Raw genomic sequence first — 55749 nt, 5'->3', positions numbered from 1 at the left:
GGGGCGATAAAATTCCATCTCTGAGACTTTGCCATAGCCATTTTCTATTAGCTCCTGTTGGATTTCCTTTAATAGTTCTAGCTCATGTCCTTCCAAGTAGGTGAGGGCTGTATCAATGTTGCTTAAGTAGTCTAGTTCCTGTTGGTTTTTTTGTAGTAGTGGGCGAATCACATCGCGGGCACGTTTTTGTTTTTGGTAAACTTTGTAGAGCTTTTGGGCATTTTGACTGGGAGTAAGGGCAGGATCAAGTTTGATTTCTACTTCTCCATCGTTGCCAAAGTCCCGCAATCTAACGGTTGCCACGCCATGGCTGACTAGATGCAGATTGGCCATGAGCAAGTCAGCTTGGTGTTTAATTGTGTCGGCTTGCTCCGACTGCTGTAACTTGGTCTGCAATTCCTTGATTTTCTCTGTTAGTTTTTGTTGCTGAACACTCACAATCTGATGCAACCGATGGGCAAGTTGCTTACCAGTTTCTAACTGGAGGTAGCGCGTATAGTACTGTTCCAACTGCTGACTGAGGGAGATATTCGGTCGATCGTTTTCCTCCTTGGGCAACACGGAGTAACTCTTTTCCCACTCCTGCCAGCTATATTTGTGCTCACTTAAACAGTGCAACCAAAATTGCCAGCTTTGCCACAATGCCTGCCATTGCAATTGATGTAATTGACTGGTGAGGAGACCGGGGGTGATACCTGCTCTCTGACACAGTTCCTCTGCTAGGTGCTTGCCGAGACCGCGATAACGTAAGAAGAGAACTTTAGCGATCGGTTCTTCTAGGACGGCCAATCGTTCCTGCCAACTGGTAAAAGATTCTGCCAGATTGGGACTGGGGAGTAATTGGGAGGGGGGAAATACGTAATTTTCCCCAGTGAGGATGGGACGAGGGCGGGACTGCTGGGGGCTAACCTGGTGGGCAGCGGTAACGATCGTGTTGTTGTGATTGACCAAAATAGCGTTACTATGCTTGCCCATGATTTCCAGGTATAGGCTCCAGAGGATGGGAGCTTGGGGACGTGGGGCAAACTCCAGGACTACTACTCTTTCCCAGGGCTGGGGCAGGCGAACGCCCACTAAGGCTAATCCACCTACCTGATGCCAAATCTGCTGACTAAAGGTAAAAGTATCAGGTAGTTTGGGTACGGACTGACTGAGGTGTAGTCTCGCTGCCTGGGGATGCCAACTACAGGTGAGCCATCTTCTCCCCACTACTGTTTTGAGAGCCAGATAAAGGGTAAACCGATCGGTCTGCCGTACCTGCTCCAAGCGAGCGGGAACAACCACATTGTTCAGCTCCCCCACCACTAGGGCGAGGGTAGTGTAGTCAACGGGTTGCATAAACGCTCCCCTGGGGTAAGGTTCCTATTTTTTCTCGGAATCAGGGCGAATTTGTTCCGAAGGGTGGCACTCCTCAGCCGTGGGGATGTCGGCGGGGTCAACATGGGTGCGGGGTACAGAGGAGATACGCTTAGAGATACTGCCAATGCTGTCCAGTCTTACCATCTCTTCCCAGGCGCAGACTTCGTCCTCTTCCTCGGTCTCGTAGCGAATTGTTACTACATCTCCCTCAATATCTAAGATTTTTGCCCGTTCCACTAAACGTCCCTGGTCTTTCAGATAAATCCACACGTCGCTCTTAGCTTCACACAGTTGGTAGATTTTCCGATGCAACATCGCCTTTGCCTTTTCACTCAGTTTTACCGATGCTCAGAGCAGGACTTTGCTTGCCTGTTACTCTTAACATTAACCTATTCTAATCCCACTTTCCTCCTTCTGACCAGAGATGTTTGTTTATTTTAATGTCCCTTGTAGGCGCTGCTGTGCCTGGGCTAGGGCTTGGGCAGGGGTTTGCTTGCCTAGTAAAACTTGCTCGATCGCTCTGCCCAAATTTTCCGACAGACGGGGGTAGCTGTAGACCAGGGGTCGGCTTTTGCCTGCAGACATTTGCCTGAGAAAAATGCCCATGGCGGGGTTTTCCTGCAGATAGGTTTGGTAACGGGGATGACGCTGTGCTCTGAGGTTGACGGGGAGATAGCCCGTGCCGATAGCCCATTCCGTCTGGAATTCCTCACTGAGCACATACTCCATGAATTTCCAGGCGAGTTTTTGCCGTTGCGGGTTGGTCTTGAGCATAAACAGGTTTTCTCCCCCAACTACCGTAGTTGGGATACGAGCGTAGGGTAGGGGCATCACCCCATAGTCAATTCCCTTGCTGGCGATATACCGCAGTGCCCAGGAACCACTAATCTGCATTGCTACTCTCCCGGCAAAAAAATTTTCCTCTTCATAACCCCGCTCTGGTTGGGAGAGTAAGGCTTTTCCTGTTTTGACAAGATTTTGCCAGAGGGTCAACGCCTCGATCGCTCCTGGGCTATCTAATCGCGGTAAAAGTTCTGCCCCCGTACTCCATAAAAAAGGCAGCCAAATAAACACGGTAAATTCCCCTTTGCCCAGGGGTAAAAGGAGAGCATAGCGATCGGTTTTGCCATCCCCATCAATATCACGGGTGAGTTGGGCGGCAACGGCTTCTAAGTCGCGCCAGGTGCGGGGCAATTCTTTGATCCCAGCCTCTCGGAACAAACTAGGGCGGTAAAACAGAGCAACGTTATTCGTGCCAAAGGGAATTGACCACAGGTGACCCTCTAGGGACATAGTCGATCGGAGGGCGGGGTCAAGGTCAACGGCAACAGGGGAGTTGTTGAGGTAGTCATCGATCGGTGCGATAGCGTCTAGTTCTACCAATCTGCCTGTGAGGGTGGGGTTGTACCACAGCAAGTCGGGGGGAGCATTGCCCACTACCGCCGCTAAAATTTTGGGAATTTGTTGGTCTGGTTGCCCCACATAAATTGCCTCGACAAAAACTTCAGTTTGCGACTGATTGAACTTATCCACCAACCGTTGGAGAACTTCTCGATTACTGGGGGGATTAACCCCATGCCACAGGGTGATATGCACAGGGGGTTTAGGGGAAACCTGTCCACAGCCACTGCACAAAAGTAAGAGGAAAGGGAGGAGAAGCCATAGCCCGATCGATTTAATTTTCTGTACAATCATGGGGGTTTATTGGGTACGGTATGGCATGGGTTGACATTTTGGGCTATGTGGCAGCCACCTTGACTACTCTTTCTTTTTTACCCCAAGTGATCAAAGTTTGGCAGACCCGCTCGACTAAGGATTTATCCCTCACTACTTTAATTGGTCTCAACTTAGGCATTTTTCTGTGGTTGATCTACGGTTTAGTGATTAAAGCCATGCCTGTGATTGCGGCTAATGCCGTGACCCTAGCTCTGACTTTGACCATGCTCTTTTTCAAACAGCGATACGGCTAGCCAGCAGTCCCGTAAACAAACCCAAGCCATCGGTGCTTCCCAAGTCCCTATCAGCTGCCCGTTCCGGATGGGGCATCATACCCAAAACATTGCCCTGGGGATTACAGATACCGGCAATATCCTGCAGGGAACCATTGGGATTATCAACATAACGCCAAACTACTTGTCGGTTGTCTTGCAATCTAGTCAGAGTTTCCCTATCAGCGTAGTAACAGCCTTCCCCGTGGGCAATTGGTAGAGTAATTATCTGGTGCAGGTCGTAGTTCCGCGTCCAGGATAAATCTGTTCTTTCCACGCGCAGCCGCACCCGATCGCAGATGAAGTGCAAGTTGCGGTTACGCACCAATGCTCCCGGCAGTAGCCCCACTTCCGTTAAAATCTGAAACCCATTGCAAATACCCAGGACATAGCCCCCCCTGTGAGCATGATCCACTACCGCACGCAGGATAGGAGCCGATCGGGCTAGAGCCCCACACCTGAGGTAATCGCCATAGCTAAAACCCCCCGGCAAAATGACAACATCCACCCCCGCCAAGGCACTTTCCCGATGCCATAGATAAACAGTTTTCTGTCCCAACAGACCCTGCGTTACCCAAGCCACATCCCGATCGCAATTAGAACCGGGAAACACCACCACACCGAATTTCATGCTTAGTCCCTGCAACTTTGGTATTGAGTATATGCTGGAGTTAAACAATAGGCCCGCACCGAATTTTTATGCCCCTGTGTATTCGCCGCGCCCAATATCTTGATACTTACGGTATCGGACAGTTACTCAGTTTAACCTTTTATCCCTGGGCACAGTGGCTAGCACCCCTCATGGATTTACTAGTAGCATTGGATGTACAAAGTCGCTTCCAGGAACCCAATAGTCATTATCTCTGTGTCGTTGCCCTCAGCTATGGGCAGGTAATCGGAACTGTAGAAATCTCTGTGCGCACCATGGCAATTGGTAGAGTACCTTATCTATTTAATTTAGCTGTGCATCCCCGTTGGCGTGGTCAGGGTATTGCTACAAAATTATTACAAGCCTCGGAAGAGATGATTCTGAATTGGCATTTTCCCTACCTCTATCTCCACGTTTTGGCTAGCAATAAAATTGCCCAGAAACTGTACTACCGATCGGGATTTGAGTGCTGTCAAGTGGAAAAGCGGTGGTTTCGTCCCGATCGTTTACTGCTAAGAAAAGCTCTAGGCTAGTTGACATACTCCCAGTCCTAAAGGACGTGGATTCTTGTTCTTGGTTCATCCGTCGACGGGGCTCCCGAGTCGCGACAACGCTTACCAGTTCAGGTTGCCTCTTTCCCTTTCCACGTTGTAGAATCACATGAGCAGCTGCTTGGTCACGGCAAGCAATAAAACCACAGTTGGGGCAGATAAGGAAAAAATGACTACCGCTACTGCAGTTCTGCCGACCTGGCGGGCTGGTACCTGGGAAGACTTCTTAGTATTGTTGCAGCAGCCAGCTTACCAGTACGCTAAAGCTTATTACTGGCAAGGAGCCTATCAACTTGTTATGGGTGTGGGGGCGCAGCACGGTGACATCAACGCGGTCATCCTGCTTTTGCTGAGTTTCTATTGCACACTGCGCGCCATCCCTTATCGCGCTTTTGTGAATACCAGCTATCGCAAGGAAGCAGTGTGCGAGTTTCAACCAGATGTGTTCTGTTACTTTCTGGAATTGCAGGTGCCTACAGGCAGTTGTATTGTCAACCTGGAGGAATACCAGCCGCCTGACTTAGTAATTGAAGTAGCGGACACTTCTTTAGCAGACGACCTGGGCATCAAGCGGATGCTATATGAAGAAATAGGCATTCGCGAGTATTGGGTCGTGGATGCCCAAAGACTGGAAATTTTTGCCTTTGCCATCGAAAGTAACCTTGGCAGCCGCAGAATCGGTGAATCTGTTGTTTTGTCCGGCTTATCGTTGCAGGCTGTCACAGAAGCCTTACAGAAAAGTCAGACCCTAGACCACAGCCAACTCGGTCAATGGTGGATGGAGCGCCTCGCTCATTGACATACTCCTTGTCCTAAAGGACAAAGATTCTTGACGCTTCAACGCAACGCCTCGGGAGCCTTGCCGACCACCGAACACGTCCGACCGACCCTAAAGGGCGGGGTTTTAGCCCCAAATTTCTTGATAACCCTATTGTTGAGCAGAGGAACAATTCCGATCTAAGGCTAATCTTAAGTAAACAGAATCATCTCATTCACCCTATGACAGCCCTAACTGACTGCCAGATTGACAAGGGATTAATAGTAGCGGGTTTCCATGCCCTGTCTGATCCTCTTCGCCTCCAAATTGTCACCCTATTACAAAAACGGGAATTGTGCGTATGCGATCTCTGCGAACGTTTAGCCGTCAGTCAGTCTAAACTCTCCTTCCATCTAAAGGTATTGCGGGATGCTAATTTAATCCGCGCAAGACAACAAGGACGCTGGATGTACTACCGTCTTAACCCTGCCCAACTCCTAGCCTTGGGAGATTTTATCAAAAATTTACAGGACAACTGCTTTGCACAAGTCGCTCCCCCTTGCCCCTAGCCTGTACTAAAAAATAGGGCAGCCTCCCGCGGAGACCACCCTCAGACACGCAACTGGAGGAAGCTTACTTTTGGACTACCATCTGTACCTTAGCGCCGCTCAAGCCAGCTTGCTTAACTTCAGCCAAGGTCTTGTTGATGGCATACTTCTGGTTGATGGCGTTGATCAGCTCAGTTTGGTTGTGCTTCTTAGCCACACCCCAGAGGTCAGCAATCAGGTCAAAGGTACCATCGCTGTTGCGAGTCCAACCCAGGTCGTAGTCGCCTTCCAAAACAGCCACAATGTCAGCGCGGAGACGTTGACCGTTGTAACCACGCACGTCAGCATCGGTCTTCACGGTCAGACCCAAATCCCGCAGAGACTGCTTGAGGATTTCGGCGTTAGAAACTTTTGTGCGCAAAGTGCTGAAATGAGACATAATAGATTTACTCCTTGTAAAGTTGTGTAACGGTGAACAAACTGCTAGTCATCATGGTGAGTGGTGACTAGCCTTACCCGGTATTGCTACCAGGAAAGCCTTAGAACTCCAATCGCTGATATTCCGCGATCGGTGCTGCCGCTGGTCGGGCACGCGTCCTTGCCCAGTCCCGTAGGGCAGACATCTGCTCAGTCATAGTACGGGAGAGGGGCGTAGTCGATTTAATCGCTGCTAGAACATCCAACTGCCCAAACTCCCGGTCTTGAGCAAAAGCTTCATACATGGCGGCAATAACTGCCTGTTCAATCTCAGCACCAGAATAGCCCTCCGTGTTTGCCGCTAACTCCGCCACATCGAAACGGGATATATCCTGCCGCCGCTTCTTCAGGTGAATTCTAAAGATTTCCTCCCGTTCCCTAAAGCTGGGTAAATCCACAAAGAACAATTCATCAAAGCGCCCCTTGCGTAGAAATTCTGCCGGCAACTTGTCAATACGGTTAGCAGTCGCCATCACAAATACAGGGGACTTCTTGTCCTGCATCCAGGTCAGAAACGTGCCAAAGATACGAGAGGAGGTACCACCATCAGAATCCACAGAACTGCCACCCCCCGCAAAAGCTTTATCAATTTCATCGATGAAGAGAATAACTGGCGCTAGGGATTCTGCTACCTTCAATGCCCCCCTTAGATTCGCCTCCGATCGCCCTACCATTGAGCCATCGTATACCCTCCCTATGTCTAAGCGAATCAGAGGCAACGACCACAATTGTGCCGTCGTGCGGGCAATCAGGGACTTGCCACAACCAGGTACCCCCAGTAAGAGAATGCCCTTGGGCTGGGGTAAACCATAGGCACGGGCTTTCTGGGAAAAGGCATTTGCTCGCTTCTGGAGCCAGTCCTTTAGCTCCTCTAACCCCCCTACCGCCTCCATACCCTCTTCAGGGGGCAGATACTCTAAAATGCCGTTGCGGCGAATAATTTGCTGCTTTTCTGATAAAACAATCTCTACTTCTTGTTCCGTTAGTTTCCCATTAGAGACGTAAGCCTTACGATAGACTTTCTCCGCTTCATCGTGGGTCAAACCCAAAACGGCTCTTACCAACTTTTCCCTTGCCTCCCCGCTCAACCGCCGACATTTGTTAGCCAGCAACTGCCGATCGAGTACCGCCTCCAATTCCTCCACCGAAGGTAGGGGCAAATCTAGCACCACTATGTCCTTCTCAATCTCGGGGGGAATAGCCATTTGGAAGGGAGACAGTAGAATTATTGCCTTTTCACTGTTTTTGAATTCCCGAATTGTATCCCGCAGCAGTCTTGTCACCTCAGGATTGGCAATGTAGGGATGAAAATCTTTGAGGACGTAAATAGCAGGGTTCTTTTGTGCCATAATCCAGTGCAGGGCAGGGTCGATCGCCTTAGTACTAGAATGCACTGGGTTTTGATTTTCCTTCTGTTGTAAATCCACTAAACCCCTGGTAATTGTCCAGACATAGACGCTGCGATTTAATTCTTTTTGTGCCAGGTCAGCGATTACTTTCTCCGCCCGCTCCTCTTCGGGAGTGACCAGGTGGATCAAGGGATATTGCGCCTTTAGCAGGATTAGCAGTTCATCTTTCATAGTTTCACCCTTGGGTAATCGCCATAACCTTTGCTTTAACAGTGCACTAATTGTGTGTCGTTATCTTCTAACACAGTCAGTGGAGACGGCGTTTCGCTAATTTTGACTAGCTTCCCTTGCCGTAGCACTACAGGCTGAGTGCAGGCAGGACAATGGTATACCCGATGGATATGCCCCGCACCCATTGCTTCCACTACCTCAGGGTGCTGCAGGTAAAAGGCAATTGCCTGCTCTGCCATCTCCGACATTGTGGTCTCTGCCAACACCGATCGCACCTTTAATTGGTGGTGGAGCTCCTTTGACAAATGTAACGTTACCTTGTGCCTATCTTGTTGCATATATGGTTTCTCGAAGTACCCGAGTTCATAATACTCTAATTTGCTCCCTTTTTTCTGTCAAGCTGTCGTGCCAGCAAACCAGATAAATTGTAATATTTATTTACATTGGAACAGAGGGGGATGGGCATAGTCTGAAGATTTAAGGAGTGGGAGGCAAGATATGGCAGTCAAGGGAGTTATTTGGCGGTGGGGGTTAGTCCTTTTGTATGCTCTGCCAGGGATGGGGCAAACGCTGCTGTTGAGTCGTAATTTTCGTCCTGACCCGCTACAGATGAGTGGGAGAGCTGGGGGGGATGTGAGTTTAGCAGTGCTGGCGGGGAGTGCCTCTGGCTGTCGGGGGTTTGCCCAGAGTGAACCGAATCATCTGTTGACGGTGACGGAGTCTTTTCCCCTCCTGGACATGGTGGCACTGACACGGGATGTCAATCAAGATTTGACAATGCTGGTGAAGGGACCGGGGGGGATGGTTTGGTGCGGCGATGACGAGTACCGAGGACGTAGCCCTAGGGTTTCCGCCCGTTTGGCCAAGGGCATTTACCAGGTGTGGGTAGGGACAGGGGAGCAGGGTCGATCGGTAGATTACACTTTGTCTATCAGTGAAACGCCCCACAAATGAGAAGTGTAGTTCTTTTTTGGGCTGCCCTATGCTTAGCCCCCTGGGGGTTCGCGAGTCTCACCGAGCGGGGGAGTTGCCAGGAGATGCTCAAACCCATTGCCCCTAAGTTTAAGCCTGACCCCATTGTGATCGAAGGCAAGGTGGAAGGGAACATTCCCATTGGGGAAATTGTTAAGGGGAAGGAAGTAAAGGGAAAATGCGAGGGTTACAGTAGCAGCCATCCCACCTATCTTTTGCCCTTGCCCCAGAATTTCCCCTACCTCAATGTCAAGGTGCAGGGGGAGGGGTTAATTTTGTTGGTACAGGGACCTGATGGGGTGTTTTGTCGCCAGGAAAACCCCGAACTCTCTGGAATGTGGACAGCCGGCACTTATCAAATTTGGATCGGCACTAAACAGAGGACTAAAACTAAATTCCGCCTCAGTTTCAGTGAAATGAATCAGTAGCTGACCTGACACCAATCGGTATTGTCTTTCTTCTCTGATGCTGGTACTGGTTGGGGGGGGAGCAAGGCTACGACATGGGGGACGGGGCGGGGCTGATATTCCATCACTGATTTACCCTCGTAGGACAGGGCAGCGCTAGCACCAGAGTCTAACATCACCGCCTCGTAGATGCCCACTTTTGCTAAAATCTGCCCCAATCGCACGGAGTCCACCATGTCCATCGTCACCCCAATCATGGGACGACCCGCCCGATCGATACCCCAAAAAGCTCTATCCCGTTCCGCATCAAAGCCATAGAGTTTGCCGAAACTAGCGGCATCCCTAGGTTTGCCATTTTTGACCAGCCAACCCGCTGCTACAAAGGCATCCTTCACTCCTGGTAGTTCTTGCTCCACTGCTGCCAGGGAAATGTGCCGATCGGGGTCATAGGGCACAAATTTGACTGTGCGATCGGAAATTAGCACCAATGGTCGGCCCCGCAGAAGGGGATTTTCTCCTTTCTTGCCTGGATTGAATACCCCCGCCGTCTGGGAATAGCGACTAAGGACAGGACCTATCATTTGATTACTGTCTAACAATTCTAGGGAGAAAAAGCCCCCATCTACAGCCGCCACAGCGTTGGGGATTGTTTTTTGAATTTCCTCCACTTGATAGCGACTATCAGCATGGGCTGTTACGGGCTGTCCCCCAAACACTAGGGTTAGGCGTATCCCGTCCACCCTCACTTGATGTTTCTCGATCGAGCTATGGAAATTCACTGGGGCAAAGCCCTGCTTGACGGGTACTACGGCAGCGAAATTGGTTTCCGCCCACCGCGGTTCGCGAGTCTCACCGAGCGGCGGTTCGCGAGTCTCACCGAGCGGCTGCTGCGCTTCCTTAACTACATCACTAAAGCGGGACTGACCATAGCGGCGTAGACTAAACACATCCTCCGATTCCGTCGCCGAGGTTTCGTAGTTGGGGTCTAGACTCATAGACAAAGCGGCGCGGTAACCTGCCTGGGCTACCTGCTCCTTAATGGCAGGGGTGTAGCTGCCCTCTGGATAAGTGAAATACTTAATCGGTCGCCCTAACTTGGACTCCAGGATTTTTTTCGATTCCACCAGTTCCCGATCGATTTCTGCAGGAGACAGTTCTGTCAAGTTGCGGTGACTGACAGTGTGGGAAGCAATGGTGATTAACCCGCTCTGGGCCATTTCCTGCAATTCTGCCCAAGTGGCTTTAGGTTTACCCTGGGTACTGCCCACAAAACCTGTATGTACAGACCACACCGCCGGGAAATTGTATTGTTTGAGGAGAGGAAAGGCGTAGAGGTACTGCCCGCGATAATTATCATCAAAAGTTAAAAGTATGGGCTTGGGGGGCAAACTAGCACCGGTTTCTAAGTGCCGCAGCAACTGGTCCATGGTGATGGGGTTCATCCCCGCTGCTTTCAAAGTAGCAAAGTGTTCTGCCAGCTCTTGGGGAGTCACGTCGTAGTCTACCTCTTTGACAGGGGTAATGTCGTGGTACATCAGGATAGGCACGTAGGTTCCCCTCGCCCCTTCATGGATGTAGGGATAGCTAGGGGGGAGCAGGGCAGTGATAATCTCTGCCTTAATAAGGGGATAGAATGCTTCCAGGGGATTGAGGGCAGCAGTGCGCAATTGCTGGAGATTGTCCGTCAAGCTGGCTAGAGCAGGGGCTTCACAGCCGCTCGGTGAGACTCGCGAACCGCTAGGGATTCTCTGGTAGGCAGCTGCTCGGTGCGACTCGCGAACCGCCGAATTGTAGGAAAAATTAGCTTGCAAGGGACGGAAGGCCTGGAGTACGGAATAAGTCACGATTGCCCCTACGCCAATTGCTCCACCAATCAGCAGGAAGAACAGGAAAGTAGCGACCACAGAAGGAGGCTTGTGCCTGCGGGCAGGGTGTTTAGTTTTTCCCATGTCATTTGCGCGGTAGACAGGCGTAGCCTCCTAGCATTGGTGTTGGTACAGTACCAGGATAGGCTTGGCAGGATTCAGTTGCTTCTTGTACCAGTTGTTTGGCATTCGGTAATTTAGCAACCGCGGGAGAAACAGGGACATCGCTACTACTAACTGCACCATCTGCATTAGTTGGCACATCTAAGGCTTCTTCCCGCAGGAGACTCCTACCTTCTCGCGTCGGCAAACAGCGCCCCAGTCTGGGGTTAAGGGCAGTACCGTCAGGACAGGTCTTGTCACGACCACGGGGAAAACTCAGCCCAGGTGTAGTGGAAGGAATGACAGGAGCTGGTGCTAGGGGAGTCAGTAGCTGCGCTTGCAAAGGCAAGACTATCACGATCGGTGCCAGCATGAGAAGACGCATGGAAGTTTCTCCCAGATTTGCTAACATCATTCTACAACTGGCAAGGGCAATGATCAACACAAAACAACAGAGCTGACAAAGTCAATCATTTTCTGTTACGATCACCAAAACGGAAAGATGGCAACAGATGGATGGTAACAGACCATTGGGGGTAGTTGTACAAGGTTCTCTGAGTCAGGGTTTGGCAGTGCGTTTGTACGGCGATGTGTCAGTGGAAGAAATGCGAGTGGGGAAGTTTTTGGTTGTCCAGGGTAGGCGCGCTCGTTTCTTTTGTATTTTGACGGATGTAGCCCTGGGAACGGCAAGCCCCCGCATCTTAATCAATCCCCCTGATCCGCAAAATCTGTTCTTGACGGAAGTGCTGGCAGGTACTGGTACTTTTGGCACCATCAACTTGGCACCGATGTTGATGTTTGACAGCCCGATCGACTTGTTACCACTGCCAAAGAAGGGAAAACGCCAACGGCAACCGATCGAGGCAGAGACGGAAGTCAATCTCTTACCAGTAAAGACAGTACCAACCCACTTTTCCCAGGTATTTGAAGCAGTGGAGCGAGATTTTCGCATTGTCTTTGGCTGGGAAGATGACCCCCATAAGCGCAACTTCGCCATTGGTCACCCTGTGGACATGGATGTGCCGGTCTGCATTGACCTCGATCGGTTTGTGGAGCGGAGTAATGGTATTTTTGGCAAATCAGGTACAGGTAAATCCTTTCTGACGCGGCTATTATTGTCGGGGATTATTCGCAAACGGGCAGCGGTCAATCTCATTTTTGATATGCACTCAGAATACGGCTGGGAAGCAGCAGCGGAAGGTAAGAAAACCCATACTGTCAAAGGACTGCGGCAACTGTTTCCTAGCCAGGTACAGATTTACACCCTTGACCCCGATTCAACTAAGCGGCGGGGGGTGAGAGATGCCCAGGAACTCTACATCGGTCTTGATCAGATTGAAGTAGAAGATTTATTGCTGGTCAAAGAGGAACTGAATCTATCGGAGGCGAGCATTGAAAATGCCATCATTTTGCGCAATGAGTTTGGCAAGCAGTGGATCGATCGGTTACTGGGCATGAGCAATGCTGAGATTCAAGAGTTCTGTGAAACCCGCATGGGCAGTAAGTCTTCCATCATGGCATTGCAGCGCAAGCTAATGCGGTTAGAGGAATTGAAATACTTAAAGCGCACCTGTCCTGACAATCATATCAAACAGATATTGGATGCCCTCAGTGCCCACAAACATATTGTCATTGAATTTGGTTCCCAGTCCAATTTACTCTCCTACATGTTAGCGACAAATATTATCACCCGCCGTATCCACCAAGCCTATGTCCGCCAGGCGGAGAAATTCCTGCAGACCAAAAATCCCAGCGATCGTCCCATTCAGTTGATGATCACCATTGAAGAAGCCCACCGCTTTTTGAATCCCCTGACTGCTAAGCAGACTATTTTTGGCACCATTGCCAGGGAGATGCGCAAATACTTTGTCACTCTTTTAGTGGTTGACCAACGACCGTCAGGGATTGACAATGAAGTCATGTCTCAGATTGGCACCAGAATCACAGCTCTCTTGAATGATGAAAAAGATATTGAGGCGATTTTTACAGGAGTAGCGGGGAGCGGGAATTTGCGGTCGGTGCTAGCGAAACTGGACTCGAAACAACAGGCACTAGTTTTAGGTCATGCGGTACCGATGCCAGTTGTCATTCAAACCAGGCGCTATGATGAACAGTTCTACCAAGAAATTGGTGAAACCAACTGGGAAAAAGCTTCCACAGAGCAGGTACTAGAGGCAGCGGAAGTGGCACGGGCGGATTTAGGGTTTTAGGATGGAGATTCTCACCTATTCAGCGGGGGGAGTAGATTTACAAATTAACGGTGCCTTGGGTCTGTCTTTCAACCGTTTGGACTGGTCGCAGACAGAGAAACTGATCCAGGTCTGTCAGTTTTTGTATGACCAGGGGATTGACGCTTTTCTCCCTACTTTAGTTACTACAGATAGGGAATCTTTACACCGATCGTTATCTGTCATTCAAGCAGTTATGGCGCAGGGGACAGGGGGAGCTGAGATTTTAGGCGTACATTTGGAGGGCCCGTTCTTACATCCTGAGAAGCGGGGGGCACATCCTGCTACTCATCTGCTACCTCTGACATTAGAAAATGCCAAGCGGGTGGTGGGAGATTTTGCACCTCTTATCCGTCTGATGACTATTGCGCCGGAATTAGATGAAACAGGTGAAGTTATCAGTTTTTTACAAAACCTAGGCATAAAGCTCAGTATGGGTCACACTACTTGTACCCTGATGCAGGCACAGCTAGCTTACGCAAGGGGTGTAGATTTGGTCACCCATTTGTTTAATGCCATGCCCAGTCTCCACCATCGGCAGCCAGGAGTAGTCGGTTTTGCCCTTACTGCCCCCATGTGGTGTGGTTTGATTGCCGATGGAAAACATCTCCACCCCCAAGTAGTTGAGTTGGTCTACCGCTTAAAACAGCACCATCTATTTTTGGTCAGTGATGCCCTTCCCCCCTTCGGTTTGCCGACAGGAGAATATCCCTGGGACGAACGATCGATAACAGTCAGAGACAACAGTTGCTATCTAGCTGACGGCACTTTAGCAGGGACTACCCTGGGTCTGCTGGCGGGAGTGATTAACTTAGTGAACTGGGGAGTGTGTGCATTACCACAGGCCCTCGCTCTAGCAACTATCCATCCCCGTCTGGCTTTGGGTCTGCCCCTGCCACAGCAGCCCTCTTTGGTTTGGTACCAGGCAGAGGGGGGAGGAATCGAGTTTAAGCGCTACAGTTAATAATCAATGCCAATCAGTTGTTTCTCCATGTTGAGGTTGGGATGGGGATACTGGGGCAAGGTAATCAAACCCAGACGAAGGTTGGGGGGCCAGAAGCGCAAAATAGCTCGCCCTTGGATGTTTTCTTGAGGGAGAAACCCCCAAATATGGGAATCATTGCTGTTGTTGCGATTGTCCCCCATCACCCAGTAGTAACCAGGGGGCACCACAAAAGGGGAAATTTCGTAGCGGGGGGGTTCCAGAATGTATGGCTCCTCCAGGGGGATACCGTTGATAAATACTTTGCCGTCTTTGATGGCTACCTGTTCTCCCGGCAGTCCGATCACACGCTTGATGTAGGCTTTCCCTGCCATAAAAGGGGGCTCAAAGACAATGATCTCTCCCCGTTTGGGTGCTCGCCAATGGTAAGTCAGTTTTTCGACCATGATGCGATCGTTGACCTGCAATGTCGGCTCCATGGAACCCGAGGGGATATAGCGGGGTTCTATGACAAAGGAGCGCAGGAGAACAGCTATCACCAAAGACAGGAGAATTATACGTAGGGATTCCCCCTGCTTCTGCCACCAGTCTTTCCAGGAAAACTCAGCCATACTCAGTTCAAGGTGTATTCAGGAGTCCTAATCACACCAGCACGACGATTGGGGGGCCAATAACGAAAAGCCGCCCGACCCACGACATTTTCCCTCGGTAAAAATCCCCAAACATGGGAATCCAAACTGTTATTGCGATTATCCCCCATCACCCAGTAACTGTCGGGGGGAACAACGAAACTGGGTACTCCCTTCATTTCCACAATTTGGCTGGGTTGGAAACAGTTGTCAGGGCACAGGGCAGGGTCAGTAGTAGGTAGCGTATAGACAGCAGGGGCAGTGATATAGGGTTCAGGAATAGGTGTGCCGTTGACATAGACTGTGCCATTCTGAATGCTGATCCTGTCGCCAGGTAGTCCTATTACCCTTTTAATGTATACACTCCCTTTGTTTGGAATAGCGGGATGGTTGGGCGGATGAAAGACAATGATCTCTCCCCGCTGGGGGTTGCGGAAGTAGTAGGAAATTTTTTCAATAATCAATCGGTCTTTGATCTGTAGCGTTGGCTCCATGGAGCTGGAGGGTATGTAACGGTTTTCGGCAATGAAGGTGTGCACCCCAAAAAAAAGTAACAGTGCCATCCCGATCGTGTGCATGGTTTCTTCGGCGATCGCTTTTACGGAACGTTTTTTCTGGGAGAGGGTATCGGTCATGGTTAGCTCCGTTCGATGGGAATCACTTGACTGCCGTCGAGACCAAAGGCTTGGTGTACCGCTCGCAGACCTATCACTGCTTGCCTCTGTCTGATGATACAACTGACTTTGATTTCTGAGGTGGCAATCATTTCTATATTAATTTCCTGCTCAGCTAGGGCTTGAAACATCCGCGCTGCTATCCCCTTGGCTTGCGCCATGCCCATACCCACGATGCTCAACTTAGCCACTTCTGTATCTACTAGGACTTCGCCACAATTTAATTGCTGGGCAGTCTGTTGTAAAGTGCGTTCCGCAGCGTAGCGATCGGTAGAGTTGATCGTAAAGGCGATGTTGTTCAGCCCCTGGGCAGGTTCCGATTGGATAATCATATCGAGGGGAATGCCTTTATCTGCCAGGGATTGCAATAGGCGAGCCGCTACCCCAGGGCGATCGGGGACATTGAGCACCGCCAGGCGAGTTTGATTTTGGTCTAGGGCAACTCCTCTAACTGTGGGAGCATCGGCAGCGGGTAGGAGGGCAGGGGTAGGTTCCAGGTGAAAAATTTCCCCCAAGGCAGCTAGGGCACGATCGCTATCCCCCTCAGCAATTACACAACTAACCTTGGTTTCCGAGGTGGAGATCATCTCAATATTGATGTCCTTCTGCCCCAGGGCGCTGAACATACGAGCGGGAATCGCTGGTCGCCCCACAATGCCTACTCCACTGATACTGACAATGCTAATTTGCTCATCCCCCAGGATGGTCACCGAGGGATGCAGGGCACGACAAACAGCCAGGGCACGGTCTAAATCTGGTCGGGGCACAGTGAAGGCAATATCGTTATAGTTGAGGGGGTGTTGAATCGCTTGCACAATTAGGTCAACTAAAATTCCTGCCTCGGCTAGGGCGGAAAAAAGCCGCGCCGCAATGCCAGGACGATCGGGTACTCCCAGGAGGGCAACTTTGGCTTGGCAGCGATCGATGTGAATGCCATCGACTAAGCGATTAACCTCCAGGCTGTTGAGGTCACCACTGGGGGCAGCAGGACTGAGAATCTTGGTGCCTGGAGCCTCTGACCAAGTGGAACGCACAACTAGGGGGACAGCAAAATTACGGGCAATTTCCACGGCTCTGGGGTGGAGTACCTTTGCCCCTAAACTAGCTAGTTCCAACATCTCAGCAGCAGTAATTTCTGCCAATAGACTGGCTTGGGGCACCAACCGGGGGTCAGTGGTCAAAATCCCTGGTACATCGGTATAAATTTCACACCGATCAGCGAGAAGAGCAGCCGCCAAGGCCACGGCAGAGGTATCGGAGCCACCCCGCCCCAAAGTAGTCACTTCCCCTGTGGTACTGATCCCCTGAAATCCCGTCACCACAACAACTTTACCCTGGTGTAACTCGGCTTTGATGCGGGTAACATCAATAGAGATGATCCGTGCCCGCTGGTGGTGGGGTTCCGTGATAATGCCCGCTTCCCTGCCCGTCAAGCCGATCGCTGGCTGTCCCTGAGCCTGCAATGCCATACTCACCAAAGCAGTCGTCACCTGCTCCCCTGTCGCCAGCAGTAAGTCCATTTCCCTGGGGTCGGGACATTCCCCCGCTACCGATCGGGCTAAATCAATCAAACTGTCGGTGGTCTTCCCCATGGCCGACACTACCACTACCACCTGCTCACCCTGGCTAACGGCTTGGTTTATGCGGCGACATACCTGTAAAATCCGTTCTCCATCAGCTACAGAAGTACCGCCGAATTTTTGTACTACTAATCCCATTGCGCCAACAAAAACTTAGCCCTTTAGCCTACTACACATACAGTCTGACGAGCCAGTGAAATTTTAGATTTTCTACAGAAGTGTATTCCTCCTGTTGCCCCCGTTGCTGGAAGTAAAAAGAAGCCCACTCCAAGTCCGTCACTGCTTGGCGCAACTTACCTCGTTGTTTCTGTACTATAGCCCGTGCTCTGTAGGCTTCTGGGTTCTCTGGTTCTAAATGCAACACCCGATCGAAATCAGCTAGAGCCAAATCTAATTCCCCCTGGCGCTGGTGGGCGCAACCCTGATGAAACCAAGCCCTAGCATGGCTGGGCATAAGGTGTGTGGCTTGTTGGAAATCTAACAATGCCCCCTCCAGTTGACCTCCCAGCATTAGTTCAATACCCCGATCGGTCAAGATTTCCACCCGATCCGCCACAGGGGGGGACAATCGCAAAGCTTGCTCATAGTCCGTCAAACTACGGTGGGACTGTCCCATAGCACTGTAGACAAGGGCACGGTCGTAAAACAGGCGGTAATTGTGGGGGTCTAAAGCAATACCTCGGTCAAAGTCTGCCAAGGCACCTGGGTAATTCCCCCGATGGAAGCGTGCTAAACCCCGATCGAGCCACACTTCCGCGTTATCGGGTAAATATTCCAGAGCGCGGTCGCAATCCCGCTCGGCTTTATCGTAGATACCTAGTAGTAGGTAGGCAAGACAGCGGTTACCGTAGGAAAGGGCAGGAGCCTGGTCGATCGTTTGGGAGAAGATTTCCACAGCACGGGCATACTGCTGGGATTGCAGTGCCTGGATACCTGCTTCCACTAGAGTAGTTGCCTCCCCCCACCACGGGAAACACAACAGCCACAGACCCACTACTAGGAATAGTCGCATTAGGCTTTACCCCAGCCCTTTTCCGCTTGCTCTAGGACGTATTGCGCCACATCCTTAATTTGGTCATCGGAGAGCTTTTTGCCAAAGGCAGGCATAGCGTTCTTACCCTTCTTGATTTGGTAGGCAATTGCTTCTTCCGTATTCATACCATACTTGGCAAGGGCATCCTTTTGTAAAGTTTTGGCAGCCACAACGCGGTTACCACCGCCGGCATGGCAAGCAGCACAGTTAGCGGTGAACAACTTTGCCGCCTCGGGGGAACTAGCAAAGGCCGGCAGAGTTTGCCACACTAAACTGACTAGAACAAATAAACTAGCTAATAACTTGAGCATGACTGTTGATAAAGTTTGGAAGAACGCTTCTCAATTTTAGCGGATGGGGCAAATTTGTCAAAAAAAACGGCAGATTACTGTTAAGTTATGTTAAGGCTCTAGTAATAGAAACAAACCATGCCGATTCTGCGCTGGCTGCTGAAATTACTACAAGCTTTCCTGGTGTTGGGGAAGGTAGTTACGTTACTGTTGCGGGGGCGGTTGCATCGGCGCAACACGATCGAGCAGATGGCAATTGTGGGCACTGGTTCCCTAGGGATTACTTTGATTACAGCCCTATTTGTGGGGGCAGTCTTTACCATTCAAGTTGCTAAAGAATTTATTAATTTTGGTGCCCAGCGAGCGATCGGGGGTGTACTAGCCATTGCCATTACCAGGGAGCTAGCCCCAGTTTTGACGGCAGTGATTATTGCTGGCAGGATTGGTTCTGCCTTTGCTGCGGAAATCGGCACGATGGAAGTGACGGAACAGATTGATGCTCTCTACATCTTGCGCACTGACCCCCTAGATTACCTCGTGACACCCCGTCTAGTCGCCTGTGTGTTGATGATGCCCCTATTGACGATCGTGGCGATTTTCACAGGGCTAGGTGGAGGGTTGGTGATCGCCCAAGGACTGTACAACATTTCTAGGGATATATTTTTGGATTCTGTGCAGCGGTTTTTAGTTACCTGGGATGTAATCAGTGCCATGATCAAAGCAGCGGTATTTGGGGCATTGATTGCTGCCATTGGCACAACCTGGGGTCTAACAACAACGGGGGGAGCAAAAGGGGTAGGGGAATCAACCACAGCGGCAGTAGTGACTTCTCTGCTGGCGATTTTCAGTAGCAACTTTTTTCTCTCCTGGGTGTTATTTGGGGGAATTGGCAGTACCCTATCGCGGGGGTTGCTAGGCTCCTAGAAGTTTTGCCCCTATTTAGTGGGTCAGCAAGCTAGGATAAATGAAAGTGAGAGCTACTCCCCCGTTATGTCCCTAGAAAACGAAGATCGATACTCCAGTGACCCAGTCGAACTCAAGGAAGCCTGCGGCGTATTTGGTATTTATGCCGTCAATGAACCAGTAGCTAAATTGACTTATTTTGGACTATATGCCCTCCAGCATCGCGGTCAAGAATCAGCGGGAATCACTACCTTTGACTCACAAGGAGGGAGTCATACCTATAAAGCCATGGGACTAGTGTCTCAAATTTTCAATGAAGCTATCCTAGCGGACTTACCAGGTCACATTGCCATTGGTCACAACCGCTATTCCACGACAGGTTCTAGCCAAATTTGTAATGCCCAGCCTGTAGTTATTCCTACCCCCCTCGGTGATGTGGCTCTAGCCCATAACGGCAATTTGGTCAATGCTCTGGAACTACGTTCCGAGTTAGCTGCCCAAGGTTTTACCCTAAGTTCTTCCTCTGATTCAGAAGCGATCGGGTGGGCAATTGCGGCGGGGGTGAGCGAAACGAGAGACTGGATCAAGGGGACAATTGCGGGCGTGCAGCGCTGTCAAGGAGCATTCAGTTTAGCGATCGGTACACCCCAGGGGATTATGGCAGTGCGGGACAGTTATGGGGTACGCCCTTTGGTAATTGGCACCTTGGGAGAGCAGAAGTGGGTAATTGCCTCGGAGACCTGCGGGCTGGATATTATTGGCGCAGAATTTGTCCGATCGGTGGAGCCAGGGGAGTTAATTTGGCTGGATGGGGAGGGGATGCAGATTTACCGATGGTCAGAAGCCAACCCTAAGCTCTGTATTTTTGAGTTAATTTACTTTGCTCGTCCTGACAGCCTGGTAGAGGCGGAGAGTTTGTATACCTACCGTATGCGTTTAGGCAGTGTTTTGGCAAAGGAAGCCCCTGTAGAGGCAGACTTAGTGATTGGGGTACCAGATTCAGGGATTCCTGCTGCCATTGGCTTTGCCCAAACTAGTGGCATTCCCTACGGAGAGGGGCTGATTAAGAATCGCTATGTGGGGCGCACTTTTATCCAACCCACTCAGTCCATGCGGGAGACAGGCATTAGGATGAAATTGAACCCCCTCAAGGATGTCCTCCAGGGGAAGCGGGTTGTGGTGGTAGATGATTCCATTGTGCGGGGTACGACTAGCCGTAAAATTGTGCAGACCCTGCGGGAAGGGGGAGCCATAGAAGTCCATATGCGCATCTCTTCCCCCCCCGTGACCCACCCCTGTTTCTACGGCATTGATACGGACTCCCAAGACCAACTAATTGCCGCCCGCCAGAGTCTAGCAGAAATCGCCACTACCCTAGGCGTAGATTCCCTTGCCTATCTTAGTGAAGCAGGCATGTTACAAGCCACCCAAACTGATCCCGATCGTTTCTGCACAGCATGCTTTAATGGTAAATACCCCATCCCTATTTCCGATAAACTGAAACGAACCAAACTGATGTTAGAGTGCCATGACCCAAGTGCTGTTTCACCTTGCCTTCCCTGTTAAAGATATTCCCTCTACGAAAAAGTTCTATGTGGACGGGTTGGGCTGTCTCGCGGGCAGGGAGAACGATCGTTGTATTATTCTCAGCCTCTACGGTCACCAGCTAGTTGCCCATGTGGTAGACGAATTGCCCCCACCCCAGCAGGGTATCTATCCCAGGCATTTTGGCGTAGTGTTTCAGGCGGAACGGAACTGGCTGGCACTCCTAGAGCGGGTGCATGAAAAACGCTTGCCCTTCTATGTCCGTCCCAAGGTACGCTTCCCTGACACGCCCCTAGAGCATCGCACTTTCTTTCTGGCTGACCCCTCCCACAATCTCTTGGAATTCAAATACTATCGCTTTGAGTCGGCGGTATTTGGGGAAACGGCGCTAGCCCAAGTGGGGGAGGTGATGGGTGAGGCGCAGGAACCCCAGTTGCCAGTGCAAAAAAGCTAAGACAGGTCTGCCCGTAGCTGCGGCGATCGGTTTGTACTAGCTCCCCTACTGTCTCTGGCAGGGGGTGATAGCTACTATGTTCTACGGCAATTTGGGTGGCAGCATGGCAGAGGCGGTGGAGGTGGGTCAACACAGGCAGATATAGGTTACTGTCGTAGGGGGGGTCAAAGTAGATCAAATCAAAACTCCCCTGCAACTTGGCAATAGCTTTAACTACGTCCATTTTCAGAATGTGAAATTGCTGGGGTTGACTAATTTTTGCCAAATTTGCCTGTATGATTTTGCAAGCAGCGGCATCCATCTCGATCGCTACTACCTGTTTTGCCCCCCTACGCAGGGCTTCCGCACTCATTGCCCCTGAGCCAGCACACAGCTCCAACCAAGTGGCACCCCCAAGGTGATGTTGCCAGATGTTGAACAGTGCCGATCGGACTTTACTAGAGGTGGGGCGGATAGTTTTGGGCGTTTTTAGTTTTCTATCTCCGCCAATACGCAGGTTCATTAACTCACCGCCTGTTCCAGTTGATATTGTTGCCAGAGTTTTCGGTAAAGGGGAGAAGCAGCCATTAACTCTTGATGGGTACCAATAGCATGGACACACCCCCGATCGAGGATAAGAATCCGATCGCAGTTCATCGCTGCCGACAGTTTATGGGTGATAAAAATTATTGTCTTGTGGCGGGGCAGGTTTGCCAGAATCTTAGCAGCGGTCTGGTTATCCACGCTGGCAAGGGCATCATCCAGTAGCAAGATGGGGGCATCCATCAAGAGGGCGCGGGCTAGAGCCGTCCGTTGTCGTTGTCCCCCCGATAGAGTAATACCCCGTTCCCCCACCAAAGTCTCATATTTTTGCGGAAAGGAGAGGATTTCCCCCTGGATATGTGCCTGTTCGGCGTAGTATTCTACCTGGGCGAAAGAGGCATCGGGCTTACCGTAGCGAATATTTTCCAAGATGGGCAAACTGAACAAAAAACTTTCCTGGGGCACATAGGTCACGATCGTCCTCAAGTCCCGCACCCGCATTTTTGTAATATCAATATCATCGATAAAAATAGTGCCAGGTGGCACAGGTAAAAGGCGGGGAATTAGGTTAGCCAAAGTGGATTTCCCTGACCCGATCGCGCCAATAATTGCCAACCTCTCCCCAGGCGCTACCGTAAAACTGACATCAACTAGAGTAGGCGTTTTTGCGCCTAGATAAGTAAAAGATAAATGCCGCACCTCGATCTTACCCGCTACTGCCGCTAAATTGACAGTTATGGCATCGGCGGGGTCCACAATAGCAGGGGGAACACTCAATAGACCTTCCACCCGATCGATACTCACCTGACCGCGTTGGATAACTGTCAAAGTAAAGCCCAGCAGAGCCGTAGGAAATGTGAGATATTCCACATACAAAATCAGCGTAATCAGACCACTGAGATTGAATTTGCCATCGATGATCATGAGACCGCCCTGCCACACAATCAGCAATAAACTCACTCCCACAATTCCCCCCAGGGCCGGAAATAGGATATTACGGGTGCGCGCCATTTGCAGATTAGCTTCTAGGAGGTCTAAATTTTTTTGGCGAAAAGCCCGTCGTTCATTCTCTTCCTGGGCATAGGTTTTAATCAGTGCCATACTGTTGAGGTCTTCCTGCAACAAACTGCTCACATCTGACAACTTTTCCTGCACTGTCTGTTGTTCAGCGCGCATTTTATCCCCGAAAGCCTGTACCAAAAGCATCATAAAGGGATAGGGAGCCAATGCCAACAAAGTCAGCCGTAAATCGATCGCTATCATGGCCGGCAATGTCAGTCCATAGGCAAAAACTGTGTTTGTCAAACTGAGGAGAGCAAACCCCAACAAACGGCGGATATTTTCCACATCACTGGTGACAATACTGATAATTTCTCCCACTGATTGCTGACTGAAATAACTGGGGGGCAACGTGAGGAGATGGTTAAAAATCTTTTGGCGCAACTCATACTCAATGCTCCGCCCCACACCAAAAATCCACATCCTGGAAGCCATGCGAATCACCCACATCACACAGGCAAGGGTAACCACCCCCGCCGCTGACCACAACAGGGAAGGTATGGGATCGGCAATCTCAACCCCCCCCACCATTTTTTCCAGGAGCGCCACTACCGATCGAATCACTTCCCGAATTGCTACCGACAGACCATTGACAATCAGCAGTGCCACTATGCCCAGCACCAGCGGCTTAGTATGGGGTCGGAGATATTCCCCCACTTTTTTCAGCGACAACCTTGCCATGCAGAGCCCCCAGAAAACGTATTGATCATAGCCGTTCCTATGGTGGTGATGACATCATCCAGGGCGGATTTTTGCTTCGTGGGTTAGAATTTGGATCAGTCCATCCTCCACACTCTATGACGGAGCCAATATTTTGGTTAGCCCTTTCATTTTTCTTGGTGGCGATTTCCCTGACTATCCTGTTAATGGCAGCCATTCCCACATTCCAAGAAATTAGTCGCGCCAGTCGCAGTGTCCAAAGATTAGCTGATTTGCTAGTGCAGGAACTGCCCCCCGCCTTGGAGTCAATCAGGATGGCGGGTATAGAGGTATCGGAGCTAACAGAGGAACTCCACCATAGCGCCAAAGGGGCATCAGCCGCTGTCCAACAGGTGAGTGAGGGGGCAAAACAGACCGCCCAAACTGCCCGATCGGCACTGGTGGCTATCAAAGCTGGCTGGCAGGCATTTATTAAACCCAGACGCAAGACCTCACGCTTGAAGGATTTTACTAATCAGTCCTTGAAATAGGGGATGGGGCTGGGAGGGACGGGAACGGAATTCGGGATGGAACTGACAGGCGATAAAGTAGGGGTGTTCGGGGAATTCAATAATCTCTACTAGGCGCCCATCGGGGGAGACCCCGCTGATTTTGTAACCATCGGCTAAAAACCTATCGCGGTAGGCATTGTTGAACTCATAGCGGTGGCGGTGGCGTTCGTAGATGATTGGTTCCTGGTAGAGAGCATAGGCGAGAGTATTGGGCATAATCTTGGTGGGATAAACCCCTAGGCGCATCGTTCCCCCTAAATCCACTACATCCTGCTGTTCTGGCAAGAGATGAATGACGGGATTGGGGGTATGGGGGTCAAATTCCGCACTATTAGCTGGTAGGCGGGCAATTTCTCTTGCCCAGTCAATTACAGCACACTGCATGCCCAGACACAGCCCCAGAAATGGTATTCCCTGCTCCCTGGCGTAACCCACCGCCTTAATCTTGCCTTCTACGCCCCTCGGACCAAACCCCCCCGGTACAACAATTCCCTGCACACTGTGGAGAAACCGATCGGGTCCATCCTTTTCTATGTCCTCTGCATTCACCCAGACAATTTCCACAGCACTGTTAAGGGCAACGGCGGCATGGCGCAAGGCTTCTATCACCGATAGATAGGCATCATTCAAGCGGACATATTTGCCCACGATCGCTACTTTGACTTGATATTGCGGGTTGACGATGCGACTAACCAGAGTTTGCCAGTTAGCCAGATCAGGTGTCCGTTGCTCCAGTTGCAATAATTCCAGGACGCGATTAGCTAAGCCCTCTCGCTCCATAATGAGAGGCACTTCGTAGATGGTTTTGGCATCGGGGGCAGGAATCACACATTCAGGGGGTACATCACAAAACTCCGACAGCTTTTCCCGAATTCCCTGGGGTAAGGGGCGTTCACTGCGACAGACCAAAATATCAGGTTGAATACCCACCGACCGCAGTTCCTTAACGGAGTGCTGGGTGGGTTTAGTTTTCATTTCTCCCGCCGCACTAATCCAGGGTACCAGGGTCACGTGCATATAGGCAGTGTTATGCCGTCCTACGTCTTTACGGAACTGGCGCAGGGCTTCCAAAAAGGGCAGAGATTCAATATCCCCTACTGTGCCCCCCACCTCGGTAATTAGGACATCGGGGTTACTATTGCGGGCAACTCTGAGGATGCGTTCCTTGATCTCGTTGGTGATGTGGGGAATCACTTGCACCGTGCTGCCTTGATAGTCTCCTTTGCGCTCCTTGTTGATAACTGCCTGGTAAATGCTCCCCGTCGTCACACTGGAGAGTTTGGACATGTTGGTATCCGTAAAGCGCTCGTAGTGACCGAGGTCTAAATCCGTCTCCCCCCCGTCCTCTGTAACAAATACTTCCCCGTGCTGGAAGGGACTCATGGTGCCAGGGTCCACATTGATGTAGGGGTCAAGTTTGAGGATAGCGATCGTGTAGCCCCGCGATTTCAACAGGCGACCGAGACTAGCAGCAATAATCCCCTTACCAATACTGGAGACTACCCCCCCTGTGACAAATACATACTTGGTCATTCATTCACCACCGACCCTACAGTTTCTTAGTATGCACCGTTGCCCTTGGGGAAGATCACAATACCTATGGTCTTCAAAATAATCCAAATGTCCAACCAAAAGTTATGACGGCGGACGTATTGTAAATCTATTTGCACCCGTTTGGGGTAGGGAATATTATTTCGCCCTGAGACTTGCCACAGTCCCGTAATCCCTGGACGAATTGACAGCACCACATCGATGGCATCTCCATATTTAACCAATTCCTCTGGTACCAAGGGACGGGGACCCACGACGCTCATATCGCCCATAAGGACGTTCCAAAACTGGGGAAATTCATCCAGACTCGTCCAGCGCAACCACCGCCCAATAGGAGTAATTCTAGGGTCATCCTTGAGCTTAAAGTTTTCCTCAAACTCGGCGCGGCAATGGGGACAGGCATCGAGTAACTGTTCTAGCATCTTATCTGCTCCCACCACCATCGTGCGAAACTTCATACAGGTAAACAGTTTGCCGTTTTTGCCCACCCGCTTCTGCCTATAGACGATCGGACCTGGCGAATTCAGATAAATTAACAGCCCAATCAGGATATAAACTGGAAAAAGTAATAGCAAAACTGACAACGAAAATAAAATATCAAAAATGCGTTTACCATAATCTTTGTAAATATCTACTTGGTCGACCCCTAGTTGCAGTTGTCCGTAGCGGCTCGATCGCCGAAGTCGGGTTCTACTCGTCACAACTTACCTCCCACCACACTGGTTAAAATCATACAATGCCTACGCATTTTTACTGGGGAAATGACGAATATGCAATTGCCTGGGCAGTCGATCGTCTGCGGCAGCAGGTTGTAGATAGGGCATGGCAGGACTTCAACTTCACAAAAATTTCCGCTTCGGCTGATAGTCAGATTATAGAGGGGCTGACCTTGGCAATCACTACACCTTTCGGCAATGGTGGACGCTTAACTTGGCTGTCTGACTGCCCGATCGGGAAAAAGTGTGCGGAAGAAGTGTTGACTTACCTGGAGCGTTGTCTAGCTAATTTGCCCCCAGAATCTCATCTAGTATTTAGTCATGCCGACAAACCTGACAGTCGTTGCCGAGCAGTAAAATTGCTGCAACAATACGGCGACATCAAGGAGTTTTCCCTCCTAGCCCCCTGGCAGGAAGAAGCAATTATTAAACTAGTGGCAGATGTAGCTAAGGGCTATGAGATAGGTTTACCAGCAGAAACGATCGAGTTTTTAGCAGAAGCCATCGGCAATGATACAAGGCGTTTACATCAAGAGATGCAGAAAATAAAGTTATGGATGGGAGACAGCCCTAAACCCCCTTCTATAGAAGAACTACAGCAATTAGTCACAGCTAGTGGACACAATACCTTACAGCTAGGGCAGGCAATTCGCCAGGGCAATACCGATCGGTCTTTCCTGTTATTACAAGAACTTTTAGCTAATAATGAACCCCCTTTAAGAATCATCGCCACCTTGGTAGGGCAATTTCGTACCTGGTTGCAGGTTAGGGCAATGGTAGAAGCAGGAGAAAAAGATGAGAAAAAGATAGCTGAACTAGCAGAGTTAGGGAATCCCAAGCGGGTTTACTTCTTGAAAAAAGAAGTACAGTCTTTGTCCTCCCACCAGTTATTCACTAGTTTGCAAATTTTGTTAGAAGCAGAGGTAGCCCTAAAAACAGGAGCAACAGAAATACTCACACTGCAGACAACTATAATGCGCCTCTGTCAAACCTTAACGGCGGGGACGGAGAGGCAGGGCACCAATACCAGGGGGTAGAATATCCCAATTGTCTCCTTGTTTAGCATAGGTAGCAAGAGTAACTTGGCGTTTAGTTTGTACAACCAGACTGTAATTGTAGGGAATGACACTGCTACTGAGATGGTGGAGCACGCTGTAACGCCCTAGGTAATCTAAGTTTGACCAGACACCCGTATCCACCGTAAGAATTATTCGCTTCTGGGCAGGGTCAATGGTAGTGTCAATAACTAAGTTTTGTCCAAACCGATCGATTACCCACCAGGGGCTAGGTTGCATAGGGTCTTGGGGAACAACTGTTTCAGCCCCAGCATTAGAGGCAACCAGAATTACTGACAGTAAAACCAAGGACCTTGTTATTCCCACAGGCGTTTACCTTCCTGCGTGTAGAGGCGATTATGGGTATCACGGAGTAGCTTAGGAATATCTAAATTTTCAGGGCAGCGGGGTAAACATTCCCCACAATCTGTACATTTATTTGCTTTTTTACCTGGAAACCAATGACCCGCATTTTCAAACATACGATAGCGATATTTACCAAACTCTACCATGTCAAAGGCAACGGCCAGATTGCGTAGGCGTAACACTTCAGGGATATTGATTTCCTCTGGGCAGGGCAAACATTGAAAACATTGACTACACCGATCGGTGCCCAAAGTAAAATATTGACGATCGAGGCGGGCTAAAGCAGCTTTTTCTGCCTGAGAAAGGGGGGCAATATTGTCCCAAGCAGGAGCGTGATCCAGAAATTCCTGGGGATTAGCTGCCCCTAAACTAAGGGTGTGGACACGGGGGTCAGAGAGGAGAAACCGATCGTTGAGATAGAGAGGGGTAAAGGGGGCGCAGAGTTGTTTTAACTTCTCAGGGGGTTGATAGAGCATACCGCCTTTGTCAGAGGGAGAAATAATAAACACACCCATATCTTTTTGGTGGGCTAACTCCACGGCGGGCAAATTCCTTTGATTAAAATAATAGTAATGCAAATTTACCGAAGCAAAGATGTCCAAATTGATAGTAGCGAGGATAATTTCTAGGGGGGCATGGGTAGAAAATCCCACATGCCGAATTAAACCTTGATTAACTGCTTCTTGTACCGCCGCCATGCAGCCATCGGGCTGTTTTACTAACTCATAATGTTCCCAGGTGTTGATGCCGTGAATATCGAAATTGTCTATATAATCTAGGTTAAGACGATCCAAAGAACGCTTAATCAGTTCCTCCATAGATTGTCGGTCGGGGGTAGGGGGAATTTTGGTTGTGACATAGATTTGTTGTCGATAACGATGCAACCCCCGCTGAAAAGCTGCCCCAATATATTCCTCACTTTTGCCGTAGCCTTTAGCAGTTTCAATGTGATTGATACCTAGTTCTAAAGCCTTTTCAATTGTGGCAATCGCATTAGCTTCCGACTCCAGGAAACGCATCCCCCCCAGGGAGAAGACGGAAAACCGCATTTCTGTCTTGCCAAACCGTTTGTACTGCATAGGCTTAGTTTAACATAGACAGAGGTTACTGATGTTGATTGCTAATGATTACTGTCAAAATCTGTGGCATTACCCAAAGAGCACAGGCAGAAATGATTGCCGATTTGGGCGTGGATTTCCTAGGTTTTATTGTCGTACCCAATACCCCCCGTTATGTTCCTCCTGATTGTCTCCCCCCCCTAGTAGAAAATCTACCCAAGTCTGTTAAAACTGTCTGTGTCTTTCGCAACCAATCCGTAGGGGAAGTCACCTCTGTTATAAACACATGTCGCCTTGATGCTATCCAATTGCACGGTCAAGAATCCCTAGGTTTCTGTCAGCAGATTAGGGAATTGTTTCCCCATAAACTTCTCATCAAAGCTATTGCAGTTAGGGGAGTGTCTGACCTACAGCTTGCCCAGACTTATGCTAAAGTTATTGATGTCTTGCTATTGGATAACGGCAGTGGGGGGACAGGCAAACCGATCGATTGGTCATTACTAACTAATTTTCACTCTCCTTGTCCTTGGTGGTTGGCTGGTGGTCTCTCCCCTAGTAATGTCAAAGACGCTATCACACAAACGAAACCTAATGGTATTGATCTTTCCAGTGGTGTGGAAGATGCTCCTGGTATAAAAAATATCGCTAAAATTGCGGAGTTATTATCTGTCATTCGTTAGCAGCAGATGGAAGTAAGGCAAACAATAGTAATAACAGAAGCACCAACCCGCCTCGATCGTTATTTATCCACGGTATGGTCTGATTTATCCCGCTCCCGTCTGCAGAAGTTAATCACTGAGGGTCATGTGCGGATAAATGAACAACTAATTGTAGACAAAAACTTTTTGGTGAAAGCAAACGATCGGGTTACTATCACTATACCCCCCAGTCAGTCCCTAGAATTAACTCCCCAAGCTATTCCTTTAGCAATTCTCTATGAGGATGAGGAACTGTTAGTAATTAACAAGCCTGTGGGTCTAGTTGTCCATCCTGCCCCTGGTCATAACAATCTTACTCTTGTCCATGGCATTCTCGCCCATTGCGACCATCTGTCAGGTATTAATGGTGTGGAAAGACCAGGTATTGTCCATCGTTTAGATAAAGATACTAGCGGTGCGATTGTAATAGCAAAAACCGATCGGGCACATCACAGTTTGCAGCTACAAATTCAACAGAAGACGGCTAAGAGAGAGTACTTAGGCATTGTGCATGGCGTACCCAGTCAGACTACTGGCACAATTGCTGCTCCCATTGGTAGACATCCCAAAGATAGACAGAAGATGGCAGTTGTTCCCACTGGTAGACCCGCCGTTACCCACTGGCAATTACAGGAAAAACTGGGGATGTACGCCCTCTTGCATTTTCAATTAGAAACAGGACGGACTCACCAAATCCGTGTGCACTGTGCCCATATCCGCCATCCCATTGTCGGTGACCCCCTCTACTCCCACGTTTCCCCCCAAATCGCCAGAAAAATGCCCCATCAAGCCCTCCACGCCTGGAAACTCACCTTTACCCACCCCACCCTAGGTACAACCATTGCTGTAGAAGCTACGCCTCCAGATAGTTTTTTAGAATTTCTTAATCATCTCCGTTGCCAGCGTGTCCGTTGAACTTTACAATCCCAAAAAGCGTGCACTATGTTTATGGTTACTACTTCTTCCCGTCTGACTCTGCAAAAACTAGTTAGCCCCCGCTTTTCCCCCCAGGAAGCAGCAGAATTGACTCACTCCTTGACGCAAATTCCTAAACAAATTCCCCCTAAATATTTCTATGACGATCGGGGTTCCCAACTGTTTGAAGCAATTTGTTTACTGCCCGAATATTATTTGACAAGAACAGAAACAGAGCTCTTAGCAAAGGTAGCACCCCAGTTGCCAAGTTATACAGGAGCTTGTGAGTTAGTGGAATTAGGTAGTGGCAGTTCCCGTAAAACCCACATCATTTTACAGGCATATCAGCAACGGGGTTTACCTCTGAGATATACGCCTATTGATATTAGCAGCAGCATCCTAGAAATCAGTGCTTATAATCTTTTGCAGTCCTACCCAGGCTTAGAAGTACATGGAATTGTCGCTACCTATGAAGAAGCCCTTGCCCATCTCCCCCCTACCCAGTTGCCCTGCCGATTGCTCTATTTTTTAGGGAGCAGTTTAGGGAATCTCGATCGGCAGCAATGTGCTACCTTTTTCCAGCAAGTTTATCAGGGGTTGCAAGGAGGGGACTATTTTCTATTAGGGGTAGATTTGCACAAAGACAAAGCTATTTTAGAAGCTGCATATAACGATGCCCAAGGGGTAACTGCTGCCTTTAATCTGAATATTCTTGCCCACTTGAACCGTAGGTTTGGTGCTAATTTTAATCTGTCTAACTTCCGCCATGTGGCTATCTATAACGATGCGGAGCATCAGATCGAGATGTATTTAGAAAGTCTGGTTAACCAGGATGTTTATCTGCAGGGTTTAGATTTGCGTTTGTCCTTACAGGCAGGGGAGAGAATTCGCACAGAAATTTCCCGCAAATTCAATCTGCCAGAACTGACCAATGAACTGAGAACAAAGGGATTCCGCGGGCTGCAGACCTGGCAAGACGATCGGGGTTGGTTTGGACTATGGCTAGGGCAAAAAGTTTAGACTAGTCTCGCAAATCTTCTCGCAAATAAAGGCGCTTAGCTGCTTGAATGGCAGGACGCATTAGTTCATAAAGTTGGCGGACATCGATCGGCAATCTCTCCAACAGGACTTGGGGGTGGGTGACATCCTTAGTGTAAATTATTAAGTTACCTGTGCCCAACAAACGCTGACCAAAGGGCTTTTGAATGGCAATATCTTCTATTTTGTACAACTCGATCGTGTGGACGGTCTGGGAAAACAAGCCTTCTTCGATGAGAACTCGCTGGTCGGTGATCAAGTAGGTCTTAGTCCGCGATTGTAACCAAAAAAAGATATAGCCCAGCCCTAACGTCACAAAGCAGATAAAAAGCCGCGAGAGACTCCCGATCGGGTGGGGATGTCCCTCAAAAAACTTGCGCTCTGGTTCCAGGTAATCACTACTCATCTGCTAACTGAGCTATGTCGATGCTAGCTGAGCTATGTCGATGCATGCATTTGCGCCCAGACCCTAGTAGGCAAGCCCCAGATGTAGATGAAACCTTCAGCCGCCTTGTGGTCAAATTGGTCAGCACTGGTATAGGTTGCTAGGTCTTCACTGTAGAGGCTGTAGGGAGATTTACGCCCCACGATTTGCGCCGTCCCTTTGTGCAATTTTACCCGTACTGTTCCTGTTACTTTTTCCTGGGTCACTCTGATAAAGCCATCCAAAGCTTGCCGCAGGGGACTATACCACAGCCCGTTATAGACCAGTTGGGCATAGGTAGTTTCAATTCCCTGTTTGTAGTGGGTTACTTCCTTGGGCAAGGTGAGACTCTCTAAGTCCCGATGGGCTTGAATCAGCACCATTAGGGCAGGGGCTTCGTAGATTTCCCTGGATTTAATTCCCACTAGGCGATTCTCAATCATGTCAATCCGCCCCACCCCGTGATTGCCAGCGATCGTATTCAATTTTTGGATCAACTCCACAGGTGATAGATTCTCTCCATCTATTGATACAGGCACACCCCCATCAAAGCCAATTTCCACATACTGAGGTGCATCAGGCGTATCACCGATCGCTTTGGTCATGGCAAAAATTTCTTCGGGGGGTTCTTGCCAAGCATCTTCTAAAATTCCCGCCTCGATACTGCGTCCCAATAAATTCCGATCGATGCTGTAGGGGGAAGACTTCTTAACAGGGGCAGGAATGCCATATTTTTCCCCGTAAGCGATCGTTTCTTCTCGACTCATTCCCCACTCCCGCGCTGGGGCGAGGACTTTCAGCTTGGGGTCAAGGGCAGCAATGGAGACATCAAACCGCACTTGGTCATTGCCTTTGCCTGTACAACCGTGGGCAACAGCATCGGCGCCGTACTTGTGAGCCGTTTCCACCAGTATCTTGGCAATTAGGGGACGCGCCAAAGCCGTAGACAGGGGATAGCGATTCTCGTAGAGAGCATTGGCTTGAATAGCAGGAAAAGCATAGTCCCTCACAAATTCTGTCTGTACATTTTCCACTAGGGAAATGTTTGCGCCTGCAGCCAGCGCCTTTTTCTGAATTGGTTCTAACTCTTCTCCCTGCCCCAAATCTGCTGCTAGAGTGATGACTTCTTCCACTCCCCATTCATGTTTCAGGTAGGGAATACACACAGAGGTATCTACGCCCCCCGAATACGCCAAAACAACTTTTTTTGCCCTTGCCATGTTACTTTGCTCGCTCGTCCGTACAGTTTACAGGAAATAGCAAACATTATGGCGATGATTTTAGGTTGTAGTAATGGCTACCCCAATGCTATATTGATATGCCCCGTCTACCGAGGTAGTTATGAGTTTTCCTGAATCAGCTCCAGTTGCCAATCCTGTCTTCTACCGCACCTATAGTCGGCTGCGACAAGTTCAGCCGCTCGGTGAGACTCGCGAACCGCCTGTGCGTGCAAGGGAGAGTTGGCTAGATGTATGTCAACGCACTCTGGAGGGACTAAGGAAATTAGGGAAACTGACGGAGGCAGAGGCGGCACTAATTGACCGCTACCAACGATCGTTGCAATGCCTTACCTCTGGACGGTGGTTGTGGGTAGGGGGCACACCCTGGCTAGAGAACCCCGCTAATTACTCCGGCGCCTACAACTGCACTTCCACAAACATCACTGATTGGGAGAGTTTCGGGCTGCTCATGGATTTGGCAATGCAGGGCTCTGGCACAGGGGCAGTCCTAGAACCCAAATACATTAACCAACTGCCTGTTATCCGCAACAAGTTAAATGTACAGGTAGTAGGCACGATCGGGGCTACACCCAAAGAGAAGCGGCGGGAGGAGACAGAGGTCTTACTAGACATCGGAGCGCAAAAGGCTTTTATTTTCGTGGGGGACAGCCGCAGGGGGTGGGTGAAATCCTACCAGACAGTGCTGGAGTTGGCAGCAGACCGACGGTTTGCTGGTGAAGTAGATGTTGTAGTTGATGTGAGTGATGTCCGTCCTGCGGGAGAGCCGCTCAAGGGGTTTGGGGGGGTGGCTAACCCAGTAAAACTGCCTGGTTTGTACGAAAGGTGTGCCAAGATTCTCAACCGCGCGATCGGGAGAAAGTTAACATCCGTTGAGTGTTGCTTGTTGATTGATGAAGCGGCTGTTTGTGTTGTAGCAGGTAATATTAGGAGATGTCTTCCAGAAGATGCTTTAGTGCACACAATTCGGGGGCTTGTACCCATCAAAGATGTACAGGTCGGTGATTTAGTGCAAACACCGATCGGGTTTAGAAGAGTGGTGCAAAAATTTGACCAAGGTGTCCAAGAAATTACCGAGATTGAGACCAATGCCACTTTCCCTAGAGCGACGTTGAATCATCGTGTCGCAGTTCTTGCAGATGCTGAGGGGGGGATCAAATGGAAATACGTGGTAGCACTAGAGCCAAACGATCGGTTGATACATAACACCCAAGTGATTCCGGGTATAGTGACAAGTTTGCCCCCAGATACTACAGCCCAAAGACCGAAACAAAGTCGGACTGCGAAATCAATTACCATACCTGACTTAACCCCTGATGTTGCTTGGCTGATAGGATTTACTCATGGAAACGGTTACGTAGCTCTGGGGAGAAACAAATATGGAAAACCCTATGGTCGAGTTGAATGGGCAATGAACTCTGCTCAAATTGAATTGAGTCAAAAGATACAACAAAAAATCGATCGTGTTCTGGCTTTGTTTGGAGTGACAGCAACTCGTAAGAACTCTCGGACCGAAAATACGGCAAAGGTCATTTGTTCATCAATTCGATTGGCAGAATACTTTCATCAACACATCAAGCAACCTAACTGTCCTTTAGAAGTCCCTCAGTGGATTTTACAAGCTACAGTAGAAATTCGAGCTGCCTATCTTGCTGGTTTGATGGATAGTGATGGAGCAGTAAATAACCGACCTCCCCATTTGTTGACATCTATCTATCGCAAGTTTAGCAGACAAGTAGGAGTTCTTCTGTCTAGTTTGGGAATACCCAGCAGACTAAAGATTCTGACCCCTACCCAAGAAAAATGGCAAGTTAAATATAATTTAACGATCCCTGCTTGCAAAAAGCAGTACAACTCTTTAATTGCTCCATACTCTATTAAAGGTGCTGTAAAGGAAGGTTTGAAAATGTATGGCTTCACCATCCCTGGTGAAATGATGCGTTCTTGTTACACTTACTCAGAAATGAGAAAAATGGGTTTTAATGGTGCCCATGACATTGATGCCAACTATGAACGTTACATCGAACAATCTGATGTAGATATGGATATTCCTGTCACATTTAAGGGTTTAGGAGTGCAAGATTATGTACCAACCTATGATTTGGAAGTAGAAGAAGCTCATTGCTTTTATTGTGATGGCTATTTAACTCACAACAGCGCAGGCATGAGGCAGGGAGCCAGTGAAGATGAAGAATTTGCCAATGCCAAAGCCAATCTCTGGCAGCAGGATGAACAGGGCAACTGGCGCATTGACCCCGATCGGGATGCCTTGAGGATGAGTAACCACACAAGGGTGTTCCATCGTAAACCAACATTGGAAGAGACGATCGAGGCAGTAAGAAAGCAGTATTATTCAGGGGAAGGAGCAATTCAATGGGCAGGTGAAGCTGTAGCTAGATCAAATGCAGACATTCTGTTCGACTTGACAATCAAGCAAGAATTCTTGAAAGCGTATACAGAGAATAGAGCCAGAGAGTGGTTACAAGTAAAGCATCCCACTATGCCTGAAGTGGAACTTAACCATCGTCTACAGAGATATGGTTTGAATCCCTGCCACTCAGGGGATACCTTAGTAGCTACTAACCTTGGGCTTGTACCAATAGCTGAACTTGTGGGGAAAAAATTTCAAGTACTAGTTGACCTGAGGGCAATTGGTTTGCAGGGAACGGCACTGACCGACGCTATTGCTTTTCCTAGTGGGGTTAAAACCACCTATCAAATCACTCTCGCTAACGGCATGCAGATGCGCTGTACTGATAACCATCAGCATTTGACAAACAGAGGATGGGTTGCTACTAGGGAATTGACACCTGAACATAGGATATTAATTCAAAAAGGAGAGGGTGAATTTGGTGTAGGCACAATATCCGTGGAACAAGCACAAATGCTTGGGTGGTTATATGGTGATGGTTCAATATACCAACATAGGGGTAGATTGGATGCTGTCTTTTACATTAACCAGGTTGAGTTTGCAAATGCATTTCCTGTTTTGAGTCGGGCAGTAAGATCGATTACAGGTTATGAGCCTAGCCTAGTGAAAGGAGTCTATACATTCCACACGGGAGCGCGAGCAATTAATGAATTTCTGGAAAAGATAAAATTTACCACAAAGCAGAGTTTACCACTCGATTTCCTTTGTCAGTCTAGGGAAGTTATTGTTGGTTTCCTACAAGGAATTTTCTCTGCTGATGGTGCAGTCAACGTCGCAGCTAGACATATTGATTTAGTCAGTCAGTCACTTACTCTACTAAGGCAGATTCAGTTGTTACTACTTAACCTGGGGATTAGAAGTAGTATTAGGGAAAAACAAAAGCCAAATTCTCCTGGAATTACTTACTATCTAAAAGATGGCACACAAAAGATTAGCTCTAATAGGGGTTCGTGGCGATTGCTTATCTATCGTGCTGAGGCTAAGAAGTTTGCAGAAAAAATTGGATTTCCTCTCTCTGAGCAAAAGCAATATAAGCTGCAGGAATTTGTCAATTGGCAATCTAGCCGTTGTTACTCGGACGAAGTGGTAGATAGTTGGTTTTCTTCAGCTGTTGTGAGTGTTACGGAATGGACTCAAGAGAATGTGTTTGATTTACAAGTTCCCTTTACAAACTCTTTCATTGCTAATGGCTGCATTACTCACAATTGCGGTGAAATTTTAGGTAGTGATTTTCATTGCAACTTGGCAGAAGTCCATCTCAATCAAATCAACCCCAACGATCGGTTGACGCAAAGAGAGGCATTCACCGCAGGAGCACTAGCGGTTGCTTCTCTCCTCAACCACAAGTTTGTCGTAGAGCGCTATCAAAGAAGTAGAGAACTCGACCCGATCGTGGGCGTATCCTTCACAGGTTTGTTTGATTTCTTTGTCCATTTATTTGGCGTGGATTGGTTAAGGTGGTGGGCGGAAGGCAGACCCAGTAGCAAGGAAGGGGAACAATACAGGCAGACAGAGAGAGAATATCTCACCTTTTGGCGACAGGTAGTCCATGAAGTGGTGTGGGACTATTGCGATCGGCATGGATTGAAACGCCCCAACCGCTGTACAACTGTGCAACCAGCAGGCACAAAGAGTCTGCTGACAAATGCATCTCCTGGATGGCACCCTCCCAAAGCAGCCCGCTACATTCGGCGGATAACGTTTCGTAAAGATGACCCTGTGGCACTGGCTTGTTTGGACTACGGCTACAACATTGTCCCTTCCCAATCAGACAAAGATGAGCAGGGCAACTTGCTCAATGACCCCTTTGACCCCAGGTGCACAGAATGGCTGGTAGAAATTCCCGTGGAAGTACCCTGGGCAAACCTACCAGGTGCAGATGAAATTGATATTGCCAAGTTTTCTGCCCTGGCCCAGTTCGACTTCTATATGCAGGTACAAAAGTTTTACACAACCCACAACACCTCCGCCACAATTGAGCTAAGGGAGTCTGAAATTGAGCCCCTCGCTAGACGGATATATGAAGCCATCCAAAATGATGAAGGGTACATCTCCGCTGCTCTGCTTGCCCGCTTTGATGACCATCAAACTTTCCCCCGCCTACCTTTTGAACCGATCGATAAAGCCACCTACGATCGTTTAGTAGCAGAAGTCCTTGCCCGCCGTAAGACTGACGACTTCCATGCAGCCCTAGCCAAATACGATCGGGGCGTACAGGAGGAGGCAGGCCCAGCCCCCTGCGATTCCGATAAATGCCTGAGATGAGGTAGCCGCCTTATTCCTTCCTAGGGAAGCGCTCCCGATCGATGGCAAATAACCAGCCAAACAAGACGATTGCCCCCACCTGGATAGCTAAATTTACCCCCAGCTCCCCCCAATCCCCCTTGCCTGCTAACAGCTGGGACAGAAACACCACCGCTCCGATCACACCAGACCCCATCAGCGTGGCATAGATAAATTTTCGCAAGGGGCGGTAGGGAGCACGAGCTTCTGCCCGTAAACGTTGTTGGAAGTCTCGGTCAGTCATACCGTAGCAGTAGAGCGCCGTCTTCTGCCAGTTTGCCGCACCGTAGAGCTATCTTCCTTGTGACCATTTGCCGATCGGGTGTCAGACATCTCCTGTACCCCCCTAGCAACTTTCGTGCCGTTGGTAACAGGGAGAGGAGGAGGCGTCTGTAGTAAGAGCACCACCATGGGTTTACCCTGGAGCTTTTGTCGCACCGTCTTAGTCACCTCTCGCTCTAGGTATTGTTTCAAACCGACCCAATCCACAATGCCGCCATTGATGAAATTCTCCCAACCCAATTGCAAAGCTTGCTCCAAGGTTTGAGTGACCAACTCCAACAACTCCTGCCTTGTTGTAACTGACACAACCCCAGTCACATGCAGGTCAGGATTAGTGTAAAGCTTGCCATCTATACCGATCGAGGCTGCCACCGTGATCACCCCATCTTCGGCAATTTGCAGACGGTCTTGTAGGACAGAACCATTGACCACCCCTTCCCTCGAGGCATCGATCAGCTCAATACCCGCAGGTACCTTATCCACAATGCGAATAGCAGACTGGGACACTTCCACCACATCCCCATTCTCAGCAATGACAATATTTTCGGGGGGAATGCCCATAGCTTCTGCCATCTTGGCGTGCAGCTTCAACATCCGCAATTCGCCGTGGGCAGGGAAGAAAAATTTGGGACGCACCAGCGCCAACATCAACTTCTGGTCTTCCTGGTAACCATGCCCCGACACATGAATTCCCTTCTCCTTGCCATAGATAACATTCGCACCCAGAGCAATCAACTTATCGATCGTGCGCACCACAGGAATTGTGTTACCAGGAATAGGATTGGCTGAAAAGATAACCGTATCTCCAGGCACAATCTTCAGCTGGCTGTGGCTATCGTTGGCAAGGCGAGTAAGAGCGGAATTAGGCTCACCCTGAGAACCAGTAGTCAGGATCAGAATCTGGTCATCCCGATAGTGGCGTAGATTTTGTAAAGGCTGAAACAAGTCATCTCGACACTTGATATAACCCAAAGTACGGGCATGGGCAATCACATTCAACATCGATCGTCCCAGTACCGTCACGATCCGCCCGGTTTTTTGGGCAATTTCCAAAACCATCTGCAGCCTGTGGACAGAAGAAGCAAACGTAGTCAGGATCACCCGCCCCGGCGCAGTACTAATATAACGTTCCAGATGGGGATACACCGATCGTTCCGACGGACAAGTACCAGGCACTTCTGCATTGGTAGAATCACTGATTAAACAGAGCACACCCCGTTCCCCATGCTCTGCTAGCCGTTGGAAATCACACATTTCCCCATCCACGGGCGTATGGTCGAACTTGAAGTCACCAGAGTGAATCACCAACCCCGCCGGCGTATTGATGGCAACACTAAAACTATCAGCGATCGAGTGAGTATTGCGGATAAACTCCACAAAGAAACTATTGCCAACCCGTACTACCTCCCTTGGGGCGACGCGGCGTAGCTCCGTGCGACCACTGACACCCGCTTCTGCTAGTTTATCTTCCAAGAGCGCCATTGCCAGACGCGGACCATAAATCACAGGAATATCGAACTGTTTGAGGTGGAAAGGAATCCCGCCAATATGGTCTTCGTGCCCGTGGGTAACAATCATCCCCTTGATTTTGTGCTTATTCTGCCGTAGATAAGTCATATCCGGCAGCACAATATTTACACCTGGCATTCCGTCTTCTGGGAAGGACAACCCCCCGTCCAACAACATAATTTCATTGTTGATTTCAAACACCCAGGTATTCTTACCGATCTCCTTCAAACCCCCAAGGGGAATAATTTTCAGCGCAGGTTGAGTTGTTAATTTAGTCATAGAGTTACACAAATAAATGAACAAAGAAAAAACCTATGTCGAAAGACCTAAATCCGTGAGTACCTGTTTTAGTTTGCCTACTGTCTGTTCATCGGCAGTCACAAGAGGTAGCCTTAATCCCCCTACCTCCCAACCCAAGAGGTTAAGAGCTGCTTTGATGGGAATAGGATTTGTAGTGATAAATAGAGCACGGAAAAGTGGTAACAGCCGTTGATGAATAGCCTCAGCTTCCTTCATCCTACCATTTACTGTATAGTCAATCATTTGCTTTATGTCTCTACCTACCAGGTGAGATGCCACACTCACTACCCCCACTGCCCCCACTGCCATCAAGGGTAAGGTCAAGTAGTCATCCCCAGAGTAGATAGCAAAACTTTCTCCCAAGCGACCCCGCACCTCAGCTGCCAGTCCCAAGTCCCCTGTGGAATCCTTGATGCCCACTATGTTGGGAATTTCACTAAGGCGCAGGATTGTATCTAGTTCAATTCTACATGCCGTCCTACCTGGAATGTTGTAGAGCAAGATAGGTAATTGGGGAGCTGACTCAGCAATGGCGCGAAAATGGGCATATAGACCAGCCTGGGGGGGCTTGTTGTAATAGGGTGTAACCTGGAGTGACCCATCTAGTCCCAGAGCTGCCGCTTTTTGCGTTGCCACGATCGCTTCCCTGGTGGAATTAGAGCCAGTCCCTGCCAGAATTTTTGCTCTGTCCCCTACCGCCTGCTTAACCGCCTGAAAGAGTTGATACTCCTCCTCCCAAGTCAGGGTGGGTGATTCCCCCGTCGTACCACACAAAACGATCGCATCACTGCCCTGTTCGATCAAGTGCAGAGCCAAGCGCACCGCCATGTCGTAGTTAACGTTTCCCTCCCCGTCAAAGGGAGTAACCATCGCCGTGATCAGTCTGCCAAAGGGTATGGTCATAGAAGTTGGTCAGCAATCATAGCTTCAGCGATTTGAATAGCATTAAGAGCCGCTCCTTTACGTATCTGGTCACCACAGAGCCACAACTCCAAAGCATGGGGATGAGACAAATCTGCCCTAACTCTGCCCACCAAGACGTTATCCTTGCCACTAGCCTCGATCGGCATGGGAAAGTAGTTGCGCTCAAAATCCTGCACTACCGTCACCCCTGGGGCTTGCTGCAATACTTCAAGAGCGGTTTTCACAGGAAACGGCGCACGGAACTCAATGTTAACCGCTTCCGAGTGGGCGCGCAATACGGGAACCCGTACACAGGTGGCAGTCAAGCGCAAATTCGGCTCAGCGAAAATCTTGCGGGTTTCTTTCATCATCTTTACTTCTTCCCCGCAGTAGCCATCGGCATTAAAGGGGGAGTTGTGCAAGAAAAGATTAAAGGCAAGGGGATACTGGAATACTTCCGTAGGGGGGGATTGATTAGCTAAAATCGCTCTAGTTTGCTCCAGGAGTTCTGCCATTGCCCGCGCTCCCGCTCCACTAGCTGATTGGTAGGTGGCAATTACTAACCGCTCCACAGGAATCACCCGGTGCAGGGGATAGACCACCACACTCATCAGAATTGTCGTGCAGTTGGGGTTGGCAATGATGCCTTTGTGTCCTTTGAGGGCGTAGCGATTGACTTCCGGTACGACCAGCGGCACATCTGGTTCCTGGCGGAAGGCACTGGAGTTGTCAATTACCACACAGCCTTTGCTTACGGCGATCGGTGCCCATACCTTTGCCTGCTCTGACCCCGCCGAGGCTAGCACCAGGTCAACACCCGCAAAAATACTCTCTGTCACCGCCTCCACCGTCATTTCCTCCCCCTGAAACGGAATTTTTTTACCCGCCGATCGGGGGGAAGCCAGCAATTTCAGGTCAGCGACAGGGAAATGGCGCTCTGCCAGAAGGGACACAAACTCTGCCCCCACTGCCCCCGTTGCTCCCAAAATAGCAACCCGATAGGACTTAGACAAAAATCCTCCTTGCCTTTGTATTCTTACTTACCTGTTGAGGCTCACTATAGCACAGATCAGGGTCCTGTAAAGATGGCATCTTCCACATCACGGCGACTGAGGGAGTAGGGGAAGGCACGCATAGCCCCCGATCGGTTATAACGGACGCGGATTTCCTCAATGTCCATCATGATTTCCGCTGACCAACCCTCATAAACCACCGACCAGCGCGTGGGGTCTTCCTCATCTTGCACACAGCCCTTTGACCGCAGCCAGGCTTCGATCGTGGGTAGAGGGTGGTTATACAGAGGTGTATCAGGCGGTGGTAGTTTCATCCCAGTTCCCGTAAGAGCGCTACAGTAAAAGCCAACCCTAGACAGATTAGCAAAGTCAGCAACAAAATGACCAGGGCAAAGATTTCGCCGCCCGAGAGAGCACGTTCCGTGGGCAGTCCATCGTCCTCTCTGGTGGAAACGGGTAGGGGAGGGGTTTGGTATTGGGGTAGGAGGGATAAATCGTAGGCAGCACGGTGTACAGGGTCTTGCAGGACACGATAGGCCTCCTGGATTTCCCGCAACTTTTCTCGCGCAATTTCGGGCGGAATAGTAGTAGTGTCTGGATGGTAGCGTTTACTCAACTGCCAATAGGCACGCCTGATCTCTGCCGCTGTGGCGCGGGGACTCACCCCTAACACCGTGTAAAACGATCGTCTTTCCACACTCTGGGGCAAGGGCACTACAATGAACATATAATTCTTTATCTAATTTAACATTGAGCAAAATGTTGTCAAACCCCGCCACTCTGCCCTGGGACAGAATCATCAGTACTCTCGTTGCCATTCCTCTTGCTTTGATGGTGATTTGGTGGGGTGGGTGGGTTTTCACTGTCTGTTTGGGCATACTGGTGTTTTTGGGACAGTGGGAATATTTCCAGATGGCACGGGCGAAGGGGTTAGAACCGGCGGCTAAAACCACAATGGTAGTTAGTCAAGTACTTCTAGTGTTTTGCCAGTTACAAAATGACCTAAATTTGCAGGTAGATTTAGCCGATGCCGTTGTACCTGTGGCAGGAACTTTTATCTGTTTTTACCTATTGTTTCAACCCAAATTAGCCACGATCGCTGATATTGCTACTTCGATTTTGGGGTTATTTTATGGCGGTTATTTACCTAGTTACTGGGTGCGATTGCGGGGGGTAGGGGATGATAGTTATTTGTTATTGGGTCTGAATCAAGGGGGAATAGATGTATTGATGGCGTTTACTTGTATTTGGGCATCTGATATTTTTTCCTATGTGGGGGGTAAATTATTTGGCAAAACCCAACTTTCAACTATTAGTCCCAAAAAGACAGTGGAAGGGGCAATTTGTGGTCTGTCCAGTTGTATTGCTGTAGCGATCGGGTGGGCTTGGTATCGCCAATTACCTTACTTTACTTTGACAGGGTTAGGCTTGGGAATCTTGATTGGCATTGCTAGTTTATTGGGAGATTTAACAGAATCCATGATGAAAAGAGATGCGGGAGTAAAAGATTCAGGACAGATTATTCCTGGACATGGCGGCATACTCGATCGGGCTGATAGTTATGTATTTACTGCTCCCTTGGTTTATTATTTTGTGGTTTTATTACTACCTACTCTATCCAATATCTAGGACAAAGGGGATACTCCTCGGGCTTTAGGAAAATTTAATTGGTCAGACTGCCAGCCATACCCTAAGCTGCTAGAAGCGGCGATTTAGAGGGTTGACTATGGTCAAAGTTACACGCAAGACAGGGGAGATAAGTTTTACCACGGCTCCACCCTTATTCCTAATTTTGTTTATGCTGGTTTGGGGTATTGGTTTTATTGGCATGCCTTTGTTTATGATTGGTATGTCTCTATCCAGGCTGGGGATTACAAAGTTTACCTGCCAAAAAATAGAACCACGGCTAGCTGACTGTCAACTCTCTATGACCCCAAGACTGTCTATTTTTCCAGTTAGTGTGCAGGAATACAAAGGAGTCAAAGGAGCAAAGTATGTAGAGGAAACAAGAAGAGATAGTGAGGGAGATGAGTACAAGGTTTATTTTGTAGAGTTGCAAAAAGTGGGGGGTGTGGAGAAGCTGAGAATGTCATACGAGTTAGCTGCACAGATACCACCTCGCTTAGATACATTCCTTAAGTCTCAGGAGGAAACTTTTACTTTGACTGAGGAAAGAAACTTTGATCCCTTATTTTTGCTTAGCATTCTATTCCCAGGTCTGTTTATTGTGATTGGTGTGTCTGCTGTTGCTGCCTTTTTGTGGGTAGAGAAGCTGAGTATCAACTCTAATTTTGGTCAGGTTAGCTACCTACGCATAGGTATCCCCCTTTTCAGAAGGATTTATAGCTTTAATGAGATTCAATCTGTCAGGATTGACACTGTGCGTGATGAAGACTCCACTATCTACAAGGTGCAAATCCTACCTTGCAAAGGGAAACCGATCGAAGTAGATTCCACTACCGATCGTGACGAAGCAATAGGGTTACTCAGAGAAGTAGGTAGCATGATCGGCTGCCCTCAGATAGAACCAGAGAAAGAAGAAAAAGATTAAATTGATTAGGCTATCCGCTTTCTCGGTGCATACTTTTGCGTAACTGTATTGATTTTCACCCCGTAGTGTTAAATATTAATACAAAGCTTAACAGAGAAAATCCTAGCTATGACCCGATCGGTAAAAGTACAAAACTGTTTTATCTCTGCCCTAGCAAAGTCTATTCCCCTATTTACTCCCTCCCTGGAATAATTGCAAAATTAGGTAAACTTTTAGAGCAAGATAAATTCGGATTGTGATGCCATGCAGATTTTTATCAATTGGCTTAAGCTTCTACTGTTCGTTTGCTAAAGGGAGTGGTGCCCACTGAAGACTCAAAGTAAAATACGGGTAACCCTAGAGCACACCCCTAAATGACCAAGCGACCAATTGACGTACTTCTGGGTAAAGTCTACATGGAGATGGAGCACCTAACCGCTCAAATCCATGCAAACTCGCAAAATTTTCGCAAGCAATTCGATAACATATGTGTTTCCCTTGAACCCCTTAAGCACACATTGCTTGACCTAGATACTATCTTTGTATCCTCTAGTCCGTCCCCTGATACTACTGCGTTAGACTTCGATCGTCTGCAGTTTTTTAGTAAAAGTGATGGTGTGGCAGAACTTCTCAGTAATCCTCTATTAGATGCGGAAACGATCGAGGAATTTCGCTGGAAGTTTTTTTACTACGAAACCAAGTTAGAGGCTTTGAGTTTGGAAATACAAAAACTGCAAAACCGTAGTGTTAAGCCAGGCATAAGTATTGATGACTTAATCCGCAATTGGTTAAATCCGCCAGAACGGATATTAGCAGAATACCGAGATATACTAGAGGAGAAGCGAGCACTGCGTCAGCAGATCAGGGAGGAACTGGTGCAAAATTCTAACTTAGCTAGGAAGTATATCAGTCACGGCTTGCAACAAATTTATCAATTTTTCCGTGATATTGAGACAAAGTTACCCCAAAACCAACAGTTAAAGTTCCACAAAAGTGATCATGATCCCTACCACCTCCTAGCAGAGCTAAACTTACTAAAGAAGGAGGATTATCTTACTTTTTGGTGTAGTTACTACTTAAACCGATCGGTACAGATAGTCCCTAGCCTACAGGAAAATTGGTTTTACTTGAAAAAAACGGGTAGTCATTCAGTTGAGTTACACACTTTGCTGAGCTGGATTAAACAACTGCTTACTACCTATGCTACTAGTACTAACCTTATTAATGCTAAGTTAGTTATTTACGATAAATTGACCGATCGGGAACGGGTCTACAACTTACCCTAGGGTAGAAATAATGCCTAGAGGGAATCGCCTTGTGGTAGTCTAGGGGGGTGCAAACTCTGTACATTTATTTACAATTCCATGACATTGACTGCGACTGTATCCCCTCGATTTAGTTGGGTGAACGTAATCTTTTTTGGCGTTTTTCATCTCGCCGCCTGTGCCGCTCCCTTCTATTTTTCCTGGCAGGGATTGGGCATGATGCTATTTTTACACTGGCTGTTGGGTAGTCTGGGCATTTGTCTGGGCTATCACCGTCTTATCAGTCATCGTAGTTTCCAAGTACCCCGTTGGCTAGAGTATGTTTTTGTTACTTTAGGGGCATTGGCACTCCAGGGTGGTCCTGTGTTCTGGGCTGGTAATCACCGCCAACATCACGGTTTTACCGAAGATGTCGATAAAGACCCCTATTCAGCCAAGCGGGGGTTCTGGTGGAGTCACATGGATTGGGTGCTGCGCGCCAGACCTGAACATTTTCTGCTGGAGAACTACTGCAACTATGCTCCTGAAATCGCTGCTGACCCCTATTACCTCTTTCTAGAAAAGTACTTTGTCTTCTTGCAAATCCCCCTGGCACTGCTAATCTATGGCATCGGTGCGAGCCAAGGTTTGGGGCTGTCCTTTTTGGTCTATGGGGTGTTTGTGCGGGCGGTTTTCCTCTGGCATACGACTTGGCTGATTAACTCTGCCTGCCACAAGTGGGGCTATCGCAATTTCCCTGATGTGGAAGACCATTCTACTAACCTGTGGTGGGCAGCTCTTCTGACCTACGGTGAAGGTTGGCATAACAATCACCATGCCTATCCCAAATCCGCTCGATCGGGGTTGCACTGGTGGGAGATTGATTTGACCTGGGGTGTAATTCGTCTGTTGGAGATCGTAGGGTTGGCGAAAAAGGTCTATCTCCCCGCGCCGTGGCAGAATAGTTAATTAGTTTTGCAGTCAGCGCAATCCCAACTCCAGGGTGCTAGGATCAGCCGTTAGTAATTTTTTTAATATTCCCTATGGCATATACTCCGACCGTAATTGTGACGGGGGCATCTTCTGGGGTTGGTCTTTATACGGCTAAGGCACTGACTCACAGAGGTTGGCACGTGGTGCTTGCCTGTCGTAATTTAGAAAAAACTGTTAAGGTAACTACTGAAGTGGGATTGGTGGAAGGAAATTATTCCATCTTTCCCCTTGATTTGGCGAATTTAGCTAAAGTACGGGAATTTGTCACCGCTTTTCGCAGCACAGGGAAAAACCTGGATGCTTTGGTGTGTAATGCTGCCGTCTATTACCCCATCCTCAAGGAACCCCTGCGCAGTGCTGATGGCTATGAACTCACGGTTGCTACCAATCATCTGGGGCATTATCTCCTGTGTCGGTTGCTGTTAGAGGATTTGCAAAAGTCGACCTATCCCGATCGGCGGGTGGTTATTCTCGGCACAGTTACTGCTAACACTAAACAGTTTGGTGGCAAGATTCCTTTCCCCACTCCCCCTGACCTAGGAGATTTAACGGGACTAGCCAAGGGGTTCAAAGAACCAATCAGTATGATTGACGGTAAGCCCTTTAACTCGGGCAAAGCCTATAAGGATAGTAAGCTGTGCAATATTATGACAATGCGGGAACTACACCGCCGCTATTATGAAAGTACGGGGATTGCTTTCCTGTCTCTCTACCCTGGCTGTGTGGCAGATACGGCTCTGTTTAGACACTATTTCCCGCTCTTTCGTGTCCTCTTCCCCATCTTGCAAAAATATATCACCAAGGGCTATGTGTCCCAGGAACTGGCGGGGCAGCGGGTGGCAGATGTAGTCACAGACCCCAAACTGCGGGTGTCAGGAGCCTATTGGAGTTGGGGCGATCGGCAAAAGGAGGGACGGGAGCCTTTTATCCAGGAGCTTTCACCTGAGGCAATGGATGATGCCAAGGCGGCAAAACTCTGGGAGCTAAGTGCCAAGTTGGTGGGACTAGAATGAAGCGGCGAGTTAATCTCACTTTTCCCCGTACGGTTGTGGGTGTGCCTGTCACCTACCGTTTAGCGCGGGATTTTAATGTGGCTGCCAATATTATCCGTGCCCAAGTCGCTCCCGATCAGGTGGGGAAAATGGTGTTGGAACTGCAGGGGGATATGGATCAGATAGAGAGTGCGATCGAGTGGATGCGTTCCCTGAATATTACTGTTTCCCTACAGAGCAAGGAGATCGTCATTGATGAGGAGGTCTGTGTGGATTGCGGTCTCTGTACAGGGGTCTGTCCTACCCAGTCCCTTACGCTTAACCCCCATTCTTTTCGCCTCAGTTTTAATCGCAGTACCTGCACTGTCTGTGAGCAGTGTATCCCTGCCTGTCCCGTTGGTGCTATCAGTGTCCATCTCTAGGGATGAATTTGCTCCCCTCCCTGTCATAAATCTAAACATTTGCTCGGAGGTCGCGTATACTACTAGAGGTTAAAGCTACGGAATTTATAGATGCAGGAGGCGGGACAGACTACTTTAACCCCTATTGAATTTATGGGTGCACCAGAGGGGTTCAATCCTACTTTAGCTCTATTGATTTTTGCAGTCATTTTGTTTGCTTTGTCTACAACGGGTTACTGGCTCTGGCATTGGTATCCGCCTTTAGTCTTCTTCCTTAACTTTGTCTCTCTGTATGTCTTGGGTACGGTGATCCATGATGCTTCCCACGGGGTAGCCCATAGGAATCGGATTGTCAATGCGGTGATGGGGCATATTTCGGCGCTGCTGCAGGGATTTGTGTATCCTGTCTTTACTAGGGTGCATATGCAACACCACGCCCACGTTAACGACCCCGAGAATGACCCCGATCACTTTGTCTCAACGGGTGGTCCCCTCTGGTTAATTGCGGTGCGGTTCTTCTATCACGAGGTGTTTTTTTTCCAACGGCGGTTGTGGCGCAAGTGGGAACTGTGGGAGTGGTTCTTTAGCCGTCTGTTGTTGGTAATTGTCTTAACTTTGGGCTATTACTACGGATTTTTGTCTTACATTCTCACCTACTGGTTTGGTCCAGCGGGAATTATGGGATTGCTCCTAGGGCTGTTCTTTGACTATTTGCCCCATCGCCCTTTCCAAGAACGATCGCGCTGGAAAAATGCCCGTGTCTATCCTGGTTGGCTGTTGAATATTCTGTTGCTGGGGCAGAACTACCATTTAATTCACCATCTGTGGCCTAATATTCCCTGGTATAACTATCAGCCTGCTTACTACAAGATGAAGCCCCTCTTAGATGCCCACGGCTCACCCCAAAGTTTGGGTCTGTGGCAGTTACCTGACCTGGGGGGGTTTATCTATGACATCTTCTTGGGAATCAGGTTTCATCATCATAAATAGTGTTTAACGTTGCGGTCATTATTCCCACGGGGGTGGGGGCAGCGATCGGGGGCTTTGCGGGGGATGCTCTACCTCTAGTCCGTGCCCTAGCTGCAGTTTGCGATTGGGTGGTAACCCATCCCAACGTAGTCAACGGCGCCAGTCTGTATTACCCTCTCCCCAATGTCCTCTACACGGAAGGCTATGCCCTCAATCAATTTGCCATGGGTAGGTGGGCACTTCGACCGGGACAGGGAAACCCGATCGGGGTTATTTTCGATCGGGCAATTGAATCGGACTTGTTGCTTAGGCATGAGCAGGTTATGGCAGCGGCACGGGCAACTTTGGGACTGGACATTCCCCAAGCGGTGATTACGGATACCCCCCTCGGCGTGGAGCTACGGCAGGGCAGTTCGGGAGCAACATGGGGCACGATCGCCCGTCCCGACAGTTTGCTGAGGGCAGCGGTGGAGTTGCTAGAAAGGAATGGTAGGATCAAGGCTATAGCGGTGGTGGCGCGCTTTCCAGATGAGCCAGAGAGTGAAATACTGCAGAAGTATCGATTGGGACAGGGGGTAGATGCCCTAGCGGGAGCGGAAGCGGTAATCAGTCACCTAATCACGCGGGAGTTGGAGTTACCCTGTGCCCATGCCCCCGCCTTGCGACCCTTGCCTCTATCCCCAGAGGTTGACCCCAGAGCTTGTGCGGAGGAAATAGGCCACACCTTTTTGCCCTGTGTGTTGGTGGGGTTGAGTCATGCGCCCCAAATTGTTAGCCAGCTTGGTCATCTCTTACCTGGGGATTTGCGATCGGCTCAGATCAGCGCCGTAATTGCTCCCTACACCTGCTGTGGTAGTCCTGCTCTGTTGGCTTGGTGGGAACAGGGTTCGACAATTGTTCTGGTCAGAGGGAATACCACGGTACTAGATGTCTTGCCCCAGGACGTGGGGATCAGGGGTATTGTAGTGGAAAATTATTTGGAAGCGATCGGGGTGTTGGTATCTATGCGGGCAGGAGTTTCTCCCCAGGCGCTGCTACGCTAGGATGGATAATAGTTGGTGGAGTCAGGTAGGATGAATACCCCCCTCATTGTCGGTGCCCTAGTTGTAGCAGTATTAGTAGTGCTGTGGCTGGTCAATGTTATTAAGACAACCCTCCAAACTGCCCTGATGATTGGTGTAGTGGTATTTGCTCTGCAGGTGGGGTTTAAGGTGGGACCATTAGATGTGTGGAAACAGGTGCAGGCGGGGGCAGCAGCCTTAGCCCAATGGTTAAGAAATTGGGGGAATAGATACTCCCCCTTTAAGAAAACACCCCAAGAGAGTTTGCTCTGGCTAATACCGATCGCCCTAGAACAACTGGGGGATTTAGGTTAATTTATCCGCCAGCAATGGCAGGTACAATGCTCACTTCATCCCCATCTTTGAGGGCAGTATCGGCACCGTCAAGGAAGCGAATATCTTCGCTGTTGACATAGAAGTTGACGAAACGGCGGATATTCCCATTCTCGTCGCAGAGGCGTTCCTTGAACCCAGGGAAGGTTGCCTCCAGGGTGTTGAGCATTTCACGGATGTTAGCGGCTTCACACTCGATCGTGGCTTGGTTATTCGTCAGATTTTGCAAGGGTGTGGGAATCAGAACTTTCAGCGCCATAATCTAGATCACCTATAACTTCTGCCCTATTGTACTACCCCTCTAATTCCTTGAGGGCGTTGGTGAGAGCCATGACAGTTTCCTTGGCATTGCCAAAGAGCATCATTGTCCTCTCTTTGAAGAACAATTCGTTTTCTACCCCTGCAAAGCCCTTGTTCATGCCCCGCTTAATCACGATCGTGTGCTTTGCCCTGTCCACCTCTAAAATGGGCATCCCATAGATGGGACTGTCCTTGGCAGTGCGGGCACTGGGGTTAACTACGTCATTGGCACCAATTACTAGGGCAACATCCACGTAGGGAAACTGGGGATTGATGTCATCCATGTCGTAGAGTTGGGAGTAGGGTACGTTAGCCTCTGCCAAGAGCACATTCATGTGACCAGGCATCCGCCCCGCCACAGGGTGAATAGCATACTTCACATCTACACCTAATTTTTCCAGTACTTCCGCTAACTCCCGTACAGCGTGCTGGGCTTGGGCAACTGCCATGCCATAACCAGGGACAATCACTACCGATCGAGCATAGCCCATAATCATTGCTGCCTCTTCGGCATCTACTTGCCTTATTGTGCCTTGGGTTTGACCTGCTGCTGCCCCAGCCGCTGTCACACTGCCAAAACCACTGAAGAGAACATTGAGCAAACTGCGGTTCATGGCTTTACACATGATCTGGGTGAGGATAAGCCCAGATGCTCCAACCAAGGCACCTGCCACAATCAAAATGTTGTTCATCACTACAAAACCAGCAGCACTCCCTGCCAAGCCGGAAAAGGAGTTTAACAGGGAAATCACCACCGGCATATCGCCACCCCCGATCGGTACTACCAGCAAAACCCCCACTACGAGGGCAATCAGATTGATGGTGAGGAAAATCCACAGGTCAGGTTGGAAGAGAATCCAGCCGCTGCCAATCAGGAACCCCACCAACAGAGCACCATTGACCCACTGCTGCCCCACAAATTTAATGGGTGTACCAGGCATAATCCCCTGCAGCTTAGCAAAGGCTACCATACTGCCTGTGAAGGTAACGTTACCGATGAGCACGCTCAAGAGAATGGAGATGGCAACCACGATCGGTATTCCTGTGCCACTGTGGGTCAAGCGCCAGTATTCTCCTACTGCTACCAGGGAAGAAGCTAAGCCCCCCAAACCATTGAGGAAGCCCACCATCTGGGGCATATCCGTCATCGCTACCCCGTAAGCAATCCACACCCCTAGGGCGGACCCGATCGCTAGTCCCACCGCCAAATAGGTGTAGTTCAAAATGTGCTGATCCAGAAGAGTAGCCCCTACTGCCAAAAACATCCCCACTGCCCCCAAAATATTGCCCTGACGCGCAGTGGCGGGAGAACTCATTCGTTTCAAGCCCAGGATAAACAAGCCCACCGCAGCCAAGTAGGCCAACTGAATCGCGCTCGGTAGAAAGTCTGCCATTTTAGCCCTCCTTTTTCTTGAACATTTCCAACATGCGATCGGTTACTAGAAAACCTCCCACCACATTCACCGTAGCGGCAATTACAGCAATTAAGCCCAAAACAGTGGCTAAGGTGGGATTTTGGCTACTACTGGCTACTAAAAGCGCACCAATCAGAGAAATACCAGAGATAGCGTTAGACCCCGACATCAGAGGTGTATGGAGGGTAGGGGGGACTTTGTTAATAATTTCAAAGCCGGCAAAACTAGCTAATGCAAACACAAACAAAGCGCTGATTAAGCCTTCCATAAGCCCCTCCTAGACTTGTACTGGCGTTAACATCTCTTTTACCCTGGGATGACGAATTTCCCCACCATGGCAAACACAGGCACTGCTGACAATGTCATCACTGAAATCCAGATAGATGGCTTTGTCTTTTACTAATAGTTGGAGGAAATTGCAGATATTTTTGCTGTAGAGCTGGGAAGCATGGACAGCTACTGTCGAAGGTAAGTTGACAGGTCCTAAAATCTTTACCCCGTTCTTCTCGATCGTCTGTCCCGGCTGCGACCCCACACAGTTTCCCCCCTGCTCAGCAGCCAGGTCAACAATCACAGCACCGGGTTTCATGCCTGCAATCATCTCTTCCGTGACCAGGATGGGCGCTTTTTTGCCTGGTACCTGGGCAGTAGTAATCACTACATCAGCTTCCTGCACATGCTTAGTCAAAATCTGGCGAGCGTACTCCTGGGCATTCTGGGAAATTTCCCTAGCGTAGCCCCCCTGGGCAGTTGTCTCTTCGTTGAGGGTAATTTCAATAAACTTGGCCCCCAGACTCTGCACCTCTTCTTTCACCGCTGGGCGAATATCATAGGCTTCTACTACAGCTCCTAGCCGTCTGGCAGTAGCAATCGCCTGTAACCCCGCTACACCTGCTCCCATCACCAACACCCTAGCGGGGGGAATTGTGCCTGCCGCCGTTGTCAACATGGGGAAATAACGGGGGAGAGCTTCCGCTGCTAAAATTACCGCTTTGTAACCAGCGATCGACGCTTGAGAAGACAGGGCATCCATGGACTGTGCCCTACTGGTGCGGGGGATCATCTCCATGCTGATTCCCGTCACTCCCCGCTCATTCAAAGCAGCAATCGTTTGGGGTACTCCCAGGGGATTGAGAAAGCCCACCACAATCTGCCCAGCATGCAAATGCTCCCATTCTTCGGGGGTAGGGGGACTGACCTTGGCAATGACATCCGCCTCAGCCAGAATTTGCGCTTTGTTGTTTCCTATGGCAGCTCCCACCGCCTGGAACTCGCTATCAGTAATATTAGCCCCTAAACCAGCCCCTGTTTCGATCGTGACCGTCCAACCCCGTTTAACTAGAGTCGCTATCACACTGGGCACCAGCGCTACGCGGCGCTCAAAACCCCTTGTCTCATTGACTACAGCAATTTTCATGGATATCTACTCTCTTGTGCGTCCTTCCTCAGTGAAACCCCATTTATTAGAGTTTTATGTATCCTAAAATCCCAAACCAAAGTGATCGGGGCATTCTTAAGTATGTCTTTAGCTCTTACCCCTGATCCCCACACATAAATTCAAATTTCTGTCGACAGAGGTTTGCCCAGCTTAAAAATTTGTAACAAACACCGATTCAACGACATAGTATAAAAAATGCTAAGGTGTATAAGGCAAGTTTTAGAAACAGCCCTTTAGACCAACTCTATTACATAAACTCTTAGGAGACCTAAGTCTATGTTCGACGCTTTTGCGAAAGTTGTAGCTCAGGCTGATGCCCGTGGGGAGTATCTCACTCCTGCTCAATTCGATGCCCTCAGTGCTATGGTTGCCGAAGGTAACAAGCGCATGGACATCGTCAACCGCATTTCCAGCAATGCTTCCAAGATTGTGGCAGATGCTGCGCGTGCTTTGTTTGCGGAACAGCCCCAGTTGATCGCTCCCGGTGGCAATGCCTACACTAGCCGCCGTATGGCTGCCTGCCTGCGGGACATGGAAATCATCCTTCGCTATATCACCTATGCCATGTTCACTGGAGATGCTAGTGTACTGGACGATCGTTGCTTGAACGGTCTGCGGGAAACCTACTTGGCTCTCGGTACCCCTGGGGCTTCTGTAGCAGTAGGCATTCAAAAGATGAAGGATGCTGCCATTGCCATTGCTAATGACCCCAACAACATCACCCGTGGCGATTGCTCCAACCTGATCGCTGAATTGGCTACCTACTTCGATCGGGCTGCTGCTGCTGTAGTGTAGTTTTTCCACTGGTCAACCATCTAAATCAACGGAGAAAGAATTACAATGAAAACCCCTTTAACTGAAGCTATTGCTGTTGCTGATTCCCAAGGGCGCTTTCCTAGCTCCACTGAAATTCAAATTGCTTTTGGTCGCTATCGTCAAGCTGCGGCTAGTCTGGAAGCGGCTCGTGCTCTCTCTGCCAACGCTGTCAACCTGGCTAATGCTGCTGCTAATGCTGTCTACCAAAAGTTCCCCTACACTACCACCATGCAAGGTCCTAACTACGCTTCTACCCAGTTAGGCAGAGACAAGTGTGTACGGGACATCGGCTACTATATCCGCATGATCACTTACTGCCTGATTGTTGGTGGTACTGGTCCCATGGATGATTACTTGGTAGCCGGTTTGGCAGAAATCAACCGCACCTTTGAACTGTCCCCTAGCTGGTACATTGAGGCTCTCAAGTACATCCGTGCTAACCATGGTTTGACTGGGGATGCTGCTGTAGAAGCTAACTCCTACATCGATTACGCTATCAACGTATTGAGCTAGTTATCAAGTAGTTTACACTTTGGACAGGGGTCAGTCTGACTCCTGTTTTTTGTTGCTTAACGGTGGACGCTTGACCTTAACTAATTACTACTGATTTCTGCTACTTTAGAAGTACAAACATTTAGTAAACGGAGCTTTAGTTATGACTTTATTCTTTCAAATACTGGTGGGTTTGTTTATCCTTTACTCCTTCGCCATGGTAATTGCCGTACCTGTCGCCTATGCCCTACCCAGTAACTGGAACCAAACTCGTCCTCTCATTCTCCTGGGTTCCATTCTGTGGGTGCTATTTGTCATCGTCATTGGCATCCTCAATTCCTTCGTCGTCTAGCCACAAAAAAAACTCCCGATCGTTACAGATCAGGAGTTCATCCCTTACTTAACCCAACGTACTAACCTTCAATAGCAGGGGCAACGAGAGCTACAGGAGATACACCAGTCGCTGCCAAATCCAGCGGGAAGTTGTGCGCATTCCGCTCATGCATCACTTCCATCCCCAGGTTCGCACGATTGATAATGTCCGCCCAGCTCGGTACTACCCGACCCTGGCTGTCCACAATTGACTGGTTGAAGTTGAACCCGTTCAGATTGAACGCCATCGTGCTTATCCCCAGCGCCGTAAACCAAATCCCCACTAC

62 protein-coding genes (1 of these 62 only partly in view) are annotated in these 55749 nt (G+C 49.3%); 29 read left to right on the top strand and 33 right to left on the bottom strand.

All coding sequences use genetic code 11. From position 1 onward, the window contains the following. From NZM01_06550 to NZM01_06540, 3 genes are all read right to left on the bottom strand, one after another. A protein-coding gene (locus tag NZM01_06550; protein ID MCS6959693.1) for an NFACT family protein crosses the window boundary here: on the bottom strand, nt 1–1338 show its 5' portion. 405 nt of this gene lie to the left of the window's left edge; the window shows 1338 of its 1743 coding nt (coding positions 1–1338); the start codon lies at nt 1336–1338; the stop codon falls past the left edge of the window. 24 nt (nt 1339–1362) lie between these two features. Continuing rightward, nucleotides 1363–1674 carry a hypothetical protein gene (locus NZM01_06545; GenBank protein ID MCS6959692.1) on the bottom strand — a complete coding sequence of 104 codons (312 nt, stop codon included), beginning with the start codon at nt 1672–1674 and terminating at the stop codon, nt 1363–1365. Nucleotides 1675–1791: 117 nt separating this feature from the next. Then, nucleotides 1792–3054 (bottom strand): ABC transporter substrate-binding protein, encoded by a 1263-nt coding sequence (locus NZM01_06540; protein MCS6959691.1) that lies wholly within the window; start codon nt 3052–3054, stop codon nt 1792–1794. Between the two features lie 20 nt (nt 3055–3074). Between NZM01_06540 and NZM01_06535 the strand changes: the two genes are divergently transcribed. After that, a complete protein-coding gene (locus NZM01_06535; GenBank protein ID MCS6959690.1) occupies nt 3075–3329 on the top strand; it encodes a SemiSWEET transporter in 255 nt (84 codons plus the stop codon). Here the strand turns inward: NZM01_06535 and purQ are convergent. Beyond that, the gene (purQ, locus tag NZM01_06530; protein MCS6959689.1) at nt 3310–3978 is read right to left on the bottom strand and encodes a phosphoribosylformylglycinamidine synthase subunit PurQ; all 669 of its coding nucleotides are present in this window, start codon (nt 3976–3978) and stop codon (nt 3310–3312) included. The genes NZM01_06535 and purQ overlap by 20 nt on opposite strands. Before the next feature lie 68 nt (nt 3979–4046). Between purQ and NZM01_06525 the strand changes: the two genes are divergently transcribed. From NZM01_06525 to NZM01_06515, 3 genes are all read left to right on the top strand, one after another. Beyond that, nucleotides 4047–4529 carry a GNAT family N-acetyltransferase gene (locus NZM01_06525; GenBank protein ID MCS6959688.1) on the top strand — a complete coding sequence of 161 codons (483 nt, stop codon included), beginning with the start codon at nt 4047–4049 and terminating at the stop codon, nt 4527–4529. A gap of 187 nt (nt 4530–4716) precedes the next feature. Then, nucleotides 4717–5346, top strand: a complete 630-nt coding sequence (locus NZM01_06520) for a Uma2 family endonuclease (protein ID MCS6959687.1) — start codon at nt 4717–4719, stop codon at nt 5344–5346. Between the two features lie 200 nt (nt 5347–5546). Continuing rightward, nucleotides 5547–5873 carry a metalloregulator ArsR/SmtB family transcription factor gene (locus NZM01_06515; protein MCS6959686.1) on the top strand — a complete coding sequence of 109 codons (327 nt, stop codon included), beginning with the start codon at nt 5547–5549 and terminating at the stop codon, nt 5871–5873. Between the two features lie 64 nt (nt 5874–5937). Here NZM01_06515 and NZM01_06510 read toward each other — a convergent pair whose 3' ends face one another. The 3 genes from NZM01_06510 to NZM01_06500 all read right to left on the bottom strand — a co-directional run bounded on the left by NZM01_06510 (nt 5938) and on the right by NZM01_06500 (nt 8214). After that, nucleotides 5938–6291 carry a DUF1257 domain-containing protein gene (locus NZM01_06510; protein ID MCS6959685.1) on the bottom strand — a complete coding sequence of 118 codons (354 nt, stop codon included), beginning with the start codon at nt 6289–6291 and terminating at the stop codon, nt 5938–5940. Nucleotides 6292–6391: 100 nt separating this feature from the next. Beyond that, entirely contained in the window at nt 6392–7909 is a 1518-nt protein-coding gene (locus NZM01_06505; GenBank protein MCS6959684.1) for an AAA family ATPase, read from the bottom strand. A gap of 35 nt (nt 7910–7944) precedes the next feature. Continuing rightward, complete coding sequence (locus NZM01_06500; protein MCS6959683.1) at nt 7945–8214, bottom strand: hypothetical protein; 270 nt, start codon at nt 8212–8214, stop codon at nt 7945–7947. 193 nt (nt 8215–8407) lie between these two features. On the opposite strand from NZM01_06500, the gene NZM01_06495 reads away from it, so the two are divergent. Continuing rightward, entirely contained in the window at nt 8408–8863 is a 456-nt protein-coding gene (locus tag NZM01_06495; GenBank protein ID MCS6959682.1) for a hypothetical protein, read from the top strand. Between the two features lie 83 nt (nt 8864–8946). Further along, nucleotides 8947–9309: a hypothetical protein gene (locus tag NZM01_06490; GenBank protein ID MCS6959681.1), complete on the top strand. Its 363-nt coding sequence runs from the start codon at nt 8947–8949 to the stop codon at nt 9307–9309. Here NZM01_06490 and NZM01_06485 read toward each other — a convergent pair. Both NZM01_06485 and NZM01_06480 read right to left on the bottom strand, forming a co-directional pair. Continuing rightward, a complete protein-coding gene (locus tag NZM01_06485; GenBank protein MCS6959680.1) occupies nt 9303–11237 on the bottom strand; it encodes a polysaccharide deacetylase family protein in 1935 nt (644 codons plus the stop codon). The two genes, NZM01_06490 and NZM01_06485, sit on opposite strands and share 7 nt — an antisense overlap. 1 nt (nt 11238) lies before the next feature. Next, complete coding sequence (locus NZM01_06480) at nt 11239–11640, bottom strand: hypothetical protein (GenBank protein ID MCS6959679.1); 402 nt, start codon at nt 11638–11640, stop codon at nt 11239–11241. 127 nt (nt 11641–11767) lie between these two features. On the opposite strand from NZM01_06480, the gene NZM01_06475 reads away from it, so the two are divergent. Both NZM01_06475 and nagA read left to right on the top strand, forming a co-directional pair. Further along, entirely contained in the window at nt 11768–13465 is a 1698-nt protein-coding gene (locus NZM01_06475; GenBank protein MCS6959678.1) for an ATP-binding protein, read from the top strand. Between the two features lies 1 nt (nt 13466). Continuing rightward, nucleotides 13467–14447, top strand: a complete 981-nt coding sequence (nagA, locus tag NZM01_06470) for an N-acetylglucosamine-6-phosphate deacetylase (protein ID MCS6959677.1) — start codon at nt 13467–13469, stop codon at nt 14445–14447. On the opposite strand, the gene lepB (NZM01_06465) is transcribed toward nagA, so the two are convergent. The 5 genes from lepB (NZM01_06465) to NZM01_06445 are packed head-to-tail and all read right to left on the bottom strand — an operon-like array spanning nt 14444 to nt 18653. Then, nucleotides 14444–15037 (bottom strand): signal peptidase I, encoded by a 594-nt coding sequence (lepB, locus tag NZM01_06465; protein ID MCS6959676.1) that lies wholly within the window; start codon nt 15035–15037, stop codon nt 14444–14446. The genes nagA and lepB (NZM01_06465) overlap by 4 nt on opposite strands. A gap of 2 nt (nt 15038–15039) precedes the next feature. Then, complete coding sequence (gene lepB, locus NZM01_06460; protein ID MCS6959675.1) at nt 15040–15690, bottom strand: signal peptidase I; 651 nt, start codon at nt 15688–15690, stop codon at nt 15040–15042. Between the two features lie 2 nt (nt 15691–15692). Further along, nucleotides 15693–17447 (bottom strand): aspartate kinase, encoded by a 1755-nt coding sequence (locus tag NZM01_06455; protein ID MCS6959674.1) that lies wholly within the window; start codon nt 17445–17447, stop codon nt 15693–15695. Nucleotides 17448–17478: 31 nt separating this feature from the next. Then, complete coding sequence (locus tag NZM01_06450; GenBank protein ID MCS6959673.1) at nt 17479–18321, bottom strand: tetratricopeptide repeat protein; 843 nt, start codon at nt 18319–18321, stop codon at nt 17479–17481. Further along, nucleotides 18321–18653: a c-type cytochrome gene (locus NZM01_06445; GenBank protein ID MCS6959672.1), complete on the bottom strand. Its 333-nt coding sequence runs from the start codon at nt 18651–18653 to the stop codon at nt 18321–18323. The genes NZM01_06450 and NZM01_06445 overlap by 1 nt, the downstream gene beginning before the upstream one ends. Before the next feature lie 117 nt (nt 18654–18770). Here NZM01_06445 and NZM01_06440 point away from each other — a divergent pair, with 117 nt between their 5' ends. From NZM01_06440 to NZM01_06430, 3 genes are all read left to right on the top strand, one after another. After that, a complete protein-coding gene (locus tag NZM01_06440; protein MCS6959671.1) occupies nt 18771–19556 on the top strand; it encodes an MlaE family lipid ABC transporter permease subunit in 786 nt (261 codons plus the stop codon). A gap of 66 nt (nt 19557–19622) precedes the next feature. Beyond that, nucleotides 19623–21101 (top strand): amidophosphoribosyltransferase, encoded by a 1479-nt coding sequence (gene purF / locus NZM01_06435; protein ID MCS6959670.1) that lies wholly within the window; start codon nt 19623–19625, stop codon nt 21099–21101. Continuing rightward, nucleotides 21064–21534 (top strand): VOC family protein, encoded by a 471-nt coding sequence (locus NZM01_06430; protein MCS6959669.1) that lies wholly within the window; start codon nt 21064–21066, stop codon nt 21532–21534. Before purF ends, NZM01_06430 begins: the two co-directional genes overlap by 38 nt. Here the strand turns inward: NZM01_06430 and rsmD are convergent. Further along, nucleotides 21425–22036, bottom strand: coding sequence for a 16S rRNA (guanine(966)-N(2))-methyltransferase RsmD (gene rsmD / locus NZM01_06425; protein MCS6959668.1), 612 nt, complete (start codon nt 22034–22036; stop codon nt 21425–21427). The genes NZM01_06430 and rsmD overlap by 110 nt on opposite strands. Continuing rightward, nucleotides 22036–23796, bottom strand: a complete 1761-nt coding sequence (locus NZM01_06420; protein ID MCS6959667.1) for an ABC transporter ATP-binding protein/permease — start codon at nt 23794–23796, stop codon at nt 22036–22038. The genes rsmD and NZM01_06420 overlap by 1 nt, the downstream gene beginning before the upstream one ends. A gap of 116 nt (nt 23797–23912) precedes the next feature. On the opposite strand from NZM01_06420, the gene NZM01_06415 reads away from it, so the two are divergent. Beyond that, on the top strand, nt 23913–24305 hold the full coding sequence (locus NZM01_06415) for a DUF948 domain-containing protein (GenBank protein MCS6959666.1): 393 nt from the start codon (nt 23913–23915) through the stop codon (nt 24303–24305). On the opposite strand, the gene NZM01_06410 is transcribed toward NZM01_06415, so the two are convergent. Both NZM01_06410 and NZM01_06405 read right to left on the bottom strand, forming a co-directional pair. Further along, nucleotides 24267–25859: a CTP synthase gene (locus NZM01_06410; protein MCS6959665.1), complete on the bottom strand. Its 1593-nt coding sequence runs from the start codon at nt 25857–25859 to the stop codon at nt 24267–24269. The genes NZM01_06415 and NZM01_06410 overlap by 39 nt on opposite strands. A 26-nt stretch (nt 25860–25885) precedes the next feature. Continuing rightward, on the bottom strand, nt 25886–26533 hold the full coding sequence (locus NZM01_06405) for a sugar transferase (GenBank protein MCS6959664.1): 648 nt from the start codon (nt 26531–26533) through the stop codon (nt 25886–25888). 80 nt (nt 26534–26613) lie between these two features. On the opposite strand from NZM01_06405, the gene holA reads away from it, so the two are divergent. Beyond that, nucleotides 26614–27630 (top strand): DNA polymerase III subunit delta, encoded by a 1017-nt coding sequence (holA, locus tag NZM01_06400; protein MCS6959663.1) that lies wholly within the window; start codon nt 26614–26616, stop codon nt 27628–27630. Here the strand turns inward: holA and NZM01_06395 are convergent. Together NZM01_06395 and NZM01_06390 are read right to left on the bottom strand one after the other, a co-directional pair. Further along, nucleotides 27586–27975, bottom strand: coding sequence for a hypothetical protein (locus tag NZM01_06395; GenBank protein MCS6959662.1), 390 nt, complete (start codon nt 27973–27975; stop codon nt 27586–27588). The genes holA and NZM01_06395 overlap by 45 nt on opposite strands. Next, a complete protein-coding gene (locus NZM01_06390; protein ID MCS6959661.1) occupies nt 27966–29093 on the bottom strand; it encodes an aldo/keto reductase in 1128 nt (375 codons plus the stop codon). Before NZM01_06390 ends, NZM01_06395 begins: the two co-directional genes overlap by 10 nt. A gap of 44 nt (nt 29094–29137) precedes the next feature. On the opposite strand from NZM01_06390, the gene NZM01_06385 reads away from it, so the two are divergent. From NZM01_06385 to egtD, 3 genes are read left to right on the top strand one after another with little or no spacing between them, the layout of a single operon-like run. Beyond that, nucleotides 29138–29752 carry a phosphoribosylanthranilate isomerase gene (locus NZM01_06385; GenBank protein ID MCS6959660.1) on the top strand — a complete coding sequence of 205 codons (615 nt, stop codon included), beginning with the start codon at nt 29138–29140 and terminating at the stop codon, nt 29750–29752. Between the two features lie 6 nt (nt 29753–29758). Beyond that, complete coding sequence (locus NZM01_06380; protein ID MCS6959659.1) at nt 29759–30685, top strand: RluA family pseudouridine synthase; 927 nt, start codon at nt 29759–29761, stop codon at nt 30683–30685. 33 nt (nt 30686–30718) lie between these two features. Continuing rightward, nucleotides 30719–31705: an L-histidine N(alpha)-methyltransferase gene (gene egtD, locus NZM01_06375; protein ID MCS6959658.1), complete on the top strand. Its 987-nt coding sequence runs from the start codon at nt 30719–30721 to the stop codon at nt 31703–31705. 1 nt (nt 31706) lies between these two features. Here the strand turns inward: egtD and NZM01_06370 are convergent, their stop codons facing one another. Then, nucleotides 31707–32129: a PH domain-containing protein gene (locus tag NZM01_06370; GenBank protein ID MCS6959657.1), complete on the bottom strand. Its 423-nt coding sequence runs from the start codon at nt 32127–32129 to the stop codon at nt 31707–31709. Between the two features lie 32 nt (nt 32130–32161). Then, nucleotides 32162–33367 carry an argininosuccinate synthase gene (locus tag NZM01_06365; GenBank protein ID MCS6959656.1) on the bottom strand — a complete coding sequence of 402 codons (1206 nt, stop codon included), beginning with the start codon at nt 33365–33367 and terminating at the stop codon, nt 32162–32164. Between the two features lie 121 nt (nt 33368–33488). On the opposite strand from NZM01_06365, the gene nrdJ reads away from it, so the two are divergent. Beyond that, nucleotides 33489–38081, top strand: a complete 4593-nt coding sequence (nrdJ, locus tag NZM01_06360) for a ribonucleoside-triphosphate reductase, adenosylcobalamin-dependent (protein MCS6959655.1) — start codon at nt 33489–33491, stop codon at nt 38079–38081. 10 nt (nt 38082–38091) lie between these two features. Here the strand turns inward: nrdJ and NZM01_06355 are convergent, their stop codons facing one another. The 6 genes from NZM01_06355 to NZM01_06330 are packed head-to-tail and all read right to left on the bottom strand — an operon-like array spanning nt 38092 to nt 42833. Then, a complete protein-coding gene (locus tag NZM01_06355; protein ID MCS6959654.1) occupies nt 38092–38343 on the bottom strand; it encodes a DUF3493 domain-containing protein in 252 nt (83 codons plus the stop codon). After that, nucleotides 38340–40169 (bottom strand): ribonuclease J, encoded by a 1830-nt coding sequence (locus NZM01_06350; protein ID MCS6959653.1) that lies wholly within the window; start codon nt 40167–40169, stop codon nt 38340–38342. The genes NZM01_06355 and NZM01_06350 overlap by 4 nt, the downstream gene beginning before the upstream one ends. A gap of 33 nt (nt 40170–40202) precedes the next feature. Next, the gene (gene dapA, locus NZM01_06345; protein ID MCS6959652.1) at nt 40203–41093 is read right to left on the bottom strand and encodes a 4-hydroxy-tetrahydrodipicolinate synthase; all 891 of its coding nucleotides are present in this window, start codon (nt 41091–41093) and stop codon (nt 40203–40205) included. Continuing rightward, the gene (locus NZM01_06340) at nt 41090–42106 is read right to left on the bottom strand and encodes an aspartate-semialdehyde dehydrogenase (GenBank protein MCS6959651.1); all 1017 of its coding nucleotides are present in this window, start codon (nt 42104–42106) and stop codon (nt 41090–41092) included. The genes dapA and NZM01_06340 overlap by 4 nt, the downstream gene beginning before the upstream one ends. A gap of 56 nt (nt 42107–42162) precedes the next feature. Continuing rightward, nucleotides 42163–42420: a DUF3143 domain-containing protein gene (locus NZM01_06335; protein MCS6959650.1), complete on the bottom strand. Its 258-nt coding sequence runs from the start codon at nt 42418–42420 to the stop codon at nt 42163–42165. Continuing rightward, on the bottom strand, nt 42417–42833 hold the full coding sequence (locus tag NZM01_06330) for a J domain-containing protein (protein MCS6959649.1): 417 nt from the start codon (nt 42831–42833) through the stop codon (nt 42417–42419). The genes NZM01_06335 and NZM01_06330 overlap by 4 nt, the downstream gene beginning before the upstream one ends. A gap of 53 nt (nt 42834–42886) precedes the next feature. On the opposite strand from NZM01_06330, the gene NZM01_06325 reads away from it, so the two are divergent. The 9 genes from NZM01_06325 (at nt 42887) to NZM01_06285 (ending at nt 50611) form a co-directional block, all read left to right on the top strand. Further along, complete coding sequence (locus NZM01_06325; GenBank protein ID MCS6959648.1) at nt 42887–43735, top strand: phosphatidate cytidylyltransferase; 849 nt, start codon at nt 42887–42889, stop codon at nt 43733–43735. A 97-nt stretch (nt 43736–43832) separates the two neighbouring features. Then, the gene (locus tag NZM01_06320) at nt 43833–44657 is read left to right on the top strand and encodes a hypothetical protein (protein MCS6959647.1); all 825 of its coding nucleotides are present in this window, start codon (nt 43833–43835) and stop codon (nt 44655–44657) included. A gap of 353 nt (nt 44658–45010) precedes the next feature. Beyond that, the gene (locus NZM01_06315; protein ID MCS6959646.1) at nt 45011–45922 is read left to right on the top strand and encodes a hypothetical protein; all 912 of its coding nucleotides are present in this window, start codon (nt 45011–45013) and stop codon (nt 45920–45922) included. A gap of 78 nt (nt 45923–46000) precedes the next feature. Next, nucleotides 46001–46849: a fatty acid desaturase gene (locus NZM01_06310; protein ID MCS6959645.1), complete on the top strand. Its 849-nt coding sequence runs from the start codon at nt 46001–46003 to the stop codon at nt 46847–46849. Between the two features lie 74 nt (nt 46850–46923). After that, complete coding sequence (locus NZM01_06305) at nt 46924–47886, top strand: protochlorophyllide reductase (protein MCS6959644.1); 963 nt, start codon at nt 46924–46926, stop codon at nt 47884–47886. Next, a complete protein-coding gene (locus NZM01_06300; protein MCS6959643.1) occupies nt 47883–48287 on the top strand; it encodes a 4Fe-4S binding protein in 405 nt (134 codons plus the stop codon). The genes NZM01_06305 and NZM01_06300 overlap by 4 nt, the downstream gene beginning before the upstream one ends. A 90-nt stretch (nt 48288–48377) precedes the next feature. After that, nucleotides 48378–49256, top strand: coding sequence for a fatty acid desaturase (locus NZM01_06295; GenBank protein ID MCS6959642.1), 879 nt, complete (start codon nt 48378–48380; stop codon nt 49254–49256). Next, entirely contained in the window at nt 49256–50278 is a 1023-nt protein-coding gene (locus tag NZM01_06290) for a DUF3326 domain-containing protein (GenBank protein ID MCS6959641.1), read from the top strand. The genes NZM01_06295 and NZM01_06290 overlap by 1 nt, the downstream gene beginning before the upstream one ends. A gap of 30 nt (nt 50279–50308) precedes the next feature. Then, entirely contained in the window at nt 50309–50611 is a 303-nt protein-coding gene (locus NZM01_06285) for a hypothetical protein (GenBank protein MCS6959640.1), read from the top strand. A 1-nt stretch (nt 50612) separates the two neighbouring features. Here NZM01_06285 and NZM01_06280 read toward each other — a convergent pair whose 3' ends face one another. The 4 genes from NZM01_06280 to NZM01_06265 are packed head-to-tail and all read right to left on the bottom strand — an operon-like array spanning nt 50613 to nt 53761. Further along, the gene (locus NZM01_06280) at nt 50613–50888 is read right to left on the bottom strand and encodes a MoaD/ThiS family protein (protein ID MCS6959639.1); all 276 of its coding nucleotides are present in this window, start codon (nt 50886–50888) and stop codon (nt 50613–50615) included. A 34-nt stretch (nt 50889–50922) separates the two neighbouring features. Next, entirely contained in the window at nt 50923–52323 is a 1401-nt protein-coding gene (locus tag NZM01_06275; GenBank protein ID MCS6959638.1) for an NAD(P)(+) transhydrogenase (Re/Si-specific) subunit beta, read from the bottom strand. Nucleotide 52324: 1 nt separating this feature from the next. Then, on the bottom strand, nt 52325–52612 hold the full coding sequence (locus NZM01_06270) for an NAD(P) transhydrogenase subunit alpha (GenBank protein ID MCS6959637.1): 288 nt from the start codon (nt 52610–52612) through the stop codon (nt 52325–52327). A gap of 9 nt (nt 52613–52621) precedes the next feature. Beyond that, on the bottom strand, nt 52622–53761 hold the full coding sequence (locus tag NZM01_06265; GenBank protein ID MCS6959636.1) for a Re/Si-specific NAD(P)(+) transhydrogenase subunit alpha: 1140 nt from the start codon (nt 53759–53761) through the stop codon (nt 52622–52624). Nucleotides 53762–54058: 297 nt separating this feature from the next. On the opposite strand from NZM01_06265, the gene NZM01_06260 reads away from it, so the two are divergent. The 3 genes from NZM01_06260 (at nt 54059) to psbZ (ending at nt 55442) form a co-directional block, all read left to right on the top strand. Continuing rightward, on the top strand, nt 54059–54577 hold the full coding sequence (locus tag NZM01_06260; protein ID MCS6959635.1) for a phycocyanin subunit beta: 519 nt from the start codon (nt 54059–54061) through the stop codon (nt 54575–54577). Between the two features lie 45 nt (nt 54578–54622). Further along, nucleotides 54623–55111 (top strand): phycocyanin subunit alpha, encoded by a 489-nt coding sequence (cpcA, locus tag NZM01_06255; GenBank protein MCS6959634.1) that lies wholly within the window; start codon nt 54623–54625, stop codon nt 55109–55111. Between the two features lie 142 nt (nt 55112–55253). Next, nucleotides 55254–55442, top strand: coding sequence for a photosystem II reaction center protein PsbZ (gene psbZ / locus NZM01_06250; protein ID MCS6959633.1), 189 nt, complete (start codon nt 55254–55256; stop codon nt 55440–55442). 61 nt (nt 55443–55503) lie between these two features. Here the strand turns inward: psbZ and NZM01_06245 are convergent. After that, on the bottom strand, nt 55504–55749 hold a 246-nt coding region (locus NZM01_06245; protein ID MCS6959632.1), incomplete at its 5' end, for a photosystem II q(b) protein.

The sequence above is a fragment of the Pseudanabaenaceae cyanobacterium SKYG29 genome (assembly GCA_025055675.1).
Classification (GTDB): Bacteria; Cyanobacteriota; Cyanobacteriia; order Pseudanabaenales; family Pseudanabaenaceae; genus M5B4.
This window is presented reverse-complemented; position numbering and strand designations above follow the sequence as displayed.

Excerpts from the sequence above, each read along its gene's own strand:
- NZM01_06545 (MCS6959692.1), bottom strand. The coding sequence starts at position 1,674 with ATGTTGCATCGGAAAATCTACCAACTGTGTGAAGCTAAGAGCGACGTG.
- NZM01_06540 (MCS6959691.1), bottom strand. The coding sequence starts at position 3,054 with ATGATTGTACAGAAAATTAAATCGATCGGGCTATGGCTTCTCCTCCCT.
- NZM01_06535 (MCS6959690.1), top strand. The coding sequence starts at position 3,075 with ATGGCATGGGTTGACATTTTGGGCTATGTGGCAGCCACCTTGACTACT.
- purQ (MCS6959689.1), bottom strand. The coding sequence starts at position 3,978 with ATGAAATTCGGTGTGGTGGTGTTTCCCGGTTCTAATTGCGATCGGGAT.
- NZM01_06525 (MCS6959688.1), top strand. The coding sequence starts at position 4,047 with ATGCCCCTGTGTATTCGCCGCGCCCAATATCTTGATACTTACGGTATC.
- NZM01_06520 (MCS6959687.1), top strand. The coding sequence starts at position 4,717 with ATGACTACCGCTACTGCAGTTCTGCCGACCTGGCGGGCTGGTACCTGG.
- NZM01_06515 (MCS6959686.1), top strand. The coding sequence starts at position 5,547 with ATGACAGCCCTAACTGACTGCCAGATTGACAAGGGATTAATAGTAGCG.
- NZM01_06510 (MCS6959685.1), bottom strand. The coding sequence starts at position 6,291 with ATGTCTCATTTCAGCACTTTGCGCACAAAAGTTTCTAACGCCGAAATC.
- NZM01_06505 (MCS6959684.1), bottom strand. The coding sequence starts at position 7,909 with ATGAAAGATGAACTGCTAATCCTGCTAAAGGCGCAATATCCCTTGATC.
- NZM01_06495 (MCS6959682.1), top strand. The coding sequence starts at position 8,408 with ATGGCAGTCAAGGGAGTTATTTGGCGGTGGGGGTTAGTCCTTTTGTAT.
- NZM01_06490 (MCS6959681.1), top strand. The coding sequence starts at position 8,947 with ATGCTCAAACCCATTGCCCCTAAGTTTAAGCCTGACCCCATTGTGATC.
- NZM01_06485 (MCS6959680.1), bottom strand. The coding sequence starts at position 11,237 with ATGGGAAAAACTAAACACCCTGCCCGCAGGCACAAGCCTCCTTCTGTG.
- NZM01_06480 (MCS6959679.1), bottom strand. The coding sequence starts at position 11,640 with ATGCGTCTTCTCATGCTGGCACCGATCGTGATAGTCTTGCCTTTGCAA.
- NZM01_06475 (MCS6959678.1), top strand. The coding sequence starts at position 11,768 with ATGGATGGTAACAGACCATTGGGGGTAGTTGTACAAGGTTCTCTGAGT.
- nagA (MCS6959677.1), top strand. The coding sequence starts at position 13,467 with ATGGAGATTCTCACCTATTCAGCGGGGGGAGTAGATTTACAAATTAAC.
- lepB (MCS6959676.1), bottom strand. The coding sequence starts at position 15,037 with ATGGCTGAGTTTTCCTGGAAAGACTGGTGGCAGAAGCAGGGGGAATCC.
- lepB (MCS6959675.1), bottom strand. The coding sequence starts at position 15,690 with ATGACCGATACCCTCTCCCAGAAAAAACGTTCCGTAAAAGCGATCGCC.
- NZM01_06455 (MCS6959674.1), bottom strand. The coding sequence starts at position 17,447 with ATGGGATTAGTAGTACAAAAATTCGGCGGTACTTCTGTAGCTGATGGA.
- NZM01_06450 (MCS6959673.1), bottom strand. The coding sequence starts at position 18,321 with ATGCGACTATTCCTAGTAGTGGGTCTGTGGCTGTTGTGTTTCCCGTGG.
- NZM01_06445 (MCS6959672.1), bottom strand. The coding sequence starts at position 18,653 with ATGCTCAAGTTATTAGCTAGTTTATTTGTTCTAGTCAGTTTAGTGTGG.
- NZM01_06440 (MCS6959671.1), top strand. The coding sequence starts at position 18,771 with ATGCCGATTCTGCGCTGGCTGCTGAAATTACTACAAGCTTTCCTGGTG.
- purF (MCS6959670.1), top strand. The coding sequence starts at position 19,623 with ATGTCCCTAGAAAACGAAGATCGATACTCCAGTGACCCAGTCGAACTC.
- NZM01_06430 (MCS6959669.1), top strand. The coding sequence starts at position 21,064 with ATGACCCAAGTGCTGTTTCACCTTGCCTTCCCTGTTAAAGATATTCCC.
- rsmD (MCS6959668.1), bottom strand. The coding sequence starts at position 22,036 with ATGAACCTGCGTATTGGCGGAGATAGAAAACTAAAAACGCCCAAAACT.
- NZM01_06420 (MCS6959667.1), bottom strand. The coding sequence starts at position 23,796 with ATGGCAAGGTTGTCGCTGAAAAAAGTGGGGGAATATCTCCGACCCCAT.
- NZM01_06415 (MCS6959666.1), top strand. The coding sequence starts at position 23,913 with ATGACGGAGCCAATATTTTGGTTAGCCCTTTCATTTTTCTTGGTGGCG.
- NZM01_06410 (MCS6959665.1), bottom strand. The coding sequence starts at position 25,859 with ATGACCAAGTATGTATTTGTCACAGGGGGGGTAGTCTCCAGTATTGGT.
- holA (MCS6959663.1), top strand. The coding sequence starts at position 26,614 with ATGCCTACGCATTTTTACTGGGGAAATGACGAATATGCAATTGCCTGG.
- NZM01_06390 (MCS6959661.1), bottom strand. The coding sequence starts at position 29,093 with ATGCAGTACAAACGGTTTGGCAAGACAGAAATGCGGTTTTCCGTCTTC.
- NZM01_06385 (MCS6959660.1), top strand. The coding sequence starts at position 29,138 with ATGATTACTGTCAAAATCTGTGGCATTACCCAAAGAGCACAGGCAGAA.
- NZM01_06380 (MCS6959659.1), top strand. The coding sequence starts at position 29,759 with ATGGAAGTAAGGCAAACAATAGTAATAACAGAAGCACCAACCCGCCTC.
- egtD (MCS6959658.1), top strand. The coding sequence starts at position 30,719 with ATGGTTACTACTTCTTCCCGTCTGACTCTGCAAAAACTAGTTAGCCCC.
- NZM01_06370 (MCS6959657.1), bottom strand. The coding sequence starts at position 32,129 with ATGAGTAGTGATTACCTGGAACCAGAGCGCAAGTTTTTTGAGGGACAT.
- NZM01_06365 (MCS6959656.1), bottom strand. The coding sequence starts at position 33,367 with ATGGCAAGGGCAAAAAAAGTTGTTTTGGCGTATTCGGGGGGCGTAGAT.
- nrdJ (MCS6959655.1), top strand. The coding sequence starts at position 33,489 with ATGAGTTTTCCTGAATCAGCTCCAGTTGCCAATCCTGTCTTCTACCGC.
- NZM01_06355 (MCS6959654.1), bottom strand. The coding sequence starts at position 38,343 with ATGACTGACCGAGACTTCCAACAACGTTTACGGGCAGAAGCTCGTGCT.
- NZM01_06350 (MCS6959653.1), bottom strand. The coding sequence starts at position 40,169 with ATGACTAAATTAACAACTCAACCTGCGCTGAAAATTATTCCCCTTGGG.
- dapA (MCS6959652.1), bottom strand. The coding sequence starts at position 41,093 with ATGACCATACCCTTTGGCAGACTGATCACGGCGATGGTTACTCCCTTT.
- NZM01_06335 (MCS6959650.1), bottom strand. The coding sequence starts at position 42,420 with ATGAAACTACCACCGCCTGATACACCTCTGTATAACCACCCTCTACCC.
- NZM01_06330 (MCS6959649.1), bottom strand. The coding sequence starts at position 42,833 with ATGTTCATTGTAGTGCCCTTGCCCCAGAGTGTGGAAAGACGATCGTTT.
- NZM01_06320 (MCS6959647.1), top strand. The coding sequence starts at position 43,833 with ATGGTCAAAGTTACACGCAAGACAGGGGAGATAAGTTTTACCACGGCT.
- NZM01_06315 (MCS6959646.1), top strand. The coding sequence starts at position 45,011 with ATGACCAAGCGACCAATTGACGTACTTCTGGGTAAAGTCTACATGGAG.
- NZM01_06310 (MCS6959645.1), top strand. The coding sequence starts at position 46,001 with ATGACATTGACTGCGACTGTATCCCCTCGATTTAGTTGGGTGAACGTA.
- NZM01_06305 (MCS6959644.1), top strand. The coding sequence starts at position 46,924 with ATGGCATATACTCCGACCGTAATTGTGACGGGGGCATCTTCTGGGGTT.
- NZM01_06300 (MCS6959643.1), top strand. The coding sequence starts at position 47,883 with ATGAAGCGGCGAGTTAATCTCACTTTTCCCCGTACGGTTGTGGGTGTG.
- NZM01_06295 (MCS6959642.1), top strand. The coding sequence starts at position 48,378 with ATGCAGGAGGCGGGACAGACTACTTTAACCCCTATTGAATTTATGGGT.
- NZM01_06285 (MCS6959640.1), top strand. The coding sequence starts at position 50,309 with ATGAATACCCCCCTCATTGTCGGTGCCCTAGTTGTAGCAGTATTAGTA.
- NZM01_06280 (MCS6959639.1), bottom strand. The coding sequence starts at position 50,888 with ATGGCGCTGAAAGTTCTGATTCCCACACCCTTGCAAAATCTGACGAAT.
- NZM01_06275 (MCS6959638.1), bottom strand. The coding sequence starts at position 52,323 with ATGGCAGACTTTCTACCGAGCGCGATTCAGTTGGCCTACTTGGCTGCG.
- NZM01_06270 (MCS6959637.1), bottom strand. The coding sequence starts at position 52,612 with ATGGAAGGCTTAATCAGCGCTTTGTTTGTGTTTGCATTAGCTAGTTTT.
- NZM01_06265 (MCS6959636.1), bottom strand. The coding sequence starts at position 53,761 with ATGAAAATTGCTGTAGTCAATGAGACAAGGGGTTTTGAGCGCCGCGTA.
- NZM01_06260 (MCS6959635.1), top strand. The coding sequence starts at position 54,059 with ATGTTCGACGCTTTTGCGAAAGTTGTAGCTCAGGCTGATGCCCGTGGG.
- cpcA (MCS6959634.1), top strand. The coding sequence starts at position 54,623 with ATGAAAACCCCTTTAACTGAAGCTATTGCTGTTGCTGATTCCCAAGGG.
- psbZ (MCS6959633.1), top strand. The coding sequence starts at position 55,254 with ATGACTTTATTCTTTCAAATACTGGTGGGTTTGTTTATCCTTTACTCC.